A 57,671-nucleotide genomic window follows, 5' to 3' on the forward strand; every position below is an offset into this window, starting at 1 on the left:
TAGAGGTTGCCCAGCAGATTGCGCAAGATAAAGCTGATGGCCAGTTCCGGCTCATCTTCAACACGGGTGAGCAAGCCGGTCAGTCAGTGTTCCATGCTCACGGCCATGTGCTTGCAGGCTCGAAGACGGCATCTATTCCGATGGCTGATTAAGCGCTGCAATACCAAACACCCTATTCGCAAGATTTAATACACAAACAGTAAAGGTTTCGTTGGCTACTACTACACGCGTTATGAGCATCCCTGCTGACCTCCAACCGGTCCTCGTACTGGGGCCGTCCGATGCGGTTCTGCGCCGGATTGAGCAGGCTTTTCCTCAGGTGAGTTTCTTTGTTCGCGGCAATCAGATTCGCATACAGGCCGCATCGAAAGAAGGCGACGGGCAGGCAGTTCAAGCTCAGGAATTGCTGTCAACTGTGATTGATTTGGCATACAACGGGCCCGTAGATACGCAAGCAGTCGAGCATCTGCTTGATCAGGGGCGCATCGGGCAATGGGAGCCGGTCAAGGTAAAAGAGCCCAAGCTGAGTCTGCCTTCTCGCCAGGATAGGCGGGTACCACGCGAAATCATCGAAGAAGACTCCATCGAACCCAGTGGCAACCCCAAGCTTCCTGGAGTGTTGGCCTATGCTGCCGGGCGCCCAGTACGCCCCAAAACGAGGGGGCAGAACACATACGTTTCCGCTATCAATTCTCACACTATTACTTTCGGAATTGGTCCAGCAGGCACAGGCAAAACCTATCTAGCCGTGGCTAAGGCAGTGCAGGCCTTCCGTTCGCGTCAAGTCAGTAAGATTATCCTTACACGACCAGCAGTTGAAGCTGGCGAAAACTTAGGATTTTTGCCCGGCAGTCTCAACGAAAAGGTCGATCCTTACCTGCGCCCACTATACGATGCGCTCTCTGATATGCTCGGCCCCGAGCGGATGCACCACTTTATGGAAAATGGTGCCATTGAAGTAGCGCCCTTAGCCTACATGCGCGGCCGCACCCTCAACGATGCATTTGTTATCTTAGACGAAGCGCAAAATACTACCCGGCAGCAGATGAAGATGTTTCTGACCCGCCTCGGATTCAACACTACGATGGTCATTACCGGCGACGTAACGCAGGTGGACTTGGGCCTGCCTGCTTCGGGTCTAGTAACTATCGAGCAAATCCTTGGCAATATCGAAGACATCGCTTTCGTGCACTTGGGAGCTGGCGATGTGGTCCGTCACCAACTAGTCGGTCGAATTGTCGACGCCTACGACAAGTTTTCCGAGCCCCAAGACAAAGGCAAGCACGCAGGAACACGACGGGGAGCAGCAGGGCGAGCATGAGTATCGAAGTTACCAACGAGACACAGTGGGTTATCGAACCTAAGATTTTCTCTGACCTAGGGTTGTGGGTTTTAGACCAGATGCGCGTCAGCACTCAGTCAGACATGACCATCATTTTTAACGATCCCGAGCCCATGGCAGTGCTGCACGAGCGCTGGATGGGTTTGCAAGGCCCCACAGATGTGATGAGTTTTCCCATGGACGAGCTTCGCCCTGGAGACGGCCGGAATTTGCCCGAAGGCATCCTCGGAGACATTGTCATCTGCCCGTGGGTGGCCCAACAGCAGGCTCAATCAGCTGGGCATTCCACTATGGAAGAGATGCTCCTGCTTACCATTCACGGCAGCCTTCACCTGCTGGGATACGACCATACATCGGCCATGCAGGAGCGGCAGATGTTTGGCCTGCAACGCCAGCTTTTGCTCACCTTCTTAGCTCAGCGGCCGGGCTCAATCGATCAAGCCCAGTTGCCTCAAGATGCGCCCGATGCCCTAGCTCTTTATGAGAGTGAGCAGAGCAGCCGCAAAGATACTAAGAGGGGAGGAGAGTAGTAATGGGCACACAAACCATACTGATTGCAGTGAGCTTAAGTTTAGCGACCCTGCTACTTATCTGGCTTTCTCTAGTGATGGCTGCGGCAGAAAGCGCCGTATCTCGCGTGACTCGTTCCAGTCTCAACAATCTGATTTTGGGCTTACAAACTGACAATGAGCTCAGCCAGTTCTCTCGCATGAAGCGCATTGACAAGGTCCATAAGGTCCAATCGCTCATCATTGACCGCCATGCAACAACCGGTTCCTGCGCTTTCTTCCGCGTTACATCCAACATCTTTACCGGCGTGCTCGTTGCCTGCCTGGCCAGCCTCTTTGACCTGCCTGAATGGTCAGATTTAGTCATTGGCTTGGTGTTTGCATTTATTGTAGCTTTTGTATCAGTAAAGATTCGACCCCGGGTCAATGGTGCACGCAAACCCCTAGACATCATGCTCAAGCATGTCAAAGTGGTGTCTTTTGCAGTAAAACTGACTCCTTTCGCACGCTCTTCCCGTTCAGAAATGATGGCTAAGTCTGGACGAGATAGTGATTTGTCCGACGACGAAGAGCTCGAAAAACTGCAAATTGAGCAAGGGCGCGCCATGGTTGACCAGCTGGTGGAAGCTGGCGCATTTGATCCGGAAATTTCCGAAATGCTCGACAACGTCTTAACACTCTCGACTACGCTTACCCGAGAAATCATGGTTCCTAGAACCGATATGATTTGCATCAGCGATGAAACGACCCTGTCTTCGGCTCTCAAACTTTTCTCGCGTTCAGGATTTTCGCGTATTCCCGTTATTGGCGACGACGTGGATGATTTGAAAGGTGTGCTCTACTTAAAAGACGTTGTCCGTTCCATCGCTTTTGACCCCGATTCCGAGGGCCGTGTCGTTGCCCCCCTGGCGCGTGAAGCTGTATTAGTTCCTGAGTCCAAGCCTGTCGACGATCTCTTTCACTACATGCAAAAGACCCGCCACCATGTCGCTGTTGTCGTTGATGAGTATGGCGGTATTGCGGGCATGGTCACTATCGAAGATGCCATTGAGCAGATTGTGGGCGAGTTGGAAGACGAGCATGACCGTATTCAGCATGAGCAGCCACAGCAAGTAGGGGAGCATGAATGGAAATTGCCTGCGCGTACTCCCATTGCTGAGTTGGAAGAGCTCTTTGAGATAGACATTGATGAAGACGATGTTGATACCGTCTATGGTCTGCTTACGAAGCTCCTCGGCTCTGTGCCTATCGTTGGTTCGAGCGCGGTTACTCGTGGTTTGCGCTTAACAGCGGCTGACGCTGCCGGTAGGCGCAAGAAAATAGCCACTATTATTGTTGAGCCAGCAAGTCAGTATGAAGCACCAGAAGAACTAGCGAAGGAAGGCGCGCGTGAATCAGCCTAGCCTGCCCGCGCGGTATGCTAATGGAAGAGGTAGCAGCTGTTAGCGTTTTGAAAGCAGCCATCCTCGGGTAGTTGTCTTCCCTACAGAGAGCAGAATATGAGTACAGTGGATTCCACCGAATCAGCCGCAAATCCCGCCAGCGAGCAGCCCAATCAGGCATATCGTTCAGGCTTCATCGCCGTGGTGGGCCGCCCCAACGTCGGTAAATCTACGCTTATTAACGCATTAGTAGGTCGGCAGATAGCTATCGCTTCGTCTCGTCCTGAGACCACCCGTAAGGCCATACGCGGTATTATGACCACTCCTTCATCGCAAATCGTTTTGGTAGATACCCCAGGTATTCACAAGCCTAAAACCTTGCTGGGCCAGAGGCTCAACGATATTGTGCAGGATTCCCTCTCACAAGTGGACGCTATCGCTTTCCTGCTGCCAGCAGATCAGGAAATCGGCCCTGGCGATCGCCGAATTTTAAGCCGCCTTCGTCAAGACTTTGCCGTCAAGGAGTCCGAAGATAGCTGGAAGTGGAAGCTGCCACTCATTGCCGTAGTGACCAAGATTGACGAACTCAGCCACAAAGAGCTCATGGCTAAGTTGATTGAGATAACCACTTTTGCTGATTTCTCCGACATCGTTCCTGTAAGCGCCCTAGAAGGTGACAACCTTAACGAAGTCAAGCAGGTCCTAATCGATGCTATGCCTCAGGGGCCACAGATGTATCCTGAAGAGCAGGTGAGCGAAGAGGCGCCAGAAGACACGATTGCTGAGCTTATTCGTGGAGCTTTCTTAGAAGAGTTAGACGATGAACTGCCTCATTCATTGGCAGTTGTTGTCGACGATATTGAAATGCCGGGAGCAGATGGTTACACCCCCGAATCCAATAGCAACAAGGCTCTGGTGCGCGTTTCTATTTATGTTGAGCGCGACTCCCAAAAGCCGATTATCATTGGCCGCGGGGCTGAGCACCTAGTGCAGGTGAAGAAGAAGTTGCGTACCCGTATTAACCAAGTTCTGGGAACCAAAGCCAAGCTTGACCTACACGTCAAAGTGGCCAAGAACTGGCAAGGCGACCCCAAGCAGCTTCAGCGTTTGGGCTTCTAAGCTGCGTGAGATCGCCTAGCGACTGGTTGAGTTGAACTCGACTGGTCGCTTATTTTTTAGGTGTATACATCTGAGCGTTGAGCAAGTCTGAGTAGTGCTGAATAACCTTGGGTCGGATGACCTTCATAGAAGGCGTCATCAGACCATTCTCCTGAGAGAATTCTTCAGGCACGATGATGAACTTGCGCACAGACTCAGCTCGTGAAACACCCTCGTTCGCCTTATCAACATACTCTTGAACCTCAGCGCGCACTACTGCATTTTGCACGGCCTCTTCTATGGGCATAGAAGCGTCAAGTCCTTCAGCTTCCAGCCAAGAGCGCAGCGATTCCTCGTCTAAGGTTACTAGCGCAGAAATAAAGGGTTTCTTATCTCCCAAAATGAGTGCCTGGGAGACGATGGGGGAGCGCTCGATAATCTCCTCAATGGGGCGCGGGGAGACGTTCTTGCCGCCGGCCGTGATGATGAGATCCTTCTTGCGCCCGGTAATGTATAAGAAACCATCGTTGCTGAGTCGACCTAAGTCACCAGTGCCATACCAGCCGTCAGAAGTAAAGGCGGCAGCAGTAGCCTCGGGATTCTTGTGGTAGTGATGGAAGACGCAAGTGCCCTTGACTTGAATCTCGCCGTCGTGTGCGATGCGAACGGAAAATCCGGGGAAGGGAATGCCTACCGAACCGGCCCGGTATGGTGTGCCAAGTGGGCAGAAAGCACAAGGTGCAGTAGTTTCAGTGAGACCATAGCCCTCGTATACAGGAATATTGGCACCGCGGAAGAAGCTGAGCAGGTTGTGGTCTAGGGGAGCGCCGCCGGAGACGATCCACTTGGCGCGGCCGCCCAAGACTTCTCGCAAGGAAGAGTAAACAATAGGATCGAAGGCAGCTCGACGCAGAGCATTCTTCGCAGTTGGCTTGCCGCGCAAAGCAATATCGTTCATGTAAGAGCGGGCAGCCTCAGCAGCCTGCGCGAAGACCACGCCCTTGGCTCCGTGGCCTGCCTTCTGCGTTGCGGCATTGTAAATCTTCTCAAATACTCGCGGCACGCCTATAACAACAGTGGGCTTCGACTCCTGCAAATCTGAGAGCAAGGTCTTCAAGCCCTTGGAGATGTATACCTGCATGGAAGCGGAAATAACACCGTAAGAGATGGCTCGGGCAAAAGTGTGGGCCTGGGGTAGGAAGAGCAGAATGGAGCCGTTTTCATCGTCGGTCAAATTAGGAATGAACGACGTGAGGTTGCGAGCTAGGGTGCAATAGTGCTCGTGGGTCATCTCAACGCCCTTGGGTGCTGCTGTTGAGCCAGACGTATAAACAATTGAGCACAGGTCGCTCTTCTTTACCTCGGCGATTCGGGCATCAAGCTCCTCGTCGCTTATGGACTTGCCGTATGCTTGAAGCTCTTCTAAAGCGCCGGTCTCAAGGCAAGAAATGCGCTCCAAGCTGGGGCATTCTTCGATTGCTCCATCGGCTTTTTCTCGCATTTGCTTGGTTTGCACTATCAGCAAACGAGCGTCGGAATTATTGACGATAAGGCGAATCTGCTCAGCAGAGTCCGTGTCGTAAATAGTAGCGATAACGCCGCCAATAGCCAATACTGCGGCGTCTACGATATCCCACTCATACGAGGTTTGGCACATGAATGCGACAGTATCGCCTTTTTTGAAGCCGGAATGAATCAGGCCTTTGGCGGTCTGGCGGATGTCGCTCAACACTTCGCGCCCTGTGCGATAGACCCATTCGCCGTCCTTGCGGAAGTGCAGCATAGGAGAGTCAGGTGTGCGCTCTGCTCGGTCCTTGTATAAGGTGTATACGGTCATGTCGTCGGGGATTGAGCCCGCACCTTCAGTGCTCGCAGTGAGTAGGCCGGAAGCTTCGTCGATGAAGGTAGTAGTTGGGTACCCGTTGGCCCAGTCGTGCGTGTTGGGCAAAGCGATGTCTGCTTGCTGGCCGGCGAAGTTTTGACCGCTCTCCTCAGCAGCGTCCTGCTGGTGGTCCGTCTTTCCTGCGTGCTCAGCCATTTTCGCAGCGTAGTTCTTAATAGAATTCAACAATGCCACCTGTGCTCCTTACCGCAATTTGATACCCTAAGCCTAGCCTGCCTCGTGGAGATTCGCCGTGTTAGCGCATTTCACTTACAACTGAGTGTGCATTTAAACTTTATGATTAAGCAAATCGTGAATGCGACACTACTAAATCTAAATACATCAATCGAGCTTATCGGTGTTACCCGCTAATGTTAAGCATGCTTTGACGCCATATCTTATACCTCGCTAAGAGGGTAAACAGAAGCTGATAATGTGTGAATCTTGCTCTATGTATTCACATGCCAAGTTGTTTAAAAGCTTCGGGAGCAAAACCGGCATTTTTATATGCTAAAAGGACTTGATATCCTAAATCCTCATTGTTGAAGTATTCTCCCATAAGACGAATAGCTTCATCTCTTGTTATTGGCTTGTCTATATAAGCTTGTTGAATAATGGCATTCTCATACATATCGGGCCTTAACCGTTGGAGTGGATTACCCTCTGCCCTGCATAGAATTACCAATATTAAAGCAAACATGAAGTCTCTTACATCTCCTGTAATCATATGTTGAGCAAGAAGAGCTTCGTATGGTTGATTAACTTTGAACTCTGCCGCAACAGCAAAAGATTTTAAGAGCTCATTCATTGTTTCCACTTGTTTCTCAAGATTTATGGCGGAAGACCGTAGACGGCTAATCTCTTTTTTTGCTGCTTCCTCGGTTTTGCACATGAGAGTAATCACTTTCTTCGTATTCTCTTTCGTACGGCGAAGTTCCTACTTACAATAGACAATCGCTGTAATACAATGCTGAGAAGTAAAAGGGGCACAATGTAGAAAGAGTGAGAACGAAAATATCCGAACTGCAACTAGTAAAAGTTATTCATTCGTATAATCCCTCTAAATGGAATGGGGAGGCTAATTAGGATTAGCGCCCCATTCCATTAATGAGGTACTACATCATAGGTTGAGTATCTCAAAAGCCCTCGGTGATGTTCCTGTGGCTTTATATGCCGCAAGAATTTTACGTCCGAGGTCTTCGCTATCAAAAACCCTGCCTATTACATGAATTGCTTCAGAGGCAACGATAGGTTTATCAACGTATGCTTCCTCCATAATCGAGTTTTTACGTAACTCTGATGGTATTGGCGGAAGTGTCCTGCCTTCGGCTCGACATAAAACAGTGTCTATCACAGAAACTGCAAGTTTCTTTTCATCTCCTGTAATCATGTACCGAGCTAGAAAGGCTTCGTATGGTTGATCTTTCCTAAACTGTGTTGAAACTGCAAATGACATTAATAATTGTTGCATGCTGTCCAATTTGCTCTCAAGATGAGCAACAAAGTTCTGTAATTGTGTAATCTCATCTTGTATTTCTTTGGAAAAATGGTCCATATTCTCTACCTTTAAAGGAAAATCCACAAAAGGACTCTCAAGCTTTGAGCAATCGTGATTCTTTCTTACAACGGTGATTCGGTTAGAAAAACGCTGAGAAAAGGTAATGATGGGGTGCTAATGCAATCATGGCGGCGATTGTCTGACTTACTTTGTTCATGACCAGTTTTCCTCAGTGATAATCAACAATATTTGTAACAACGATACGTGTTGCAATTCCTAGTTAATGAAATAAAGCTGGGAGTAAACACTTTACGACAGCGCTGATTTATGGTGTTAACTCTCAGTGTTGGTATGCATCCGTGTTCTGCAACAGGAATGGGAATGCGGAAACTTTATCTTTTTGAGAGAAGCTGACACATGTGACAACAATAGCGGTTGTATGAGTATTTCATTAGTGAATTGTTAAGTCAAGTAATGCTGTAAATAAGTAAATACTTTACCTCTGCTTAAACAGTTCAACCCTGATTTTTATTATAAATTTTGTTTGAGGTGTAAAAGAAAGTAGCATATGGTAATCCGTGCTGGGGCATGGATAAAACATGCAGCTAAAGTAATCTCTAAGAATATATGGAAGTAGTGCGTATCGCCATACCAGTGAGTTTTCTTTGTTTGGTATATGATCAATGTTGAGGCATAGATTAGGGCCAACGTTAGTTGCTTTTGCGTTACTTACTACATATTCAGAAGATTTTGCAATTCGTAAGCAAAAACCCGGAAGTGCTGATTTCTCAACGATTCCGGGTTATTTGTGGAGCTAAGGGGGTTCGAACCCCTGACCTTCTCCATGCCATGGAGACGCGCTACCAGCTGCGCCATAGCCCCGTTTCTTGAACCTCGAATAGCTTACACCAAATCGGCTGGAGTTTGCAAGTCAGTGTGTCGCCGAGCAAAATCTATAGTGCTGGCTCTGGTGCGCTGAGCTCGTGCTATTGCTTGAGTCGGTAGGGCTTTGCTGAGAACTCAATTGTTGCGGGCGGCTAGGATAAAACTAAGAAGTGGTAGTACTGCTAGGGCTAGTAAGTAGTTGTAATGCAAGTTGGCGAAGGAGTTTGGCGTATGGATGTCGTGGAAAAGAATGAGCAAGTCTGCATAGTGAATGCTTTGCCTATGGAAGAGGGGGAGCGCGAGCGCTTTATTGACTTGGCGCAGGGCGCCCAGCAATGGTTCATCACGCCGGACCAAGAGGGTTTGGAGACTTTGCCGAAGGACTGGCATGAGCGGGTAAACATAGTGTTGGGCAACCTGCCGCCCGCAGATATCGCCAAGTGTTCGAATTTGCAGTGGTTGCAAACGGAATCAGCGGGCGTCAATGCCTACCAAAAGCCGGGAGTTCTGGGGCCTCAGGTGAAGCTCACGGGCGCTTCTGGCGCCTATGGGAAAGCAGTTTCGGAACATATGTTCGCAATGATGTGGGCGCTGATGAAACATCTGCCCGAATATAGAGATTTACAGGACCGCAAGCAATGGAAACCCTTAGGTCAGACGCTAACTCCAAGCGAGTCGACGGTACTAGTGCTTGGCACCGGAGATATAGGTTCGCACTTTGCCCAGCTAGCTCACAATGTTGGTGCTCACACTGTAGGAGTACGGCGCAACCCTGAGCGTAGTGCACCCAGCATTGACGATATGCATAGCTTCGAGGATCTGGACCAACTCCTACCTCAAGCAGATGTCGTTGCACTGGCCCTACCTGCCGCTGCCGATACTCATTACCTGATGAACGAACAACGCCTGCAAGCTATGAAGGAGCGGGCCATTCTTATTAACGCAGGTCGGGGAGATGCGGTTGACTGCGCGGCGCTAGCTCGCGTATTGGCCTCGGGGCATTTGTGGGGCGTTGGCTTAGATGTGAGCGATCCCGAGCCTCTACCAGCCGACCATCCACTATGGGCTCAAGATCGATGCTTGATTACCCCACACGTAGCCGGAGGAGCTAGTCTGCCCTCAAGCCATGCCAAAGTTATTGACATTGTAGAGAGCAACTTAGAGCGGTTCTTAGCAGGGAAAGACTTAATCAATCGAGTCCAATAAGACCCTCCCAAGCCCCATGCTGACAGTGAGAGCCGCCGGTCGAGTAAGTGCGGAAGAGCGTATTCTTGCTCACGAGTATCGATATTCGACGTGTCGAAGTCCATGGGCAGACTATCCTGAGAGAGTTAGGCCAAAATCTGCTTGTGCCGACTCCTAAAAGTTGCGCCGATTCAGTTCTGGTTTGTACAATAGCTGGTTCAGACAGGCTCGTATGAGCTGCAAACCGGCGCACCGAAAGCAATCGTGAAGGTCGTGGTTGTTGAGCGAGAGGCGGTGATGGCGATGATGAGAATTTTCAGCACCATGAACGGGCAAATTGAGCAGATACCAGCTGCCCAAAAAGGTTCATGGACTTGTTTATCTGAACCAACCGACGTGGAACTCGCAAATGTGGCGCAAGATACCGGCGTGGATTTAGCTGATTTGCGCGCTCCTCTTGATGACGAAGAACGAAGCCGTGTAGACGTAGAAGACAACTACACGATGATCATCGTGGATATCCCTACTGTTGAAGAGCGCGACGGGCGTGACTTTTACGAGACGATTCCTCTCTCCATTATTGTGACCGAAGACCAAATCATAACGGTCTGCATGCACGACACGGTTTTGCTACATCCCTTCATGGAGGGCACTATCCGCGGTTTCAACACTTTTATGAAGTCGCGTTTCATCTTGCAAATCCTATACCGCAACGCCACTATGTACCTGCGATACCTGCGCATCATCGACCGCGAATCCGATAAGCTCGAGCTCAAGCTGCGCTATTCGATGCAAAACCGTGAAATTCTGATGCTGCTTGAATTGAGCAAGGCCTTGGTCTACTTTGCAACCAGTTTGAAGTCAAACGAAATTGTGTTGGAGAAACTCACAAATTTAGACCGCATCAAGCAATATCCTGACGATGAAGATCTGCTCGACGACGTCATTACTGAAAATAAGCAGGCTATCGAGATGGCGAACATTTATTCTTCAGTTCTCTCAGGCATGACTGACGCTTTCGGCTCCATTGTGTCTAACAACGTGAACAACGTCATGCGTATTTTTACGATTATCTCAATTTCACTGGCGGTGCCAACACTGATTTTCTCGATGTATGGTATGAATTTCCAAAACGGCATGTTTGGCATGCCTCTCACTGACAAACCTTGGGGATTCGTAGCTGTTGTGGTAGTTTCAACCGTGTTGACCGGCGTGGTAACTTGGTTCCTCACTCGTTCGAAGTTGTTCAAGTGAGGCGATGGGCATGAAAAACTTGCTGGGGCTGGGTGTACGAAAGTTAGCTGCGTCACTGACGGCAGCTGCGCTCAGTGTGGTTCTGGCAGGCTGTGGCGAGACTGCCGCAAATTACGATGTAAGCGCTATCGGCCCCAAGATTCACGTGGGCGTTGCAACAGACGAGCCAGGTTTAGGTTTTGTGCAGTCAGGCCAATATACGGGCTTAGATGTGGAAGTCGCTCGCTATATTGTTCACGAGCTCGGCTTCGTGCCCTCGGAGATTGTTTGGCACAGCGTTGAGCCTTCCAATAGGGAAAGCATGCTGACCGACGGTACGGTTGACATGATTGTGGGAAGTTATTCCATTACGGCAGAGCGCCAGAGTCAGGTTGACTTTGCTGGGCCATATTTTGAAGCCGGGCAGGATTTGCTGGTGCGCAAAGCTGGCAAGCACATCAATCGGGTCGAAGACTTGGGATCCGAGCGTGTCTGCACAGCACAGGGTTCAACATCGGCCAGTGTGATTCGTCAGCATGACCCTCAGGTTCAAGTTGATGAGCGAGAGCGCATCGCAGTGTGTATTACAGCTTTACTAAGTGGCCAAGCCGATGCCGTGAGTGCAGACGACATTGCCCTGAGCGGACTGTCCAAAGTTTCAGGAGGCGGTCAGCTAGCCGTAGTCGGCGCCCCATTCTCAGTTGAGAAATACGGGGTAGCGGTCCGGCATGGTCAGCCGACTTTGGTGGCACAGATTAACGATGCGCTTGAAGCTATGATAAAAGATGGCTCTTGGGAACGCGCAGTAAAGGATGCTGCACGCAGTATTGACTTCAAACTCAGCCCCTCACAGCTGCGTCCGCCGGCTTTGGATGGTAGCTTGTCACAAGCCCAGCGCTGAATCTAAACCGAGTAATGTCCACTAGTTGGACGTTCTTGTGCTGGTGTCCACCTAAATAGGGATAATGCAGCGTATGAGCGAGAATGAAACGAGTACCCAAGAGTACAGCCTACCCAGTGAGCCCGAGTACCGCTACAATGCCGAGATGGCGCAGACCATCGAGAACAAGTGGCAAGACAAATGGGAGCATGAGGGCACCTTCTGGGCCGCCAATGCCAAGGGCGAGCTGACCAATGGTAAGGGCGAGCATGCGAACGGTGCTTCCCCCTATTTCGTTATTGATATGTTCCCCTATCCTTCGGGCAAGGGCTTACACGTGGGCCATCCGCTGGGCTATATCGCCACCGACGTGGTTTCTCGCTACCATCGCATGAAGGGCGAGAATGTCTTGCACGCTATGGGCTACGATGCTTTCGGCCTGCCCGCTGAGCAGTTTGCAGTGCAGACCGGCCAGCACCCGCGCGTCACCACCGAGCAAAATATTGAAAACATGCGTTGGCAGCTCCACCGTATGGGTTTGAGTTTCGACGATCGCCGCAGTTTTGCCACCATCGACAACAATTACATCCGTTGGACCCAGTGGATTTTCTCGCAGATTTACGACTCCTGGTATGACCCGGATTACCGGCGTCGCGATGGTGGGCAGGGTTCGGCTCGTCCAATTACCGAGTTGGAAGCAAAGTTTGCTGATGGTTCCAAGCCCATTCCCGGCCATGAGCACGAAGAAGCTAGCTGGTCCAGCTTAAGCAAGGCCGAGCGCTCTGACATTATTAACGAGTTCCGCTTGGCTTACATTTCTAAGTCTCCGGTCAACTGGTGCCCAGGCTTGGGCACGGTTTTGGCCAACGAAGAGGTCACAGCTGAGGGTCGCTCCGAGCGTGGTAACTATCCGGTTTTCCAGCGCGAACTCAAGCAATGGTCTATGCGCATCACTGCTTATGGGCATCGTCTTATTGAAGACTTGGATATTTTGGATTGGCCCGACAAGGTCAAGCTCATGCAGCGCAACTGGATTGGTGAATCCCACGGCGCTTCGGTCCACTTCCAAGTTGAGGGTGGCGATAGTCCTCAAGACATGGAAGTCTATACCACCCGCCCTGATACGCTCTTTGGCGCGACCTTCACCGTTGTGTCTCCTGAACATGCCCTCTTGCGCCATGTGCCGGCTACTTGGCCAAGCGATATCCCGCAGAGCTGGAAGGGTGGCTATAGCTCGCCAGTTGAGGCCGTACAAGCCTATCGAAAGGCTGCTGAAGCTAAGACTGCCCAAGACCGAGTTGATGCAGCTGGCGAAAAAACTGGCCTCTTTACCGGTCTGTTTGCTGTCAATCCCATTACCGGCGCGAAGATTCCCGTATTTACTGCCGAATATGTCTTGATGGATTACGGTACTGGCGCCATTATGGCAGTGCCCGGTGGCGATCAGCGAGATTACGATTTCGCTATGAAGTTCGAGCTGCCGGTCATCTACACAGTTCAGCCGCTGCCTGAGTCGGGCGAAAGCCTCGAGGACTACCGGGGCAAGGCCCCATTCGTCTCTCACGACGGTATCGTGGTCAATTCAGACGTGGAAAGTACCTATACTAGCGGCGATGCTTTGAGCTTAGACGGTCTGCGGGTCGACGACGCTATCGAAAAGGCAACGGACTGGTTGGAAAAGGCAGGGGTTGGTCAGGGCAAGACTTCCTACCGCCTGCGCGACTGGCTCTTCTCTCGTCAGCGCTACTGGGGTGAGCCCTTCCCAGTGGTCTACGATAAGGACGGCTTGCCGCACCTGATTCCCGACAGCCAGCTGCCGGTCAAACTCCCAGAGGTGCCTGACTACAGCCCGAAGACCTTTGATCCTAACGATGCTGAGTCCAATCCAGAAGCGCCATTGAGCCGCAATCAAGATTGGGTTGAGGTTACGATGGATTTGGGAGATGGTGAGCAAACATACTATCGCGATACCAACACCATGCCCAACTGGGCTGGCTCCTGCTGGTACTACATGCGATACATCAACCCCGGCGACGGCCAGCACATGGTCGATCCAGACGAATACGACTACTGGCTGGGCCCCAACCACAACGCGAGCGCCGGCAAATCTGGTGGCGTTGACCTGTATGTGGGCGGCGTTGAACACGCAGTTTTGCACTTGCTCTACGCTCGCTTCTGGCACAAGGTCCTCTACGATTTGGGCTACGTCTCTTCGGTCGAGCCATTCCACCGCCTCTTTAATCAGGGCATGATTCAGGCCTACGCTTATACCGACGAGCGCGGCCAGTATGTGCCGGCAGCCGAAGTTGAGTCTCATGAGGAAGACGGCCAGACCGTTTACACCTGGCAGGGCGAGAGCGTGAACCGCGAGTTCGGCAAGATGGGCAAGAGTCTGAAAAACATCATCACGCCAGACGATATGTACGCCACTTACGGAGCAGACACCTTCCGCCTCTACGAAATGAGCATGGGGCCATTGGCTGAGTCTCGCCCTTGGAACACGCGCAACGTCATCGGAGGCATGCGCTTCTTGCAGCGTCTATGGCGCAATGTCATCGACGAGAACACCGGCCAAGTTCGGGTGAGCGATGTTGAGCCAGATGAAGAAACGCTGAAACTGCTCAACCGCACTATTCACGACGTGACCGACGAGATGGAAGGCATGCGCCCCAACACGGCCATCTCCAAGCTCATTGTCTTGAATAATCACCTCACCGGTATGGAAGAAGTGCCTCGCTCGGCAATTGAACCGCTCGTTTTGATGCTGGCACCGATTGCCCCGCATATTAGTGAGGAATTATGGAGCAAGCTGGGCCACGAGGATTCGCTTGCCCACGCCCCATGGCCAACCTATGACGAAAGCTACTTGAGCCAAGAGACCGTGACTGCGGTAGTGCAGGTCAAGGGCAAGCTGCGCGGCAAGCTTGAGGTGAGTCCAGATATTTCAGCCGACGAGCTTCAGGCCTTGGCGCTCGCCATCCCGGCAGTGCAAGAGCGTTTGGGAGGTAAAGATCCTCGCAAGGTGATTGTGAAAGCGCCCAGAATTGTGTCGGTAGTGCCCGCAGAATAAGGCTTTTCGCACATTCGACCACATTGCCCGTTCAGCCTAGCTGGGCGGGCTTTTTTGCGCCACAATGGCAGGTATGACGAAATCTTTACCGCAACCGCCCAGGCCGGATTCGACCATGCCTCGTCTGCGAGCGCTCACTAGCGAGCATCCGCAGCATCCACCGAACCCTCCCGCTCAGCCAAGGTCCAAACTACAAGCACCGCCCGCGAGCCTGGCTCAAGCCTCTCAAAGTGGGCATACAGCTTTGGTGGCACTTGCGGGAGTGCGCTCCTCTGACCAGATAGGGCGAGTGCCGGACCTTGCTAGTGGCAATGCGCGCAAACGCCCTCGAATAATGGTGCAACCAGGCCATGCAATGCTCATTATTCTCATTTTGACTATCGCCTTGTGTGCAAGTCTTACCTTGCTGGTGCAGCAGGCCAGTAATCTCTCGCAGGCAGGGCAAACTGGCGTTCACATCTCGACAAGGCAAAGCAAGGATTCGGGGGGCCATGCTGATTCGCTAGCTCGTACTACTACTGAAAGAGGGAAAGTAAGTCAGAACCCGGGTAGTGGCCCGCCAAGTCCTGAGTCAGCGCCACCGGCCGCGAATCCTCCTACTCTCCCCGCTGGCGTGGTCAATCTCAATAGCGCTGATGCTAGCCAGTTAGAGTCTGTAAAGGGCATTGGCCCGGTCATGGCCAAGCGAATAGTGGAATATCGCACGAAAATCGGCGCCTTCACCTCCGTTGACCAGCTTCTTGAGGTTCAGGGCATCGGCAGTAAGACTTTAGACAAACTTAAGTCAAGCCTGGTGGTCCAATGAGACTATCGTTGAATCTTCAGCGCGACCCACACCGTAGGCGAAACCAGGGTCCGCAAAACTTAGAGTTCGGTCCGGAGCGCTATGCCTTTTGTGAGAAGGGAAGTATGGACTTTCGCATGCTGCCTTTTGCTCTGGTGGCATGGGCCAGCAGCTGGTGTATGCAAGAATATTTCGACAGCAATATGAGCCCCTCCGCAGCTGCTCGTACAGCGAAGGCAAGGGGAGAAGCGGTGCAAGCTCCTAGCCTGATAGACCTGTGGGCGCTTGCTCTGGCGGGTCTTGTGGCTGTGGGAGCTCTCGTCTTTTGCTACCAAATAGTGAAACGCTCTGGGGAGGGCTATCGTAAGTTCTCTGCCCGCCATTGCTTTTGGCTGCGAAGACTGCGCATCTGGTTACCGTATTGGGGTCCCTATGTATTGGCCATGCTTTGCTTGGCGCTCGCGACTGCCACTGCTGCATGTAGTACTTCGCTGATTCAGGAGTCTGACACTGCCACGCGCTTAGCAGCTGCAGGAACGCCTTCGGACAGCGCAAACGTTCGCGTATTGACTCCGATGATGGCCTCCGAGCGCAGGGGATATGCTTGCAGGGTAGATGTGCGCATCGATTCCATCAGTGCTTTGGGTGTGCTCGCTCCAAGCAGCGCTCGGGCACGCTTGCACGCAGCTCGAAGCGATTGCGTATTTGTGCAAGGTGGCTGTTACCAGGTTCAGGCAAAAGTTAGCTTTGCAACGTTCGGAGCCAGTAGCTTGTGGCTGACTTTGCCCCAGTCCAAGCCTTCGGTGAGTGCAGGGACACATCACAGCTCAGTGCGACTCTTGAGGCAACCGAATTGGTTGAGCGCAACTATTGGCAATATGCAAACGTCTTTTTTACAGGTTACTCGGGCTTTAAGTGACCAGGGCAGAGTGTTGGTGCCCGGTCTTACTCTGGGCGTTATGGGGCAGGAGTCTTTTGTGGCGGAGCACGGCGCTGGCTCTCAGGCAGAGTCTGGTGGCATTGATCCTGCTTATGCCACTACTATGAAAGATGATTTTAAGCGTGCTGGCATTATGCATCTCATGGCAGTTTCAGGCAGTCATTTCTTACTCATTGGCAGCTGTCTTCGTTGTCTTCTCAATGCGGTGCGAGCGCCCAAATGGGCCCATGCCGGTGTGCTCACGCTCAGCTTTTGCGCTTTGGCCCAAGCTATGTATCCGTCTGATTCGGTGCTTCGGGCGCAGGTTATGGGCATCGGCGCAGCGCTCGTTTCGGTCAGTGGGCGCAAGTCGCAGTCGGTGAGTGTGCTGTCGTGGACTACTCTTGCCGTTCTTCTTTTCAGTCCTGCAATGGCGCGCTCATTTGGTTTTGCGCTTTCGTGCGCTGCGGTTTTAGGCATCACTATGGGCTCTGCCTTGCTTTCAGCCAGGCTTGAGCGCTATATGCCGACAATGCTGGCCCAACCTCTTGCTATGACTCTCTTAGCTCAGGGGGCAACCTTACCTATCCAAGTGCTGATGTCGGCGCAACTGCCGGTATTGTCTCCATTAGCGAATCTGCTTGTTTCACCGTTTGTAGATATTGCTACTATCTTTGGCCTATGTGCTCTCTCGATTGCCTGGCTATTTCCTCCCGTGGCCTTGCTTTTAGCGCAAGTCGCATCTTGGGGTACGCAAGTGATGTTTCTTGTGGCATCGTGGATGGGAGGTTCGTCTGCGAGCGTTCTGCCCTGGCCGGCAGGCATTTTTGGCGCTTGCGCAGTGCTCGTCATAGAGCTCGCTGCCGTGGCTTGGGTTTGCGCTCTTCGCTGGTGGTCTCAATGGTCGAGGTTGCAAAAAGATCCTGCTTTCGCTGGGCAAGATGACTTAGTCTTGCTGGCAGGTGGCGAACCGTATACGAAGACCTTATGGCATCGCATAAGATTGTGGTGGCAGGAATCTTGGAGCCTGGTCACTTCTGCTCCCAGCCGCTACAGCAAGCTCGGCTAGGATTCTTGTCCACCGATTGGGAGAGATTAGCACTATGACACAAGTTCAGCCCACCCTAGCACCGGTCACGATAGTGGCTGGCGGTAATGCTTTACTGCGCGAGCGTATGGTGAGCCGGTTCACTCATGCAGCTCAGGCCTCACGCCCCGACGTGGACACGATTGACCTAGATGCTAGCAGTGCTGATGCTTATAGTTTCCAAGAAGCCGTCAGCCCTTCTCTGCTGTCTGCAAGCGCTATTGTAGTGTTGGACCATTTGGAAGATGCTAAAGAAGCTTTGGCCAAGGCTATTCTTGCCTTTTGCAAGGAAGCCACGGCAGATCCAGCCAATTCAAGCATGCTCATCTGCCAACATAGCGGCGGCAATAAAGGCAAGCGGCTCCTCACCGACCTAGCTAAAGCAGGAGCGAATCAAGAGTCTGTGCCAGATTTGAAGAGCGCTGATTCCAAAGTTTCCTTCGTGTTAAGCGAGTTCCAACATTACGGTAGGCGGGTAGATCCCCAAGCCGCACAGATGCTGGTCAGTGTCCTTGGTGAGCGTGTTGACGAGCTGGCTGCTATGTGCGAGCAGCTATGTTTCGATTTCGATGTCGACCCCATTCCATTGGAAGTGGTTGACCAATACTTGACTGATAATCCTCAAGCCAGCGGTTTCAAGGTGGCTGATTTAGCTATCGATGGCAAGGGTTCGCAAGCTATTGTGGCTATGCGCCAAGCTCTTGAACAAGGCGTAGATGTGCTAACCATGGTGGGCACACTTACTTTTAAGACTCGCGTGTTGGCTCTGGTTTCAGCCTTAGATGCTGGCAAAATAACTATGGGTCAGGTGGGGGCACCGCCTTGGCAAGTGCGTACTGCCCGCCGTCAACTGCGAGGATGGACATCGGCAGGCTTAGCTGCGGCGATTGAGGCTTTAGCTCAGGCAGACGAGCAGCGCAAGGGCGTGGGCGGAGATTCGGTGTACGCTCTAGAACGAGCTATTTCTTTGATTGCACGTAAAGGACGACAGGAGTAGGTATGGCAGGCAGTATGGAAGCCGACAATACCATGGAAGTTAGTGCTCCTACAGCCGAGCGTATGCGGCACATCGGATCTGCGCTTGCCAGCGTCGTGCAGGGAGGAGACGTACTGGTCTTGTCCGGGCCTTTAGGAGCCGGCAAAACCACTTTGTCACAGGGCTTGGGCAAGGGTTTGGCAGTAGATGGGCCCATCGTGTCTCCAACCTTTACCATCGCCCGCGAATTGCAAGGCAGGGGTGCAGACGGAAAACCCTTGCGGCTGGTCCACGTCGACGCCTATCGCCTAGGCTCTGTCGAATATGAGCCAGGGCAGGCAAGCGTGGGTAGGCTCCTCGACGAGCTTGAATCCCTAGGACTCGATGAAGCCCTAGAAGACCCGGGTGAGCATACGGTGGTCCTGATGGAATGGGGCCAGCAGATGGCCTCAGCTTTTGCCCAAGAACGTTTAGAAGTCACCATAGATAGAAGCGTGAGCCTAGGAGATGATTCAGCTTCCCTGTCTGCAAGCGAGCTCAGCAGTCAGGGGCAGCGGATAGTGACAATCCATGCGGTAGGCTCTTCTTGGATACCAAGGATGGAGCGCTTAAGGAAGGCGATATCACATGAACACTCACAGTGAGCACCAGGCCGGCGGCAGTCAGCAAGGCCGCACGCTCCTTATCGACACCTCTTACGGGCTCACTGTTGCCCTCGACCATGCGCCGGTCATCACCGAGCAGGATTCTCGCCAGCATGTAGAACTGCTCCAGCCCAGCATTCAACGGCTCCTCACCGAAGCCGCAATCGAAGCAAGCAGCATCTCCACCGTCATCGTTGGAGTTGGTCCAGCACCATTTACGGGATTACGTACCGGCATCGTGGCAGCTAAAGCACTCGCTTTCGCAACCGGGGCGCAACTGATTGGGCAAGACATTTTGAGTGCTCAAGCAGCCTGGTCATATAAGTGTTTCGAAGAGGCAGCAGTACAAGAACGCGCCTCAACCAAGACTGCTCAACGGCTGACCTTGGCAGTCAATGATGCTCGCCGCCGCCAGCTTTACTTCCAACTCTTCGAAGAAGGTGGGCAGGAGGAAACTAAGGCAGGAGCGCGCCCCCTAACCGAGATGGATATTGACTATCCAGACCACATCGCAGAACGAATTAATCAAGCTTGCTCCCAATGGCAGGAGCAGCATCTAGGCCTCGACTATCAACTCGTAGTCACCGGGCGGGGAGTTGAAAAATACGCAGAGAGTTGGAAACAATTGGACTGCCCCGCCCTCATTCAAGAAGACTCGCTCCTGGACCACGGCGAGCAAGGCGTCCAATGCTTTATTGATTGCGCTCGTTCAAACCGCGATGGGCGCTCCGTAGAACCCCTATACTTGCGTCGGCCCGACGTTTCTGTGCCCAATCCGCGCAAACATGTGGTGAGCGCCTGATGCTACGAGAGGTAGAACTCGCAGATGTGGACGCGCTCGCTGACTTAGAGCGAGAAGTTTTTGCAGCAGATGCATGGACGCCAGGAATGCTGCGGCAAGAATTACAAGCTCCGGCACGCACCTATCTGGCCGACGAATTTCAAGGGCAAATCCGTGCTTATGCAGGCTTTTGGTACGACGGTGAAGACGCAGAACTCATGACAATAGGGGTGCTTGAGCAATACCGGCAGCAAGCTTTGGGCTCGACTCTGCTTACAGCGCTCATAGCACGCGCCAAAAACCAAGGAGCCCGGCGCATGCTACTCGAAGTACGCGTTGACAACGAGCCGGCTATAGCAATGTATACCAGGTTCGGCTTTGAGCGATTAGGATTGCGCAAACGCTACTATCAGCCAGAGGGAATCGACGCCTACACGATGGCACTTCAACTCAGCGACTAGACAACTGAACGAGAGTGGTAACTTGCTACCACAACTGCCGGGTGAAGAGCGAGATGATCGTTTTGTATGATGAAGAAAGAGGATTCGATAATGAGTGCACCAGTAGTTCTAGGTATTGAATCAACCTGCGATGAAACCGCAGCCGCTGTCGTATGCGGTCATAGCCTCATTTCCAACGTCGTAGCGTCCTCTATGAACGAGCACGCCCGATACGGGGGAGTTATCCCAGAAATCGCCTCAAGGGCCCATGCTGAGGCTTTCGTGCCGGTAGTCTCGCAGGCGCTCGCCGATGCCAACATGGATATAGCAGACGTTGATGCTATTGCCGTTTCGGCTGGCCCCGGTCTGGCTGGCTGCCTGGCGGTAGGCGTTTCGGGAGCTAAGTCCTTGGCCTTGGCGGCCAACAAGCCCATATATGGCATCAACCACGTTATCGGTCACATCGCCGTTACTCAGCTCCAGTTCGGCGCCTTCCCGCAAGATACTTTGGCGCTCATCGTCTCTGGAGGCCACACGTCTTTGCTGCACGTGCAAGATGTGGCCCGCAAGATCGATGTTGTCGGCACAACTTTAGACGATGCAGCAGGGGAGTGCTTCGATAAAATCGCGCGCATTCTCGGCTTCCCCTACCCGGGCGGTCCTCATATTGATAAACACGCTCAGGCCGGAGACCCTCACGCTATTCGTGTGCCGCAAGGGCTGACTCAGGGCAAGGCGGGGGCCCAGCATCCTTACGACTTCAGCTTCTCAGGAGTCAAGACTGCGGTAGCTCGCTGGGTTGAGGGGTTGCAGGCTCAGGGCCAGCCCGTTCCTGTTGATGATGTCTGCGCATCCTTGGCTGATTCGGTTGCCTCAGTTCTGACTAATAAGGCTATGGCGGCATGTGATTTATACGGTTCAAGCACTCTGATTGTGGGCGGCGGCTTTACGGCCAACTCTCAGCTGCGCGACAAGCTAGTCGCTACGGGCAAGGAGCGCGGAATCGAAGTGCGCATACCCCAGCGCCAACTCTGCACCGACAATGGCGCAATGGTAGCTATGCTGGGCTCCAACCTAGTAGAGGCAGGAGTGCGCCCCTCAGCCCTAGACTTCCCCATCAACTCCGCCATGCCACTCTCCCAGATATGCATGTAATACTGTTATTATTTGCTTCCTATATTTCTTGGTAATATCAACGTTTTCCTTAAGTTTCATGAGTGTTTGTAATTCACTACAGAAGATGAGTTGTTAAAAAGAGCTTTATAGTATAAAGTACTTTAGTGAGGGGTATAAAGTGTAACGTTTCTTACAAACGACAAGAGAAGGGAACTCGCATAATGGCGCATCATGAACAGGCAGCACAAACAAGCAATATACTTGCAGACTCGGAGGCTATCGAAGATCCACGGGCTGCCGTGGAACTAATCCGGGCGGACAATACGAGGGTCAGCGCCATGTTTGCAACTGGCACACAGGCCATATACGTGGTTTGGGGGTTAGTTTGGCTTATTGGCTACGCTATCCTAGCGATGTCATCTTGGCAGCAGGGGGAGCCTCAAATGTGGGCATATCTTGTATATGCTTCTGCCTTATTGTGTGGCGTGCTCTTCTCTACCATTTTTGGCATTCGCTCTAGCTCCGGTTGGAGAGGCCAATCTCGGATTAAAGGTGCTGTATACGGATGGTCATGGCTGATCGCTTTCGGGGTTGGTATGACCATTTGCACACAGATGGTGTATCAGTTTAATATCTCCGACGCTCAAGCCGGGCGAGTATATAACTGCGTCGCAGCTTTTATTGTGGGGTTGGAATATATTATGGGCAGTGTGCTGACTGATTTTGATTTGCCTGCTTTCCTTGGCGGTGTCTTTATGCTTCTGCTCAGTGTTTGCATGATACAAGCAACGAGCGGCCGGGGCTATGTCCTCATGGCTGCGCTAGGTGGAGGCTCCTTCCTATTTTTGGCTATGATTACGTATTTGAGTACTAGAAGTTATCGGCAGGCTATGGGGCGTGGAGGTCTGAAATCATGAGCGTGGAACTCGATCCGGTTATCCATGCCACTTCGCGCTTGCGTATCATGACCGTACTAGCTCGCATAGGCTTGGGTGAAGAAATATCTTTTGAGAAATTACGGCAGCTGCTCGATATGACCGCTGGCAACCTTTCTGTGCACTCTGGAAAGTTGGAGCAAGCTGGATACGTAAGTATTAGTAAGACCTTCGAGGGGCGTAAGCCTGCGACCTATCTTACTATTACTGATCAGGGCAGGGCTGCATATCGTAGTTATCTTTCGAATTTGCAAACCCTGCTAGAGGGGGATGAAAATAATGTCTAGCCTTAGCGTTGTTGGCTGCAATAAGGTTACTCGACACGCCAAGTTGCATACATGGTAGGCGCACGCTAACATATATAAATTGTGTTCAGTTGTTACTGACGCGCTGAATTCCCGCGTAGCTCAGTTGGCAGAGCGTTCGACTGTTAATCGAAATGTCGCTGGTTCAAGCCCAGCCGCGGGAGCCACAAATCCAGTACCGTGAGGTGCTGGATTTTTTGTATTATACTCTTCTAATCCAAGATGTGACTTCTATCACTTACCAGATGAAAATTGGGATTTTTAAGGCAAATTGTAATAGGCTCAGTACAGGGCATAGACGTCGTTGAAGATGACGGCTCACGGGCAATAGAGCAGACTGCTATGAAGAGTCTGCCCCCGTTTAGGAGGTAATAGATGGTAAATGCAACAGGTTCCGTAAGTAAAATCAATGCAGGCGATGCAGTTTTGCGCGTACTCGAGCAGTGGGGAGTGCCTCGAATCTATGGCATGCCTGGCGGTTCATTTGATTCGATGATGAATGCAATCCACGACGAGCGCGACCGTATTGACTTTATCCAAGTTCGCCACGAAGAAGGTGGCGCCCTTGCTGCAAGCGCAGAAGCCAAGCTAACCGGCCGTATTGGTGTCTGCTTCGGCTCCTCCGGCCCCGGCGCAGTCCACTTGCTCAATGGCTTGTACGACGCCCGTGAAGACGGTGTGCCATTGCTGGCTTTGGTGGGCGAAGTGCCTCAGCAGTACATGAACATTGACTACTTCCAAGCTATGGACGAGGAGCCCATGTTTGCAGATGTGGCCGTGTACAACCGCACTGCCACGAGCGCTCAGGGACTGCCCGCTTTGGTAGACGAGGCCATCCGCCGAGCGTACAAGTACAACGGTGTTGCTGTTATCACTATCCCTAAAGACTTGGCTTGGGCCGAAATTGATGACCTTCCAGTGGCTACGGCTAAGAACTTCCGCAAGCCGATGCCCATTCCTCCTCACCAGGATTTAATTGAGGAAGCAGTCAAGCTGCTTGAATCGGCAAAGGCACCGCTGCTCTACTTCGGTATGGGCGCCCGCGATACTCACGACGAGCTCATAGAGATGTCGAATACCTTCAAGATGCCGTTGACTTCTACCTTCCCAGCTAAGGGCATTGTAGAAGATGATTTTCCTGCATACTTACAGTCAGCCGGCCGCGTGGCTACCAAGACAGCTACCGAAGCTCAGTACCAGTGCGATGTCATGCTCTGGGTGGGCTCAGACAATCCCTTCGGTTCGCAGTTTGTAGCTCCGTATACCAAGGTCATTCAGATTGATAATGACGGCGCCAAGTTGGGCAAGCGATTCCAACCGGAGGTTTCGGTAGCTATTCAGGCCGATGCCAAGTTGGCTTTGCGCGCTATCCTCGATGCTGGTCATGAACAAGAGTCTAAGCCTTACTACCGCGCCTGCATCAAGAGCAAGCAAAACTGGCAGGAGTGGATTGATTCCTTCAATGAAGACGAGAGTACGCCTCTGCGCCCCGAACCTATCTTCCACATCCTCAACGAGCAGCTTGACGACAATGATGTACTGATTCCAGACGTGGGCAATGTGGACATCAACTTCCTGCGCTTGGCTAAGATTAAGCCCAGCAACAAGTGGTGCGTCTCGGGCAAGCATGCAACGATGGGCTTCGCGGTTCCCGCTGCTTTAGCGGCCAAGCTGGAATACCCGGATTCTACCGTGTACTCCTTGAGCGGTGACGGCGGGTTTGCCATGCTTAGCGAGGAGATTCTGGCCCAGCTCAAGTACCATGCACCAGTGATCAACGTTGTCTTCTCCAACGAAACTCTCGGTTTCATTGAGGCTGAGCAGCTCGACGATTCCCATCAGCCGCTTTCGGGCGTTGACCTTCCCGACACTGACTGGGCCAAGGTGGCCGAAGGCTACGGAGCTGTGGGCTTTACCGTGCGTACGCTTGACGATGCGCGCAAGGCTTTCGCAGAGGCCAAAAAGGCTGATAGGGCTTCGGTAATCGACGTTAAGCTCACTCACGAACGCCCGCTCGACACCCGTTACATGCGCTTTGCGGAGACCTGCAAGGATCCCGAACAAGTCAAGGAGTTCCAAGACCGCTTGCAGGCAGGCTCTTTGAAATCGCTGAGCTATTGGATTGCTCAGGAAAGCAAATAGGCTCGTTGGCGTCTAATATTAGAGTAATAGTTAAGTCATAGCACTGAGCCGGTTGGCACGCATATAGAAGCGTATCAACCGGCTTTTTTGCATGCCATTGTGCATAAGTCCCACATTCGACCACATTGACTCTTTGAATATGCTTTTGCGGTCGATACGGCGCAAGATGGGGCATATCAGCATCCAATTCGCGGCATAGGAGGCAAGCATGAATGGCGAGTTTGACCAGAGGAAGCGGCGTAAATGCCAGGAGCTCAAGGAAGAGTACCAAAGCGAGTGTGAAAATTATCATCGCTTAGGATTCTTGCTGTGCTTCTTGCTGGTTATTCTATTTTTACTGCCTGTTCACTCTGCGCAAGCTAATATGGCGAGCCTTGCGGGGGCATCGCCACAAGACTTAGACCAGTCCGGTTCTGCTTCGTGCACACCTGCTTGGAGCTGGCCCGTACTTTCGGAACAAGGCAGCTCTCCCGATCTTATAAGCGGTTTTCGCAACCCACCTCAGCCGTGGATACCTGGACATAGGGGAGTAGATTTTCACGCCAACCCTGGGCAGCCGATTATTGCTCCTCATGCTGGCAGGCTGTCTTTTGCTGGCAAGGTTGGTGGTAAGGATGTAGTCAGCATGCAAATTGGCAAGTACACTACGACATTTGAGCCAGCGGTGAGTATGCAGCCGGTCGGAAGTCAAGTGCAGCGCGGAGAAGCAATAGCGACCGTGTCAGGGGTTTCCGACCATTGTGAGAATCAATGTTTACATTGGGGAGTGAAACTGGCAGCGCGTACCTACGTCAATCCTCTAAACCAAGTTCATCCCCACCGCATAGTACTCAAACCATAAAAGACGATTAGAGACCAGCATCGGCAGGCTTAACATAGCCGGTGTCAATGAGAGAGCTCTTCAAATTGCTGGCCGAAATTGCGATGAGTGGCTTACTGAGCGTGGTGATTTTACGGCCATGCAGTTCGCTTTCGCTAACATCTGCCTGTGCTTTGACGCTGCTACCTGCGTTAAGCTCTTGACAGCTCAGGGCCAGACTGTGTGCCAGTCCCTGCCGGTCCTCAATTCCCGTCATCCACTGGCGGCCGTCAACGATTTGCGGAAGAGTATCGGTGTAGGCACCGTATCCAGTCACAATAGGCCAATGCGTATAGGTCTGAGCTTTATTGTCGCTGTTAGCGCCAGTCTTGCCCTCTGCGCTCGGCGCTCCGGGCTCTGTATCGGCAGTTGTATCCGAATCCGCACTGTTTGACTGCGGTTGCGGCACCGGTCGGCGCTGTACATCTTTTTTGCCGGTCATACTGCTCACGATGCCGCTGATTGAAATCTCCGGATTAACATCTGCTGAGGAGCCAGTGTATCCCATATCGCCGAGGGCACCGACGACACCGGAAGCTATGAAATCGTTCATAGCAATGACGCCGTCAACACGGGGCAGTCCATTCTCTGAAGCGTCAGCCTTGCTGTAGCGCAACCGGCGAGTAAGTTCGTCGGAAGTGGCAGAAGTATTGTTGCCTGGGGCGAAGGTGAGCGTCTCCCAATCTTGCTCGCCGCTCTTGCTGCTGAGCAGTCCGGAGGGGCTGAGCGCGCGCCCATCAAGGAAGTATGGAGCCAGCACTTGCCAGATTCCCTTAAAGGCTGACTGTGCAAAATCGTCGTGGATGCTTTCTGCATTGTCGTCTTGTGTTTGGTCAGAAGAGTGTTCTTTGGGCAGGAGTACTTCGATATAGCGCGGATTGGCCTTGCTGGCCTTGTCGAGTTCTAACTTATTGACTACTTGCTGGGCCTGCATGCGGCCAATCTGCTCAGCATTCGACATGTCAACAAATAAGTCTGGCTGTAGATCGCTTATATCGTTGGAGAGAATGACGACATGCATACCGCTTTCTTTCGCCAATTGTAAAGACGACACTAAGCGTTGATAAGAGTGGGTTTGGTCGTTGGAATCTTCTCGGTCAGAACTTTCCTCACCCAAGTTGCGTGCATTCTTGCTATCGGCACTATCGGAGGCGCTACTGTCGGCAGAGGGTGAACTGTCGGACTGGGGCTGTTGCATAACATGGCCTACATAGTCACCATACTGGCGGGTAAGTGACTGCGATTGAGCTACTGGAGCTACTACCAAAGTTGTAGGAGTTTGGGGCTGTTCGCCTTTCTCGGTTTGCTTGGGCTTGAGTTCGGAGACGACGTAGTCCTGCACTGCTTGGCTCTGCTTATCGAGGCTTTTATCAGTGGTGCTAGAGATGTTCTTCTTCGTGAAGCCTTGTTGTATCAAAGCCTGTTCGAGCTCTGGTATAAAAACCGCCCACTTATTGATGGGCGTGTGCTGAGAGATCGTAATGCCATCAGCTGGAGTAAAAATAGCAACTTTACCGGTTACTACCTGGGCTGGAGCCGCGGGACTGGTGCTAGGAGCTGTAGGCTGACTGGACTGAGCAGGGGAGCAGCCTGCAAGTGCTAAGGTCACAACAAGAATCACTCCCACCGCTATCTGTCGGGCAGGCATCCACTTGTTCAGCTTCACTTATCGCTCCTCTTTGCTGTGTAAGCTCTGCGGTCTGTTCAACGCGCTGGCAAGCTTTCATTGTAGAGCTTTGCGTGCACATATACACAGACAGGTTACGACAAGTATGCCAAAAATTGGCCTTGATTGATACTGAAAGGAAGCATAAAGCCAGCTTAATGTTTCTAGAGCGAGACTATGGAGGTATAGTGGTGGGCCAATCAACAGCATTTCAGCCTACGTTATTCGACGGTTTAGAAAGAGGATATCAACCATCGCCTCATGCTGAGAGCAAACAACTTACAGCCTGGTCCTCTTCGTCTGTGGTAAGCCGAGAGACCACTATTCCGCTAGGAATGAGTAATTGGCGGGTGCCTGTCCACTATGTTGATACGAGTTTAGTGTTCAGTGAAGCTAGCGAAGAAGAGGTCAATAGTCAGGCCAGCTATGTGTGTTCACTCTCTTGCAAAGCCTTTGACATTATTCGCGGGCATTTCCCCCTTCAAAGTCTGCAAGGCCAATTAACCCCGGTGTGTTTGGAGCGCTTGGGCGTTTTTGCTCAGATTCTCAGCTCAGCCCCTATTGGTGTTCTCAAACAGCCGGATGCAAGCCTGTCTTACCCTCCGGTGGTACCTACCAAAGTCGAATTGTATGTACTTAACGCCTGCACGATGGAAGCTCTAGTGTTTTTGGTTGTGATGGGGCAGAGCTACCAAGCTAATCTACGTTTGGAACTTTGGGGCACCCGTTGGCTGTGTACACTCCTTGATTTGGGCTAGAACATGCCATTGACTGGCCCAGCTCATATAGTTAGAGTATGTTGCGTGAATACACAGTCGAGAACATGCACCCGACGACCGATACAGACACTATCTACTCCTTGTTGGCTAACCGCACCGAGCGCGATCCTCAAGATTTGATCGCCCAGTGGATGGATCCAACAACAAAGTCTTGGCATGATGTCAGCGCTGGGCAGATGCTTGAGCGTGTGCGCCAGGTTGCTAAGGGCTTGATGGCTTTGGGCGTGCGTAAGGGCAGTATGGTGGTTATCTATTCGGCCACCTGCTACGACTGGGGTGTCACTGACTTTGCTTGCGCTGCCTTGGGTGCCGTGTCAGTGCCTATTTACGAGACTGATTCCAGCAAGCAGGCCGAGACCATTGTCGAAGATGTCAACTGCGTTATTGCTTTCGCTGGCGATGCCGAGCATGCACAAACTCTTGAACAAATTCGCGAGAAGCACTCAGACATCAAGTATGTCTTTAACTTCGAGGCCGAGGGTCTGAACGCAGTATGTGATTTCGGGCAAGCTATTAGTGACGAAGAGCTTGATGAGGCCATAAGCCAAGTTAGCGCCGACGATCTAGCTACAATCGTATACACGTCTGGTTCTACCGGCAAACCCAAGGGCGTGATGCTTTCCAGCCGCAACTTTACTCATATTGTGTTCGCTGGCTGGGAGGTGCTCTACCATATGCTGGCAGCCCCGACTCGCCTTATGCTCTTCCTTCCCTTGGCTCATTGCTTTGCTCGCTACATCCAATATGTGGCGATTGGAGCCCAGGGTGTGGTTGGTTACGTTTCTAGTACCAAGCATCTCTTGGCAGACTTGCGCTCTTTCAAACCCACCTACCTGCTGGCTGTGCCGCGCGTATTTGAAAAGGTTTACAATGCTGCTTCGCAGAAGGCCGGAGCTGGAGTTTCGGGCCGTGTATTCGCAGGTGCTTACCAGCATTTTGTCCAGTGGTCCATCGACGAGCAGGAGGGCCGTGGGCATTCGCTAGCCGCTCGTATGAAGCACTCATTCTATATGAACGCAGTTGGTAAGACCGTTCAGTCCGCACTGGGCAACAACTTGAGCTTCTTGGCTTGCGGCGGCGCTCCTATGAACGCTGAATTGGCTCACTTCTTCAACGGTATCGATGGCATTACGTTCATTCAGGGTTATGGCATGACCGAAACCGCTGCTCCCTGCTGCGTGAACTTTGAAGACGCTAACGAAGTTGGCTCCGTAGGTCGCCCCGGCCCCGGCATCACTGTTCGCCTCAGCGATGACGACGAACTTCTTGTCAAGAGCCCCAGTGTTTTCATGGGCTATTTTAAGAACAAAGAACTCGATGCTACTGTTCTTGACAAAGATGGCTGGTTGCATACCGGCGATTTGGCGCGGATTGACGACAATGGTTTTGTATTTATCACCGGGCGTAAAAAAGACATCATCATCACTGCCGGCGGCAAGAACGTCTCTCCAGCGCCGATGGAAGAGACCATCAGTACTTGCCCTATCGTTTCTCAGACAGTAGTAGTGGGAGACGGCAGGCCATTTATCGGCGCTCTGGTGACTTTAGATGAAGAGATGCTCGGCTCTTGGCTCAGTGCTCAGCACCTCGATACGAGCATGTCTATCGAACAGGCGGCCCAGAATGATGCGGTGCGTGCTTTCGTCCAGCAGTATGTAGATTCGGCCAATAGCGATGTATCTCGGGCAGAGTCAGTGCGCAAGTTCATCATCTTAGACCGTGATTTCAATGAAGCTGATGGCACGTTGACACCTAGCATGAAGGTGGTGCGCCCCAAGGTTATCGACAAGTATGCAGACTTGATTGATCACGTCTTGTATGCCCCCAAGCCTAGCGGCCTCAAGCCTGCTGCCGGTGGGGTTAAGTTGCGGGTAAAGACTCCCGAGTCAGTTGCCCCATACTTAGACAAAGCCAAGTCGAGTGTCAGCGATTCTTTGGCTAGCGTCTCTGAAAAGTTGCGAGAGGCCAAGCTGAGTGATCAAGAGCGCGAGAATGACTCAACGCAAGACGACGATCAGCTAGACCAGACAGATGACAAGAGCGAAGGCAAGGAGTAAGCAGGCGTGGCGATTCGTCAAATACGTGTAGTTCCTGATCCAGTTTTACGAACCCCTTGTGATCCCGTTCGCGACATAACCCCAGCTGTGCGCCAACTCATTACCGACTTGTTGGAAACGGTTGACGATCCAGGCAGGGCTGGTTTGTCTGCAAATCAAATAGGAGTCAGCCTGCGAGCTTTTTCCTACAATATTGGTGGCAAACTCGGCTATGTGATTAACCCAGTGCTGGTCGAGACTTCCGGCGAGCAATACAGCGAAGAAGGGTGCTTGTCTGTACCTAACCAGTGGTATCCCACTCGTCGGGCCGAATATGCCAAGGTGCGAGGCATTAACTTAGAGGGTCAGGAGATTACCCTAGAAGGCAAGGGCCTTATGGGGCGCATGCTCCAGCATGAATGCGACCATTTGGATGGCCATGTGTACTTGGACCGTTTGGAAAAAGATGTACGTAAGCAGGCTATGCGGCAGTTGAGGGCACAGCACTAACAGTATCTTTAATAAGGTCCGCTCATTTTCTCGCAGCTCACTATCTATGCTGCAAGAAAATGAGCGGACCTTATGCTATTGTCATTCATGCATGCCATATATGTCTTTCGAGCTGTCACGGGTAAGAGAGGCGAGCAGTACCTAACTTAACCCGGCATGCAAATACGCGTCATGTCCGCGATGCTCTGTGTCGGTCGGCTTCACTTGAAGCTGTATGCAGGTGCACATGACCAGGCAATAACCGACAAGAAAGGTAAGTACTATGGCACAGATTACGATGAGCGAGATGCTGAAGGCTGGCGTCCACTTCGGTCACCAGACCCGCCGCTGGAACCCCAAGATGAAGCAATACATCTTGATGGAGCGCAACGGCATCCACATTATTGATCTGTTCAAGAGCCTCGGGATGATTGACCAGGCCTATGACTTCATCAAGCAGACGGTAGCCCACAACGGCACTATTCTCTTCGTTGGTACGAAGAAGCAGGCCCAGGAAGCTATCAAGACGCAGGCTACCCGTGTCAATATGCCCTACGTGTGCGAGCGTTGGTTGGGCGGTATGCTCACCAACTTCCAGACCGTGACCAAGCGCGTTGACCGTCTCAAAGAGCTCGAAGAGATGGACTTCTCCGATGTTCGCGGTTCCGGGTACACCAAGAAGGAGCTCCTGCTCCTGAGCCGTGAAAAGGACAAGTTGGAGCGTCAGCTTGGCGGTATTCGCAACATGAACCGCACCCCTTCGGCTCTGTTCGTGGTTGACATCAACAAAGAAGCTTTGGCAGTAGAAGAAGCACGCAAGTTGCAGATTCCTGTTATCGCCTTGGTTGATACCAACACCGATCCTGAGAAGGTTACCTATCCAATCCCAGCCAACGACGACGCTATTCGCGGCGTTGACCTGCTCACTAGCCTGATGGCTGATGCAGTGGCAGAAGGTCTGCTGGAGCGCTCCAACAAGGCTGTTAAGGCCGAGGAGACCGGCGACCAGCCGATGGCTGAGTGGGAGAAGGACCTCCTGGCTCAGAAGGACGAGAGCGCTTCCCAGAGCGGCGCTGAGTCCACTGAGGCTAGCAAGGAAGCAGCTCCTGCTGAACAGGCTCAGCAGAGCGAAGCCAAGTAAGGTTGAGATGTCTCTGGGGGCGGAAATCTCCGCCCCCAGTTGCTAATTAGAGGAGATAAGATGGCAACAATCACTGCTGCACTTATTAAGGAGCTGCGCGACCAGACCGGTGCCGGCATGATGGATGTAAAAAAGGCACTCACCGAGGCTGACGGCGACATCGAGCGCGCCAAGGAGATCATCCGTACCACTGGTATTCAGGCTGCTGGTGCCCGCGAGGGCCGTAAGGCTCAAGAAGGCCTCATCGCTTCTACTGTTGTAGAGGGTGGCGCTGGCCAGATTGGCTACGCCGTAGAGCTGAATTCCGAGACCGATTTCGTTGCTAAGACCCCTCAGTTCGTAGAGCTGGGCGAGGAAGTAGTAGCCGACGTTGCTAAGGCCGGTGCTACAACTGCTGAGGAAGCTGAGCAAGCTCAGTCTAAGGCTGGCACTGTGCACGAGACCGTCGAAGAAGCTGCTGCTCTCTTCCACGAGCACGTGAAGGTAGGCCAGTTCGCTAAGGTTGAAGGCCCTTGCGTAGAGGTGTACGCTCACCGCAAGTCCGTGGAGATGCCTCCGTCGATCGTTGCTGTTGTAGCAACTGATGAGGCTGGTGCTTCCGTAGCTCACGAGGCTGCTCTGCAGATTTCTGCTATGGGTCCCCAGTGGCTCAAGCGCGAAGATGTTCCTGCTGAGGTAGTCGAGTCCGAGCGTCGTGTGGCTACTGAAAAGTCACAAGCTGAGGGCAAGCCCGAGCAGATTATCCCCAAGATTGTGGAAGGCCGCATGAACGCTTTCTACAAGGAGAACGTCTTGCTCGAACAGCAGTACGTCAAGGATCCGTCCAAGACTGTAGGCGACCTCTTCAAGCAGGCTGGCGGCCAGATTCTGGCTTTCGCTCGTCTCGAGGTCGGCAAGGGCGAAGAGTAAATAACTACTTTTGCTCATAACTAGGGCCGCTTTTCCTGTACGGGGAAAGCGGCCCTAGTACGTTTTATGCGCAGGGCTTTCTTGTCTCAGTTCGAGGTTAGTCTGGTCTTTGGGTTGCTGTGAGTAGTAGCGCTTCCCGCCCTAGGTAAGAAAGGCATCTAATGACCTGCTCTGAGGTACGTGACGATCAACCTAATACACCGCGTAGAGTATTGCTGAAACTCTCAGGAGAAGCCTTTGGAGGCGGTGCTGTCGGTATTGATGTCAAGGTGGTCCAGCGTATTGCTCAAGAAATTGTAGTTGCCGTACAAAATGGTGTACAGGTGGCTATCGTGGTCGGCGGCGGTAATTTCTTCAGAGGAGCGGAGCTGAGCCAAGCTGGAATTGAGCGTTCTCGTGGCGATTACATGGGTATGTTGGGCACCGTTATGAACTGCCTAGCACTGCAAGACTTTCTCGAACAGGCTGGCCAAGCTACCCGCGTTCAAACTGCTATCACTATGGGCCAAGTAGCTGAGCCTTACATTCCATTGAAAGCCATTCGGCACTTGGAAAAGGGGAGAGTTGTTATTTTTGGCGCCGGCGCTGGTTTACCCTATTTTTCTACCGATACTGTTTCTATCCAGCGAGCACTAGAGATACACTGCGTAGAAGTCCTTATGGGTAAAAATGGTGTAGACGGTATTTACACCGCGGATCCGCGCAAAGATCCGCAGGCCTCTATGTTCACTCGCTTGAGCTACAACAGAGCCTTGGTCGACAATTTAGCTGTTATGGATGCTTCGGCTCTTTCTATGGCGAGAGACAACGCTATGCCCATCCGCGTGTTTGGACTTGAAGGCGCTGGAAACGTAACCCGTACCCTTCAGGGCGAAGAGTTAGGCACGGTGGTGTGCGCGCAAGAATCTGTTACCCGCTAAAGTCAGTAAAAGACAGTACATAAACGATAACAAGGAGTATTCTCATGGCAAGTGTAGTAGATCAAGCCAAAACGCAGATGGAAAAGACCTTAGAATCAACAAAGGAAAACTTTTCCGGTATTCGTACTGGTAGGGCTAACCCCTCATTTTTGAACGACATCGTAGTTGATTACTACGGCGCGCCAACCCCCATTAAGGCACTGGCTTCTATCTCAGTGCCGGAACCGCGTACTTTGGCTGTTACCCCCTTCGATATTTCTCAAGCGGCAGCAGTGGAAAAAGCGATTCGCGACTCAGACTTGGGGGTCAACCCCAGTCGTGACGGTAATGTCATTCGTGTCACTATGCCTGAGCTTACTGAGGAGCGGCGCAAGGATTACGTTAAACTCGCCAAGACCAAGGCTGAAGACGGTAAGGTGGCCCTGCGCAACATTCGTCGTAAGACTAAGGAAGGTATTGAGGCGAACGTCAAAGACGGCGAACTCAGCGAAGATGAGGGTGATCGTTTGCAGAAGGATTTGGATGCACTCACCAAACAAATGAGTACTCAAATTGACCAGTTGCTTGAGAGCAAACAAAAGGAAATTCTCGAAGTCTGATTTTGTCTTCACCCACGGGGTGTAACGCCGCAGATGATTACAGAGGAGACCATGAAGCAGCCGCAGCAAGACCAGACTAGTCCAACGCTTGATACCATCAACACACGCACCGGGCGTAACATGCCTCAGGCAATTGCTACTGGAGTTCTGCTGGTGGTGGTGATTTTGGGCTGCCTGTTGGTTAAACCTGATGCATTTATGCTGCTTATTGTCTGCTTTATGTCTCTGGGGTTGTGGGAGCTTAGGGTCGATTTTGCTACAGCAGGCTTAGATATTCCGATACTAGCTTTATGGGTGTGTTCGGCAGGCACAATATTGGCCATGTTTTATGGACGAGATCACGTGTTATGGATGGTAGCTGGTGTCTTCCTTACAGCTGTAATTGTTACTATCTGCGCGAGTTTCCAACATAGAGGCAGTAGACGGTTGGAACGCGCTGTAGCAAGCAAACTCAATTTTGCTGATAGTCTTCCCAACCAGAGTGAATCCGGCAGCATCACCGAGGGTAATCCTCCTGTAGTGCGTGTGAACAGCCGCTATGCTAATGTGTCTGTTTCCTTGCTGACGGTTGTGTACATCACTTTTTTGGCTAACTTGATAGTTTTGCCTACGACGTTTGGCGGTCATCCAGTTGCACACGGCCTTATTTCTGTGTTTTTGCCAGCGGTAAGCGATATTGGTGGGCTTGCTTTCGGAGCTTGGCTGGGTAAGCACAAGCTCTCACCTCGTATCTCTCCTAAAAAGTCAGTGGAAGGCCTTTTGGGTTCGATGGGTTTGTGCATCATTGCTGCTGGAGCTATTTTTGCTTGCACATATCCACGTCAGGAGTGGGCACAGATTTGGTGGGTGGCAGTGCTGCTCGGCGCTATGGTAGGAATTACCGGTACTTTTGGAGATTTATCAGCCTCGCTCATTAAACGAGATTTAGGTATTAAAGACATGGGGCACTTGTTGAAGGGCCACGGGGGAGTACTCGACAGAGTTGATTCCATCCTGATGTCAGCTCCCTTCATTGCAGGGCTTTTGTGGGTCACCGGTTTGTGAGACGCACACTAGCAAAAGTGAAAACACAATAACGTAATACCACCCACAGTTGCAGCAGAAAGAGAGCGCATGTCGGCAGCCGATCTTGTAGAACAACCAGAAACCGGGATCACTCCGGGAGTTGAAAAGGGTGGTTTCCGTGATGTTTTAGCACCTGATCATGCTCGCAGAGGCAAACCACCCCTGCACTTCGTTGATATGAGTCATGCTGAGCGCATCACCAGCGTTCAAGCCTTAGGTCTGCCTAAGTTCCGTGTACAGCAGTTGGCTAATCATTATTTCAACCACCTCAGCACTGATTCTCGTACCTACAGCGATTTCCCTGCTGCTAAGCGTGAAGAAGCTGCGCAACAATTTTTCCCTAACCTCATTACCGAGGTGACTCGTCAGGTAGCCGATAACGGCACTACGATAAAAACTTTATGGGAGCTCTTCGACGGGTCTCGTATTGAGTCGGTACTTATGCGTTACACGAAGCGTACCACTCTGTGCATTTCTAGTCAGGTTGGCTGTGGCATGGGTTGCCCCTTCTGCGCTACTGGGCAGCTCGGACTGACGAGAAACATGTCAACAGGCGAAATTCTGGAGCAGGTGCGCGCCGCTGCAGTCATGATGCGCGACGGGCAGGTGGCTGGTGGACCGGGAAGGCTTTCAAATGTGGTCTTCATGGGCATGGGTGAGCCGATGGGCAACTATAAGTCTGTCTTGGCGGCAGTGCGTCAGATGAGCGAGCTTCCTCCTGCCGGCTTTGGAATTTCTGCCCGAAGCATCACTATTTCCACTGTGGGAGTCGTTCCTGGTATCCGAAAGCTTACACAAGAGGGATTGCCGGTACGTCTGGCGGTCTCACTTCATGCTCCCAGCGACAAACTACGCGATGAACTGGTGCCTATGAACCGACGTTTCAATACCACTCAGGTGCTTGATGCAGCTCATGATTACTATTTGTCAAGTAAACGTAGAGTGAGTATTGAATATGCGCTCATGCGGGGTATCAATGACCAAGCTGAGCATGCCCAACTCCTAGCCAAGCGCCTCAATCATTATGGCGACAACTGGGTGCATGTGAACCCGATTCCGCTTAATCCCATTGAAGGATCTCGCTGGACGGCCTCAAAGCCCGAAGACGAGCAGCAATTCCTTGAGATTCTGCATCGAGCCGGTATCACCGCGACGCTGCGCGACACCCGCGGTTCCGACATTGATGGCGCCTGCGGTCAGCTGGCAGCGAAAATGACGAAGCAGGCTTAACGCGTTCGATGCGCGCAATCGTGTATTTGGCCGTATTATAGGAGCATGATGACCTACGCATACATACCCTCGCCACCGATTTCCACCTTCTCCATCGGTTCCTTCCCCATACACATCTACGCGCTCACGATGCTTGCAGCAATCGCCGTCGCAGCTTGGATGACTGCCGTGCGTTGGAAAAGGCAGGGGGGTAGTTACGAGCAAATTCTAGACATCACTATTTGCGCAGTGCCGGCGGGAATCATCGGAGCTAGGCTCTACCATGTTGCTACAACTCCTGAACGTTTCTTTGGGTCAAACGGCAATTTTTGGAACATTTTTAATCTGCGTCAAGGTGGCTTAGGTATTTGGGGCGCGGTACTTTTGGGTGGTCTTGCAGCATGGGCATGGTGCCGTCATAAGCATTACCCAGCAGCCATTCTCGGCGATGCTGTAGCCCCATCTTTACTCGTTGCTCAAGCAATTGGTCGCTTGGGAAATTGGTTTAATCAGGAGCTCTATGGTTCGCCCACTACCTTGCCTTGGGGGCTGAAACTCAACCAGACCGGTAGCGCACTTGGTGCCAAAGAGCAGTGCTACGATGGAGCAACTTGCCCAACGGGCACCCTTTTCCACCCAACTTTTTTGTATGAGATGATTTGGAATCTTATTGGTGCGGCTCTCCTAATTTGGCTGGGACGAAAGACAATCAACAAGCTCAAAGCTGGGTCGCTCTTTACTATATATATCATGTGGTACACAGCTGGTCGCACCTGGATTGAAGCCCTACGTATCGATTTCGCCCACGAGTTCTTGGGTGTGCGTATTAACGTGTGGGTTTCTATTATTGTCTTCCTTGTGGGAGCCTTCGCTTTTATCTTGGTCAACCGTTACGGCAAGAGCATTACCCTCCTATCCGAAAAGTTACGAACGATTACCGAACTCGAGCAGCGTCAGTCCGTCTCGCAGACCTCATAGAATGGAAGTTATGAATATTCAGATAGCACCAAGTATCCTGTCAGCCGACTTCGCCAACCTTGAGCGCGACCTGAACGCTATTTCCAGCGCAGACATGGTCCACGTTGACGTTATGGATCATCACTTTGTACCCAACCTTACCTTGGGCGAGCCTATCGTTAAGCGTATTTGCGAGGTGACTGATCTTCCGGTTGACGTCCATCTGATGATTGAAGATCCCGACCGCTGGGCGCCTGAATTCGCGAAGCTAGGTGTAGATTCGGTCACCTTCCACATGGGTGCCACACATGCCCCTGTACGCTTGGCCAGGCAGCTACGCGATATGGGTGTCAAGGCATCCTTTGCCGTGCGCCCTGCCGAGTCAGTAGAGCCTCTGTTCGACATTCTTGACGAGTTCGACATGGTGCTGGTCATGACGGTGGAGCCTGGCTTTGGCGGGCAAAAATTCCTTGATAACCAAATGGGTAAAGTACGCCGTCTGCGCGACCAAATCACAGCCCGTGGTCTAAATACGCGCATCCAGGTCGACGGTGGTGTCAGTGCCCAAACGGCTCACATCGTGGCCGAGGCTGGCGCAGATGTACTCGTCGCTGGATCTGCAGTGTATGGCGCAGATAATCCCAACCAGGCCATAGATGACATCCGTCAAGCTGCACAAGCAGCCTTCCGCGCTTAATCTGGCTGGTGAAGACGATGTTAAACCGACCACTTGCGAGACTGTTATGACTCACCCCATCATTGAGAGGTTTTCTCGCAGCAAGTACTCGCCTGACCCGCGAGATGTGATTTGGACAGTGCCCAATGTCATTTCCTTGCTGCGTATCCTCTCAATTCCGGTGATTGCCTATCTCGTGGCGCGTCGGCATTTGATTATTGCCTTAGTTGTCTTGCTTATTTCAGCGATTTCTGACGGCGTAGACGGCATTATCGCACGCAGATTCAACCAAGTCTCTAAGCTGGGGCAGATACTCGACCCTATAGCCGACCGCCTGCTCATTTTGAGCAGTGTGCTAGCACTCAGCATTGCTAATATTCTTCCTTGGTGGCTCTTGGTCTTGGTTGGCTTACGTGATGTACTAATGGGTATCTTGGTGCTGTGTCTAGCCCAGCATGACTACGGACCGCTTCCCGTACACTTCGCTGGTAAAACTGGCACAGCTGTTCTTATGCTGGCGATTCCTGCTCTTATTCTGGCTGATGCTTGGCATTCGCCCTTCTTCCAGGTACTCCACTTGATTGCTTTAGGAGCTGTAATTTGGGGAGTGGGCTTGTACTGGCTAGCCGGGTGCTTCTATGCTCAGCAAGGCATCGCGCTCATGAGGCAGGATGCCCGCCAATGAGTGAATCCAGTCCGCAGCCAGGTTCGTTCCCCGTTCCGGTGGAGCGCGCTCTGATACATCGGCGGGCTGTCTTTTCAGAACATACTGCGGGTTTGGGCAGCCACTATGCTAAAGACGAGAATGAACAGGTGCATTCTTCTGGCCGCCGTAGACAGGTATACGACGAGTCCTTGCGACTAATCGACGACCTTACGAATCGTCCAGTTGATCCCCTCTTCGAAGATGCTAGACTGATTCCTCACAGCCAGCGTTCGGCTCTTGCTGTTTGGACCAACCGTATCATTGTCTTTGTAATCTGCGTGGCTGTGGGGCTAGGCGTGGCATCAATTGTTCAGGTCCTCCACAAAGATCCACGGCAGAAGGTGCGTGAAAAGCTGATTGCGCAAATACAGACCACCAATCAGCGCTCAGACAGTTTACAAGGTCAAGTCAGTCAACTCCACGGAGAGATTGACCGGCTCACCGACCAAGTTGGTGCCAATACTGCCGGGAAAAATGCCTCTGACAACGACATTTTGAACGGCACGGTGGCCGTCCACGGACCCGGTATCAAGCTTACGATAACCAACCCAATTGTGAGCAAAGAAAGCAAAGATAAGAGCGAGCAATCTCGGGTAATTACTGACTCCGACTTGCAATGGTTTACGACTCAGCTGTGGTCAGCGGGTGCTGAAGCTATATCGATCAATGGAAAACGTATTGGTACTCAGACTTCAATTCGGCTGGCAGGGCAAACTGTTCTTGTAGGGACAGACTCGGTTCAAAGCCCTTATCAGATTGAAGCAATTGGAGACAGACAGCGCTTGAGCGATCATTTTGCCCAAGCTGATCAGCGCGATTATCTCAAGCAGTTGCGCGGAGTCAACATCACCTTGCAGATTTCATCTGCCAAAGATATTACACTGAAAGCAGCGGGGAATTCAGATTTATCGTATGCGAAGAGGAGCAAGTAGGCATGGCGGCTATATTAGGGCTAATCGTTGGGGTTATCGCCGGCATTTTTCTCCAACCAGATATTCCGGTTGCTCTTCAGCCTTATCTACCAATCATGGTTGTCGCAGCTTTAGACGCGCTCTTGGGGGCTGCTCGTTCCTATTTTGAACGCTCATTTTCCGATCGCGTCTTTGTGATTTCTTTTTTCTCTAACGTCATTACTGCCACCCTTCTGGTTTTCTTAGGCAATCAGCTGGGTGTGGGGTCCCAGCTTTCAACGGCCGTGATCGTGGTCTTGGGCATCCGAATATTCTCAAACGTGTCCTCTCTGCGACGATTCATCTTTAAGGGCTGATGCCAATGCCTTGGATTAAGAAGTTACACACTGATGCCGGTGATGAGCCGGTTCGCATTCCTCCGAAGGCCAAAGGTCGCATTCACGGTGGGGGAGATGACACTACTACCGGCTCATTCCCTGTAGTTCGGCGTAAGCCCGGACATGTGCTGGACGCACGTTTTAGCAGGGTTAAGGTGCTCACCAGCTTGTTGGTTGCTTTCTTGACAGCTTTGCTGGGCTTTGGCTATATGGTGCAGGTCAACAATACCAAGTCCTCCTACGAAGGTTTGAGCGAGGAAGAACTGGTACGCTTACTTGATGAAACTAGCACTCAGGTAGATAAGCTCGAAGAGCGTAAAAGTCAGCTGAGTCAGCAGCTCAGTTCCATTAAATCTTCTGCTGATAAACAACAGGAGGCTGCGCGTATTGCCCAGCAGAATGAGCAGAGTTCAGGGATTTTAGCAGGCCATTTGCCAGCCAAGGGCAAGGGTGTCACTATTACTATCGATGAAAGCGGCGATAGAATTGACGCTGCTACCATGTTCACAGTTATCGAAGAGCTGAGAAACGCCGGAGCAGAGGTGATTGCCTGCAACGATGTTCGTGTAGTGACATCAACCTATGTTAAAGATACGAAACAAGGTATTGACTTAGACGGAAGTAAGCTTCATTCTCCCTACGAATTCAACGCAATCGGAGACCCGGATGCCCTCCAGAATGCAGTACAAATCGCCGGGGGAGTGGGTTCTCGAATCAAGGTTCAATTCCACGCTTCTGTATCAGTTCAGCAGTCAAACAGTGTCAAAATTGACCAGATTCGTCTTCCTCAGCACTATCAGTACGCACAGACTGTAGAATAGGGCTTATGACAGAACCGATTCCTACCGCAGGTGAAACGACCATCATTGGCATGCCTGCTTTGCATATACCTGTAACTGCTACTGGAGATCGCCCACTGACGCAAGACGATTTGGACACTATCTCAGGACTGGCGCCAGGAACAGCGCTTCTCATTTCAACTAGGGGAGCGGTTTCTGGCTCTCGCTACTTGCTTGACGAAGATGAAGTCAGCGTGGGCAGGGATCCACAAGCGGACATCTTGCTTGATGATTCGACTGTGTCTCGCACACACGCGCTTTTTACCCGCCAAGGTGAGAACTATAGTGTGCGGGATTCGGGAAGTCTAAATGGTACTTATGTCAATCGACAGCGTGTAGACGAAGCTGATTTGCACAACGGTGACGAGATTATGATAGGGAAGTTCCGGTTAGTGTATTTCAACAGCTCAGCCTTGGCCCAAGTCTCTTCAGAATAAACATTGTTGTAATTTCTCTGTTGTCATTTGTAGTCGTTTGACGAGGATTGTCGAGCCCAAAGCCTGACATACTGGAATAGTCGTACACTGAGTACTAGAACGAACATAACAGAGCAAGTTAGACACAGAAGGGAACACGTCGATGGCTCTATCAAGCTCTCAAGACCTGCATTCGTCATTGTCAGCCTTGGGGCAGGCTGCGCAAGACAAGAACTCACAATACGCAGTTCAAGGACAGCTATTCTCCATGTCGGGAGATGAAAAGGTCACTAGGGGATACCGCGGTTCGGTAGCCTCTGAAGTTGCTGGTATCACATACCGACAGCTCGATTATTGGGCTCGCAAACAGATCATGGAGCCGTCCATCACACAATCACACGGCTCTGGTTCACGGCGTCTGTATTCTTTTAAAGACATCGTTATTTTGGCTGTATTAAAGCATCTGCTAGATATCGGCGTAAACCTGCCTAATGCTACTGCGGCAGTTGATTTCTTGACGCAGAAGTCGGTTGCACAGTTGGAAACTGTGACTATCGTGTGCGATGGCGACCAGGTGATTGACTGTCAGAGTTCTGATCAGCTCTTTGAAATTATGACTTCGGGCAAGGCTGTTTTTGCTATGGCGGTGGCCAGCATTTGGCAGCAGGTCCAGATGGATTTGGCTGAGGAAGATTACGTGGATCTCGACGAAGAGTCTGAGTTCTGGGGTAAGCTGCGTCGACCGCTGGAGGAGATGGCGATTGAGCGCCTGCGTCAGCGTATTGAGCGTCAGCAGGTTGAACACCGTGAGTTTGCATCAATGCACTTCGCATAAGCATTTGGTTGAGCACAAAAGCGCACACGCATCTTGCGGTGCGCTTTTGCATATCTGGCGTAAGATTGTGCCGAGCTCATGTGTACAGGATTGATGGGGGTGGTGTTGTGCGCCAGACAAGGAATAGGGCTGCGCTTTGAATTAAAAGTAATTTGACATAACGTACATTATCGGCGTTTGTGGGTGTGGGAGAACTGCGAGACAATCTTGTAAAGTGACGTTCTTGGCTCAGACTACAGAAAAGCCACGATACAGAAAAGCCACGGTACTGAAGCTGTACAACTGTATCGTGGCTTATCGTGACCGCCGAGGTCTTACTACTTAAAGTAACACTGAACGGTATCAGACAATGCGCTGACCTGATCGATTACATGATAGCAACCGTGTTCAGATAGTTCTTTATCTTCTGCATAGCCCCAGCCGCAGCCTAAACAATCTAAACCGAGCGCTCGAGCTCCGTCAGCGTCCGTCCAGCGGTCGCCGACCATCAGAGCCCGATCTCCAGCTTGTGTATCGAATTCAAGCTGGTCAAAGCCATACTGGATGACCTGGTCTTTGTTGCTGCGGGATGAATCTCGACTGGCGCCGAAAATATCATCTACCAAGGATGCGATGCCGAAATGTTCGCACACAGGTACTGCTTGGTATTCCGGCTTGCAGGTTGCGATAGATAAGCGATAACCCGCCTCCCTCAATGTTCTCAGCTGTTCTGGTATGCCTTCGTAGACAGTACAGCACAGCCGTCCTGGCACCATTTGCCCTGGATGATTAGGATCGTCAAAGGCTGCAATATCGTTGTAATACTTGCGATAAATGTCAATACCAGGCTGAATGAGTGTTTCATCTACGCCATTGATTCGTAAAGATTCTGCTATGGAAGGTCCAATAAAGCGGTGTAAAGCAGCTTCCGAAGGCACAGTAAGATTCAGCTCTTCAAAAATCTTGCGCACACAGGCCAAAATACCCGGGTCCGAAGCTGTCAAGGTACCATCTAAATCGAGTAGAACAATCTTTCGACCTGTAGGATTCATAATTTGGGCTATTACCTTACTCGTAGTCTGGGAACCAACCCTCGCGGTGCATCTTCAAACGCTTGTCTAAGACGACTTTGAGGTCTTCTTCGCTGCGACGCTCCATCAGCATGTCCCAATGGGTACGCGTTGGCTTACCGGCGTGGGCTTGCTCAATTTCTTCTTCATCTTCACCTTCACGCACGGCAATCTGACCGCAGCGGCACTCCCATTCGTCTGGAACTTCTGCACCGTCTGCGAGTGGCAGAATGGTACGGTGGCCGTTCGGGCAGATATAAGCTACCTCCCGGCGAGGAGCAAAATCGACGTTCTCATCGGACTCCAGTGATTTTGCGCCAATACTCATACCGCGAAGACTGCGTTCAGCCATACTTCCTCCATGTCAACATCGTGCATCATGCAACTACTTCCAAGCTACAGAACAGCTAGGACCTTGATATTATTCCCAAGCATTATTTCAGTCTACGCCCGTATAAGCCACAATACCGCGATTAATTAAATCTACAGCCTGTCGTGCGCGTTGGGCAAGTTCTTTCGAATCATTGTCCAGATACGGTTCAATCTGGCCAATCTGGCGCAAAACATCAGTCAACCGTTTGGCATTGCGCACGAAGTCACCAGCGGTTAAATCCGTACCTGCCAAAACACGCGCTAGACTCTCTCCCCCCGCCCACTCGTACATGATCTCAGCCAAGCCGAAATCGAGTTCCGGTAATTCTCTAGAGAGTCCGGCCTCCTCGCAAGCTAAAGCCACATTTTTCCAGATACCTTGCATATCTTCCGTGGCCACTGCCATACCGTCTGCTGGTCTGCCGGGATAGGTGGCTGTTCGGGCGCTCACCCCTCCCCTACGCGACTCGTAAACCAATCCTGAGACGACTCCGCACAGCTCTTTCGGTTCCAAATGATCGAGGACGCCACTGCGCAAAGTTTGGGCCAATACCAAGTCTTGCTCGCTATAGATGCGGCGCAACAGTTGGCCGTTCTGCGTCAGGCGGTAGTCGTTGGTCCAGCTGAAATTGTCTTCTGTCCCAATGTGGTTTTCCACCTGTCGTAGATAACCTAAGCGTAGCAAAATCTGGCATATCCTATCGAACTGCCGGGCAACTGATCCAGTACGTGAAGCATACCTATCTTGGGCGAGTTCCAATTCATGTCGCTCACGAATCCACCTGCGCATCCACTTCATGTGGTCTTGCAAATGCGCACAATCGCGGCAGGGATGCTCCTGCTCAGACTCTTTCAGTTCCGCAATTTTGTGTTCGAGAGAGGCATAGGCGTCACGACGTTCGGTTTCAGAGCTGAACACCATGCGTTTCAATGACCGCCGGCCCTTCTTTTGGGTACACGACAGAGAGTCCCGTATCAAAGCGAATTGCGCGATATCACCCTTGCTGCAGTGAGCCGCCTGCTCATAGCCGTTCATAGCCTCTTGGAGGCGTGCGATCTGTCCTTCAAGCTCGGCAGCAGACTCATTAGCTTCCCACTGCGCAAAGGAGTGTGCCAGGGTATTACGAGCAGTTTCATAATCGCTTGAATTAAGTAAGTTCACCGCCATGTTGAAAGTCGGTCGGAAACTCGAATGCAGGGGGTAGACGCGCTTACTGGAAAGGGACGCCATCGTTTCTGGCCTGAAACCCTGATGGTCTACCACAATCGCGTGACCGATGGAGTCTATGCCACGCCGCCCGGCTCGCCCCGTCAGCTGGGTAAACTCCCCGGGAGTGAGCGGGACATGGCCAGTGCCATCGAACTTTTCTAGCTTTTCGACAACAACACATTTCGCTGGCATGTTGATACCTAGAGCCAAGGTTTCCGTGGCAAAAACGGCCTTGACAAGACCTAGCTCAAAGAGGTGTTCGACCACCTGCCGGAAAAGAGTAATAACTCCAGCATGGTGTGCCGCAAAGCCTTGTTCTAGCGCGAATCGGAACTGTGAATAGCCCAGAGCCTGCAAGTCGCTGTGACTGAGTTGGCCTTGGACCATGCCGTCCACAATGCGCCGAATCCGACGGGCTTCATCATCTGTAGTGAGCTGTAGACCAGCGTCGAGACACTGCTTTACAGCTTGGTCGCATCCTGTGCGGGAGAAAATGAAATAGATGCCAGGCAGCATACCCATATAGTCCAGTTCGTCAATGACGGCCCAACGTTTAGGAGTGTGCCTGTTGGGTTGACGAGTTCCCCCGCCATCGCGTCGATTGCCACGGTTAGGCCTGCGGCGCCCCGGACGATCTCGATTGATGCGACGTTGAGCGAAGGAATCGAGCTGGCTGAGTCGTGAAACAAGAAAAGGATTGATCTTAAGCGATTGCTTCTTAGCCTCGCTGGAATTATAAAGATCAATAACTTCTGGCTCAGTTTCAGCGTCTGTTTGAATAATAACGTGCTGTTCCAGAGGAACTGGTCGCTTCTCGGAAACAACCAGTTTAGTTTTGCCTCGTACCGAAGCTATCCAACGCGAAAAATCCTCCACATTCGACACAGTTGCTGATAAACCCACAATTTTGACCGAATCGGGCAAGTGAATAATCACTTCTTCCCACACAGGGCCTCGGAAACGATCGGCTAGATAGTGGACTTCGTCCAAAATGACATACCGTAGTGCGCTCAATGTTGTCGAGCGTTCGTAGAGCATGTTGCGCAACACTTCAGTGGTCATCACGATGATGTCAGCATCGGCGTTAATCGAGGTGTCTCCGGTAAGCAAGCCGACCTTGTGCTCACCATAGAGATTGACTAAGTCATGGTATTTTTGGTTACTCAACGCCTTAATTGGTGTGGTATAAAAAGCCTTAACATTCTGCTCTTGTGCTAGAAAGACAGCGAAATCGGCGATAATAGTTTTGCCAGCACCTGTCGGAGCAGCTACTAAAACGTTATTGCCTGCTTCAAGGTCGTCGATAGCAGTTAGCTGGAAACTGTCGAGTTCAAAAGGTAAACCTAGTTCAAATCGTCCAGCAGCTGTTCCGGTGTGCTGCTGCCTCATCCGGAAATTAGCGTAGCGCTGGGCTGCATTCTCATAATCTGCAGTTATCGTCTTCGTCTGTTCTCTCATGCTCTTCCTGGAGGATGTACCGCTAAAATGCTCAGTTTTTGGCTCCCGACGCAATGCGAAAGCGACGTAAATGGTGGATCTTTACAGCCGAAACAGGCAATTTCGGCTGTACGTACCCGGTGCAGAGTCGAAATTCTAAGAACCTCTACCCTACCAGTTCATTCGTTAAAGTGCGCCCAGTCGGCCCACTTCATCTCATGGCGCACCCGAGTTTGAGCTTTACGTTCGATTACTCGCTTATGCGCTTGGGCATATCTGTCTGAAGAGGCTGAAAGCGGCTGCGTAAAAGCAGGAGTTTCATCAGCTTGGGTCGGCTCCGTTTGCTGAGCAGCACTGAGTCGTTGCTGAATAGCGGCAGCGAGAGACGTGGCCACACGCGAGGCATCTCGTGCCCTACGGAAGACATACATAGCACCACAGACGAGCATGACTAGCATGAACACTACCAAGATTGGCCAAATCCAACCGGTCATTACTACCTCCTCACTGCAACGTAATTGGCATGTCCCCCGACTGTGGCCTTACGCTCCTTCTTCAGCGTTTTCTTTAATGATGCTGAGCTCTCGCTGAGCCCGTGCAAGAATCATTTTGCGCAAAGTTTCAGGAGCCACAGCGCTGATATGGCGGGCGTGAGCGATGCAGAATGCCACAAACCACGAGTCAGATGACATCGTAACGTGAACCTTCTGCCCCTCTCCGCAAGGCTCAACACTGGCTCCAGGAAGCGACTTGATGAACGGCAAGTCTGGAGTGTCAGTAATAAACACCGCCGCAGTACCGTAGTCAAAACTCCATTTGCGCAACTCACTCACCGGTACATCTGGAATATCGAGTTTGGTGCTGGGCGAGACAATATCGCCATGCTCAATACGAGATAGACGCAAAACCTGCCACTGACGGTCTCTACCAGTACCCTTCTTCAAATGCTGAGCTTTAGCCTTACCAGTCTTGGGATAGGCATCTTTCTCCGCACTTGTTCCCTTGGCAGCGTCACCGATGTCGGTCCACACTGCGGCATAATAGCGACCCTCGTCAACAAAAATCTTCGCCGGCGCAACTACCTTGCGCCGAGTGCGGCCAGCGCCGTCGGTGTATTCCATGTCGAGCAGAGATTCGGTGTTGATAGCACTCTTCACGACGGAAAAAATGGGAGGTTCTGTCTCATAACCAGTCAAAGACAGCCAAGGTGTATCTCCCGGACCTACGTGGCTACGTAAACGCTGGTAGAGCGTCTCAGCTTGCTCACGTGACTGTTCAGTCATGAGCGGCGAATGCGCAAGGTAATTGAGCGAAGCAGTAAGCATGCTCAGATACTGAGGAGAGATGCCAGCTAAACGCTCCAAGCCTAGCGAATTTGTGGCAGATACAATCCCAGATTCATCGAGCAAGGTCCAGTCAATATCGAAGAACTGGCTGCCAGCCATTTCGCCATCATCTGAGACCGTAGTCAACGTATTGATGTCTTTATGGATGATGTTCACAAACTTTTTGAGCTCATCGTCCGAGTGTGGCGTGCCAATGAAGCGTTCTGCCAGTTCAGCCAGGGAGAACTCCTCACCCAGATGCGCTGAAAGAAACAGCATTAAGCGCAACCTACGGTCTACCTCAGAGCCAGTTTGGAAAGCACTAGAGCTCTTACGAGGGTGCGGTTGATCCTGCTCTTCTTCGCTTATTTCTTTAACTTTGTTGTGTTCGAGTTCGGTTAGCTCAATGCGGCTAATAGTTGGAGACACGACTGTGGCCGCAGAAGCACTCATCGATTCGTCTGCCAGCTCGAAGTTAGCGGCCGCTTGCAGCCGACGGTGGAAAGCGTCTGCTGCTTCACGTGGGCTCACAATAGCAGAACCGGGATGCTCTAGGACGAACATGGCCAAATCGTCTGAATCGGTGTAAGCCACGTTGATATGCTCACCGTCGACGTCGATAGTAGCGGCAAAACGGCGCGAATCAATGACCTTTACCAATGAATCCGGCAACTGCTGAGTGCCCAAACCGGGCGCAATGGAGTCCAAACCAAGCCCCGGAATTGGCACCTGGGGTACGCGTGGCGTGGTGCGCGAAACCGGTCGAGCTGGTTGAGAGGCCTCTTGCGACATGGAAATAGAACGAGCTAGGTAGTTGGCCGCTGCCAGAATCGGTAAATCTTCCTGTTCGAAGTGCATGCGAATACGCGGTTCATCGCCCAATTGCAGTCGGTAGGAAGCAAAATCCTGACCTTCTGACTTAGAAGAATACTCAGGTTGGCGCGATTCAATAGCAATGCCCATGGCAGCTAGCTTGGCACGGTCGCGCTGGAACTGCTTAGCAAACGCAGCCTTGGCTGCCTGGTCAGCAAGCTCTCCATAGGAATCAGCGTAGGCTTTGACTCGCTGAGCAATCTGTCGAGAGGTAAGCCACTGGGGAAAAGCTGATGATAAAACGGCTAGGACATCTAATTCGTGCTTGCCCCATTTGTCCGAAAAGCGCCGCCTACCGTTCGTTCCCTCTGCCATCAGTCCTCGCGTATCATTAGCATATTAGTGTTAGTGTGCGTACTACACACACACCTCTATCATAGATTGTTTTCTGCGCTCTGGGTACCGGAATGTCCAAATCTTTCCGTCTTTTCTTGACGAGCTGATTCGCAATCGGCTTTTTCCCGGGGTTTACAGCCAATCGTCAGGTTCGACTCCCTGTGGCCCTACAAACTGTCCGTTAGGAACGTAAGAGGGTTTGCCATTGTCTGGAAGTGAAGCATCCGCATACATGGTCACATCCCGGCCGAAGGTCCAATCCCCTTGAATTGAGACTGAGTTTGCAGCCGCCAAGGTGGGCACACCGTAAGGGAAGCGATCGTTGAAATCGTTAATATTCTTGTAATAGCGCGGATCAAGCTCCACGTCGGGGAAGATGTAATTGCCGTCTTCCATCTCGTACGAATCCGTTAAATGGAAACGGTCCGAGCGCATAATAAACAAGTCGTCCGTAGTCTTTACCGGCAGGAAGCGCATACGATCCACCTGCACGCACGTGGCGCCGTCAAAGAGTGAAACGGCAGCGCCCATAGCGGTTTCTAGCTGAATTACATCTTGGGTGTCTGGGTCGGCTGGGTTCACGGTTTTTTTATTCACGATGACCGGAAGCGGCAGAATACCTTGATACTCGTCGAGTTTAGCCTTAAGAGCATCGATACGCACCCAAATACTGTTTGTATTGAAATATGGGTGCTTGCGAATGCTCATCGCACTGTTTTTGTCTTGAGGATCAACCTGTGTCATTTCACGCAGGACTAAATGCCCGCTCTCGTTATCAATCACGAGATGGCCACCCTTGCGGTCAGCCTTGGTTCGTTGCGCCACCTCCAGCATGAAAGGCGAGCCGGACTGTGCAAAGTGCCCAGCCAAAGTCCTTGAGGGCCTAGCACCAAGGTTGTCGGAGTTAGAGATGAACAGATACTTCATACCGGCAGTCTGCAGCTTGTCGAGCAAACCCGATTCCCAAATAGTGCAGAACAAATCGCCGTGGCCTGGTGGACACCATTCCATTTCTGGGCTCTGCGGGTAAGAAACTGGCTCACCAGTCTCGGCAATAATCTTAGGCTCAGAGTGCTGGATGATTTCGACAGGAATATCACTCTGTTCAAAATGCTTATTGGCGCGCACAACGCGCATGGAATCAGCTGAAGTGCGGAATGAGTTCATCAGGGTCAGAGGCAGGGCAACTTCTTGGCGCTTACGAGCTGTTATAACCTGGCCCAAGATGATGTCGAGAAAACGCATTTGCCGGGCCTTATGTCGGCGCACGGGCAGCAGAGACTTGGCCTTCTCAAGGCCCATCGAAGTGCCAAGTCCACCGTTGAGCTTAAGGAAGGCGGTTTGTGAAAAAGCTTCGAGGGCATAATCCATATCCATGGATTCGCGAATCTCATGGAAGGTTGGCACATCGCGTAAGGGACTAATGTCGCGCTCTCGTATGCAGGCCCCCACTTCCCCAGCGCTCCAAGTCTCGTATAAGCGCCGGAATTGAGCGATTGCGATGTCACTCATTTCTGCATTCTGCATCTTTGCTTGGCAGTGCGCAAAAGCCTCAGAATCCATGGGTCTCCTTTTCTAACGATACAAACCAGTGTAGCCGCACTCACACAAATTAACCAAGCGAACCGGTTTTTCACTGAACCGACAAAGAAATCCCAATCAGACGCGCCCAGCAATTGGCAAACAATCGACCTTGTGCTAATGTTTCCTATCGGTGCTTCTAGCACTGTTCGGGCCGTAGCGCAGCTTGGTAGCGCACTTGACTGGGGGTCAAGGGGTCGCGGGTTCAAATCCCGCCGGCCCGACGAGATAGCAACAATTCCAAGGCTTTCGGGCCTTGGAATTTTTTGTATGCCCCCAATCGGGCACATTTCGGGCACATCGTATTGGTCTTATGTGCCCGACTGGCTCATGTCGTCGGCTATGGTGCTCTCGGTCTCAGTCATCATCAGCAAAGACATCGGCCGTGCATCTGGCAAGAGAATCCAGCTTCTTCAGCATCGTGTATGAGGAGCCTAAGCCGTGAACCGCAAGCCGGGCGCGGGGTTTTGCGTTCGACGCCGGCATGACGTACACTCAATTGTGTTAGAAGCCGCCACTGCCTCTACTGCCTTTCGGGGCGGAATGCATACTATGGCGGTATTTTTTTACCTGGAGGGCACATGGCTTCCACAACCATAGCCAAGCTAACCCATACCCCAGCCACCCATACCGCAGCTCCATGGACCTTGCCCAACTCCTCGTAAGGAACGGACTGACGGGTATCGGCGTCTAGGACCTTGCCGAGCGCATAGACCTGGTCGGCTACTACCGCCTCAAGGGCTACTGGTATCCGTTCCTCACTCCTGTGGCAGGCGACAGAAAACGCAAACTGCCCTTCCTGCCCCACACATCCTGGGATTCCATCTGGGAACGCTACATGTTCGACCAGGAACTGCGCACCATCGTCTTCGACGGCATCGTCAGCATCGAGGTCCACCTCAAAAGCTGCATGGCATCCGAACTGGCCAAGACAACAGGACCGTTCGGCTATACCGCGCCGGATGGCATGCCCGGGCTCAGCCCCGAGGAACACAGGAACGCGATCGCCAATATCGCCAACGACTACCAGCGGTCGTCGCTGCCTCAGCTGCGACATTTCAGAGCCACGTATTCCGATCCCCTGCCGCCCATCTGGATACTGGTGGACTGCCTGTCCTACGGCGATTTCAAGAAGATCTTCTACAAGGGCGCCGACCCCTCAATCAAACGACAGTTGGCATTGCAGCTGGGCATCATGTCCAACAAGCCCGGCGTCAGCAACGAGAAACTGCTGCGCGATTGGCTTGAGAACATTCGGATCGCCCGCAACAAGACCGCCCATCACGACCGCTTCTGGAACTGCATCGACTCCAAGATGACACCCATCAAGCCCAAGCTCTACCCCAACGACGCCACCTGGTGGGGCAACCAATGGGAGCCCTTCCGCCGGCCGGAGTCAAAAGGCCCGGCAGGATTCCTGACCATGGAGCACTACCTGCTGAACCAGCTGGACATCACCTACTGGCGCAACAACTTCGTGGGACTGATGAACCGTTACCCCAGTTTCCCACTGAAACACATGGGCTTCCCGGAAACTGGCAGTCACTGCCCATCTGGCAATAGCGCTGCACCCTTTTCACCCAACAATACTGCGACTAGAACAGGCAGGCAGTTTTGGCGCATAGCCTTATTCCAGGCTCGTATTGAGGGGCAAGCTGTTTGCGGTTGCGCAGCGACCGCAAACAGTGCGGCAGCAGTATGGTCGAGCTGATCCAGCTCGGCGGAGTTCGGGGCGGTAGCCCCGTAAGAACAGCCAAGGTCAAAAAGGTCATGCTATGGATGCCTGGCTAGCGTCAAAACTCATCCTCCCATCAATATAAGAGTACGTTGATTTTTAGACGGATTTTGGAACACCTAACTCGACGAAACGACTCCCGGAATCCACATCTCGCAGCCCGTGTCAAAAACGACCGTTTAGGAAACATACGATAGATGCCTTCACCAAGCAGAATTGCACATCATTGCAACTCCTCACAACTCCACTTTACCGTGCGCCTGAGCCTCTATTAATCTCCTGTAGTACTCACAACGATTCAAAAGATCCGAATGCTTACCTTTATCGAGCACTACGCCATTTTTAATAACTACAATCCAATCGGCTTCAAGGATGAGGGAGAGTCGGTGAGCGGAATAAACAACGGTTGTATCTTGGAACCTGTTTCGTATGAGTTCAGCCACTTCTTCTTCATCGAGGCCGTCTAAATTAGATGTTGGTTCATCCATCAGCAATAGCTTAGGATCTCTAATCAGAGCTCGCGCAAGAGCTATTCGCTGTTTTTGCCCACCAGACAACGATAAGCCTGACTCCCCCACATAGAGATCCAGCAGATTCTCTTGTCCGATACCGGTAGTGGATAAACCGACCTGAGTCAGCACGAATATCATGTCATCATCTGTCGATGTTTTCCTTCCTAACTTTAGGTTATCTCTGATGGTGCCGGTGAGAATGCATGGCTCTTGCTCAACGAACGCAACTCGTTCTCGTAACTCTGAAATATCAAGGTCAGAAAGATTGTGTCCATCGATAGTGATTTTCCCACCAATAGGCATAAAGAATCGTTCCATCAGGCCAAGGCATGTCGTTTTCCCTCCGCCAGATTCTCCGACAAGTGCGGTAATTTTCTTTGCTGGCACAGCAAAACTCACTTCAGACAAAGAGTGTTTTTGCTCAGGTGGATATTGATGATATACCTCATCAAAAACAACAACCGGAGCGTCTGCGAGCTTCAGAACTCCCGTTTTCTCCGCGTTTTCCTCCTCTGGCACCGCCATGAATTCGTCAATTCTCTGTACCCCAACCAAAGCCTGCTGAAATTGACCTACTGCAGAGGCTATCGCTGTAGTTGCTGACGAAAAATAGGAGAAGTACATCAAAAACATGAGAAGGGCAGTAAATTCCATATTGCCGAGAGCGACCTGATATGCACCGTAAAGAATGGCGAGGATATTGCCAACTTGCGACAGAATTTGAGTAATCGGTCCTAAACCACTGTAGAGATAGATTAATTTTTTCCCAGATTGGAATGCCCGCGATATCACATTATAAAGTTTCCTTTTTTTCTCCGTCTATAGCGTTATATGCTTTAAGTACTCTCATTGCAGAGACAGACTCTTGCACGCTTAGAGTCATCCCCATCGATGCATCCTGAATTTCATTTTGCCATTTCTTAATGGGTCTAGACACAGCCATTACAAACAAAATTGAGATGATCGATGGAACGATTACTATGACAAAAAACAGCAGATTTATCCTGATTAAAGCCACTCCAGACCCTACTAGTAGAATCGCAGCCTGTACAAGACCGAGAAACTGCGTGGGAATTGACTTTATCAATGCAGCATCACCGGTAATTCTCTGGGAATACCAAGCAGGAGGATTGGCTTCACGATCCAGTACTCCCATACAGAAGAACTTTTCCACCATTCGATGTCGAATTGAATATACCTTTTGTTCCCCTATTTTACCGATTAAAGCCTGCTGAATGGCAGTTAACACCGCCCCTAAAATAACGAGGACTCCCAGCATCACTGTAATACGTGTTACCGGAGACTTCTGTTGCACCCCAGCAATCAGATCTCCACTTAGCCTGGGCTGCATAAGTGTCACAGCCTGAGTCAGCACACCCAAAATCAAAGAGACAGCATATACACCTGTGTGACCTTTAAGGTATTGCCATATAGAATGATGCTGCTTCAATACATGATCCTGATGCTAATGTCTCATATTCCAGCGAGAACATAATGTCGTAACCGATATACACCCCATGATATCTAGTACCCGTATCTTATGTAAACCACGCATATGTTCATTTTTTCTATCGAGATTTTGTTCAGTTCTATAAGAAGTCACAGCCCATAAACTGCAACATAACTTGCGCATGCAGCTGAAACCAAAAGATGAACAATTTCATTCTTCTCATGAAGTGTTACACCTACTGCATTAAGCCCAAATTGTTATAGCCAAGAACGTCTCGATCCAGGCGAAGACAGTCATTTAGAACTCATAAACGTTTTGCTTACCACATGGCACTTCTTCAACTGACAGCATACAATGGCACATAGGTTTATACGCTCAAGAACAAGGTGGTTTAGCTCGATGAAATTAAAAGTCCAAGATGATAAAAATCTCAACCGTAAGATGCCGAAGAGTGTCGATCAGGACACCTTAACCGACAGAAACAGACGAACGTTATGGATTTTCCGTATTATTATGTGGAGCATCTCAATTTTTGTGATTGCGATTGCTGCGATCATTGTCCCAATGATGCCGGACACTATTCCAATTCATTTCGATATTCACGGCCACGCAGATAGATGGGGCAGTGGATCTGGTGTTTTTCTGATACCTCTCGTAACGAATATTACATTCGCAGGAATATGGTTCCTTATGGAGCTATTTGTAAGACGATTCCATGGAATCGGAAATGACTCTAACATGTCTCTGTACACATCCCTAAAGATTTTATTGATAGGAGGCATTTGGGTGCAATTCCTCCTATCTCTAATTGCCGCTGATTTATTGTACGGAGGGTTTAAGCAAATATCATCTTTTTCAGACAATGACATAATTATTCGGCTTTCAGGAGTAGCCATAGGAGTTTGCTCTTGTATCGCAGGAATGGCGATGCCTTTGGTGAAAGGAATGCATATTAGTGGACTCCCTAAAGATTCTAAGCCCTGGAAAGTATTGCAATATCAAGGTTCAGCAGTTTTTCTCGCAACTGGGGTGCTAATGCTTCTGCTGAGTGTATTGTTGCGCGGAATATGGATTATTTGGGGTTTCTTTTTTGCAGCGTCAATAGAAGCTGCGGTTCTTACCCTGTTATTGTTTAGGGCCCGAAGAATGCAATATACAAAAAAAGAAAACTGAGAGGTTTTATATGCTTGATTTTACAAATTCTGTAAGCGCTATTGCATCTTCAAAAGAGCGTCGATGGCATTATATTAAAGCTTTATCAGAATTGCGATATTGAGGGTAACTAGGATATTATAATTATAAAGTTACAAATATTGTAAGGAAGCAATAACAATTGGAGTGTGAAGAAATGAATAACTGCATCCAGAGAGAGTCGCTACATGCATTGATGCTTTTTCGTAAAGATCTCTAGGACAATCTTGTATTGAGAGAAAAATTCGAAAAAGATCCACAATCTGTATTACCCACTGAGTGTAAGCTCATTACCATAGGCACAGATAATCAAAATGGAATGACCTTCTCAGAGAGCCTTAAAGACACCCCGCTAGGCTTGAGATATGTAACGTTAGACAGATTAGTCAGAGTCATTGCAGCCCAAGCGGATATCAAGATTGACGATGCTGAAGCAGTGCCTTTTGTGGTCTGGGCCGGTTTTAATGCTCTTGTTGCATACAATGGGGCAGCAATAGGCAACGCGGTCATTTACCACGACGCGGCGGTAAACACAGAAGCCTTCATCAATGCGGTCGTGAGATTCAATGTTAAATTTCCAGGGAAAAGTGGCTCAACTCCTCAGTCAGTAAAAACAGAATTAGTCAACAAGCCACATGTCATTTTGAGTAACACTTATTTGAATTCAGGCACTCATGATTTCCTTGTTAAATCTGGCATTAGTGCAATAAGAGAGAAAATGTTACTAAGAACAATTTTGAACGAAAAAATGACCAACACTGACAGACCCTCAAAACTCACTAAAGACTACACGTACAACGGTGTCAATTTCACTGTAGACTACCAGGCACATGGCAAGGATTACAAAGTTTCTGATTCTTCTCTGTTTGACTACTCATCTTTAACGTAAACGGAGAGAATCATGTACGAAGAAATAACTGTTGACAAATACCTGCAAGATAAAGATATCCGTGAAATTGCGATCGTCACGACGGATCGCTGCGAGGCGCGATGTGCCCATTGCCTTATGGAATCTTCGCCTGACCGCACAGAACGGTTGTCTGTAAAACAGATAACCGATTACATAGATTACTTCTCTGCAAAGGAAGAACTGCAGCTGGTCTGTTTTACTGGCGGTGAGTCAACTTTACTCGGAGATGATCTGCTCGAAGCGATCGCATATTGTTCCGAGCATGATATACCGACACGACTTGTCACTAATGCAACATAGGCCGACAATGAAGTTTCTGCACAAAAACGGTATCAGCGTTATGTGAAGTAGGGCTTACAGAAATTAACATTTCAACCGATGATTTTCATGCTGTTTGGATTCCACTTGAAAACGTAAAGACCGCTTGGGGAGCTTGTAAAGGAAAAGGGTTTAAAACTGTTCTAATAGCAACATGCAGCGGACCAAGAAGCAAGGTAACCCCTACGTCAGTTAGGGACTTTATAGGGGAGCCTGAAGTAAAAGTCTACAAAGACATTGAATTGCGAGGTGACTTACCGTCTGCGTCCGATGGAACTTTCTACGGGATATCCGATAATAATATAACTAGCCTAGGCCGAGCAACCCATCTGAGAAAGGACTATTTTCGCAAGGTGAATTCAACCACGGTAGGTGGAGAGGTTTATGGGCAATGGCCTCACGTATTCAGCTTTATCCCAAGCTTGCAGGTGAAGTTTTAGACTTTTGCTCAGGTCCAGGAATTCAAAGCTTGCTATCTGCCCAGAGTGGTTCCAGGGTAACATCTATCGAAATTAATCCAATAGCTGCCTCGCTAGAAAAATGTAATGCCACTTTGAACGGATACAGCGAAGAGATTACAATAAGGTGTTGTCCGGTTAAAGATGCATTCACCCCGGAAGACCGAGGACAATTTGATAGAATCATTGCGAATCCTCCTCTTGTTCCAATACCTCAAGGATTGATTACCCGTTACCTGGTGATGGTGGTAACGATGGGTTGAAGGTAACCCAAGAGATTCTGGAAACAGGTCTTCCCCGACTCTCGGAAAATGGTAGTTTAAGCACAATTGGGATGTGTACAGGAGACGAGAGCGGTCCTGCTGTGGCAGATTTGTTGCAGATCTACAAGCATGATTACGATATTCAATTATGCATTCTTAATAAACATGA

At 51.1% G+C, this 57,671-nt stretch carries 56 protein-coding genes, 3 tRNA genes and 1 pseudogene (2 of these 60 only partly in view); 46 read left to right on the top strand and 14 right to left on the bottom strand.

All coding sequences use genetic code 11. The features are described from left to right. From R8377_RS03510 to era, 5 genes are all read left to right on the top strand, one after another. On the top strand, window positions 1-152 hold the 3' end of the coding sequence (locus tag R8377_RS03510) for a histidine triad nucleotide-binding protein (RefSeq protein WP_317643593.1). The gene continues 211 nt to the left of window position 1, outside the view; the window shows 152 of its 363 coding nt (coding positions 212-363); its start codon lies beyond the left edge, outside the window; the stop codon is at window positions 150-152. 59 nt (window positions 153-211) lie between these two features. Further along, on the top strand, window positions 212-1,321 hold the full coding sequence (locus R8377_RS03515) for a PhoH family protein (RefSeq protein ID WP_317643594.1): 1,110 nt from the start codon (window positions 212-214) through the stop codon (window positions 1,319-1,321). Further along, the gene (gene ybeY / locus R8377_RS03520) at window positions 1,318-1,872 is read left to right on the top strand and encodes an rRNA maturation RNase YbeY (RefSeq protein WP_317643595.1); all 555 of its coding nucleotides are present in this window, start codon (window positions 1,318-1,320) and stop codon (window positions 1,870-1,872) included. The genes R8377_RS03515 and ybeY overlap by 4 nt, the downstream gene beginning before the upstream one ends. A 2-nt stretch (window positions 1,873-1,874) precedes the next feature. Beyond that, the gene (locus tag R8377_RS03525) at window positions 1,875-3,254 is read left to right on the top strand and encodes a hemolysin family protein (RefSeq protein WP_317643597.1); all 1,380 of its coding nucleotides are present in this window, start codon (window positions 1,875-1,877) and stop codon (window positions 3,252-3,254) included. Window positions 3,255-3,350: 96 nt separating this feature from the next. Continuing rightward, a complete protein-coding gene (era, locus tag R8377_RS03530) occupies window positions 3,351-4,352 on the top strand; it encodes a GTPase Era (RefSeq protein WP_317643598.1) in 1,002 nt (333 codons plus the stop codon). Window positions 4,353-4,401: 49 nt separating this feature from the next. Here the strand turns inward: era and R8377_RS03535 are convergent, their stop codons facing one another. The 4 genes from R8377_RS03535 to R8377_RS03550 all read right to left on the bottom strand — a co-directional run bounded on the left by R8377_RS03535 (window position 4,402) and on the right by R8377_RS03550 (window position 8,593). Continuing rightward, window positions 4,402-6,408, bottom strand: a complete 2,007-nt coding sequence (locus tag R8377_RS03535) for an AMP-dependent synthetase/ligase (RefSeq protein ID WP_425605025.1) — start codon at window positions 6,406-6,408, stop codon at window positions 4,402-4,404. Window positions 6,409-6,670: 262 nt separating this feature from the next. Further along, window positions 6,671-7,105 (bottom strand): hypothetical protein, encoded by a 435-nt coding sequence (locus R8377_RS03540; RefSeq protein WP_317643600.1) that lies wholly within the window; start codon window positions 7,103-7,105, stop codon window positions 6,671-6,673. Window positions 7,106-7,333: 228 nt separating this feature from the next. Continuing rightward, window positions 7,334-7,768 carry a hypothetical protein gene (locus R8377_RS03545; protein WP_317643601.1) on the bottom strand — a complete coding sequence of 145 codons (435 nt, stop codon included), beginning with the start codon at window positions 7,766-7,768 and terminating at the stop codon, window positions 7,334-7,336. Between the two features lie 752 nt (window positions 7,769-8,520). Next, a tRNA-Ala gene (locus tag R8377_RS03550) sits at window positions 8,521-8,593 on the bottom strand. Window positions 8,594-8,827: 234 nt separating this feature from the next. Here R8377_RS03550 and R8377_RS03555 point away from each other — a divergent pair. The 16 genes from R8377_RS03555 (at window position 8,828) to R8377_RS03630 (ending at window position 25,934) form a co-directional block, all read left to right on the top strand. Next, window positions 8,828-9,802, top strand: a complete 975-nt coding sequence (locus R8377_RS03555; RefSeq protein ID WP_317643602.1) for a D-2-hydroxyacid dehydrogenase — start codon at window positions 8,828-8,830, stop codon at window positions 9,800-9,802. Between the two features lie 282 nt (window positions 9,803-10,084). Beyond that, window positions 10,085-11,035: a magnesium transporter CorA family protein gene (locus R8377_RS03560; protein WP_317643688.1), complete on the top strand. Its 951-nt coding sequence runs from the start codon at window positions 10,085-10,087 to the stop codon at window positions 11,033-11,035. Between the two features lie 10 nt (window positions 11,036-11,045). Beyond that, window positions 11,046-11,915: a transporter substrate-binding domain-containing protein gene (locus R8377_RS03565; RefSeq protein ID WP_317643603.1), complete on the top strand. Its 870-nt coding sequence runs from the start codon at window positions 11,046-11,048 to the stop codon at window positions 11,913-11,915. Between the two features lie 73 nt (window positions 11,916-11,988). Further along, window positions 11,989-14,964, top strand: coding sequence for a leucine--tRNA ligase (gene leuS / locus R8377_RS03570; RefSeq protein ID WP_317643605.1), 2,976 nt, complete (start codon window positions 11,989-11,991; stop codon window positions 14,962-14,964). 73 nt (window positions 14,965-15,037) lie between these two features. Next, window positions 15,038-15,769, top strand: coding sequence for a ComEA family DNA-binding protein (locus R8377_RS03575; protein ID WP_317643606.1), 732 nt, complete (start codon window positions 15,038-15,040; stop codon window positions 15,767-15,769). Window positions 15,770-15,873: 104 nt separating this feature from the next. Beyond that, a complete protein-coding gene (locus tag R8377_RS03580) occupies window positions 15,874-17,736 on the top strand; it encodes a ComEC/Rec2 family competence protein (RefSeq protein ID WP_317643607.1) in 1,863 nt (620 codons plus the stop codon). A gap of 34 nt (window positions 17,737-17,770) precedes the next feature. After that, on the top strand, window positions 17,771-18,751 hold the full coding sequence (holA, locus tag R8377_RS03585; protein ID WP_317643608.1) for a DNA polymerase III subunit delta: 981 nt from the start codon (window positions 17,771-17,773) through the stop codon (window positions 18,749-18,751). Window positions 18,752-18,753: 2 nt separating this feature from the next. Further along, on the top strand, window positions 18,754-19,374 hold the full coding sequence (tsaE, locus tag R8377_RS03590) for a tRNA (adenosine(37)-N6)-threonylcarbamoyltransferase complex ATPase subunit type 1 TsaE (protein ID WP_317643609.1): 621 nt from the start codon (window positions 18,754-18,756) through the stop codon (window positions 19,372-19,374). Then, window positions 19,358-20,176 carry a tRNA (adenosine(37)-N6)-threonylcarbamoyltransferase complex dimerization subunit type 1 TsaB gene (tsaB, locus tag R8377_RS03595; RefSeq protein WP_317643610.1) on the top strand — a complete coding sequence of 273 codons (819 nt, stop codon included), beginning with the start codon at window positions 19,358-19,360 and terminating at the stop codon, window positions 20,174-20,176. The genes tsaE and tsaB overlap by 17 nt, the downstream gene beginning before the upstream one ends. Continuing rightward, window positions 20,176-20,616, top strand: a complete 441-nt coding sequence (gene rimI, locus R8377_RS03600; protein WP_317643611.1) for a ribosomal protein S18-alanine N-acetyltransferase — start codon at window positions 20,176-20,178, stop codon at window positions 20,614-20,616. The genes tsaB and rimI overlap by 1 nt, the downstream gene beginning before the upstream one ends. A gap of 90 nt (window positions 20,617-20,706) precedes the next feature. Next, on the top strand, window positions 20,707-21,750 hold the full coding sequence (gene tsaD / locus R8377_RS03605; RefSeq protein ID WP_317643612.1) for a tRNA (adenosine(37)-N6)-threonylcarbamoyltransferase complex transferase subunit TsaD: 1,044 nt from the start codon (window positions 20,707-20,709) through the stop codon (window positions 21,748-21,750). Between the two features lie 182 nt (window positions 21,751-21,932). Next, window positions 21,933-22,628, top strand: coding sequence for a hypothetical protein (locus tag R8377_RS03610; RefSeq protein WP_317643613.1), 696 nt, complete (start codon window positions 21,933-21,935; stop codon window positions 22,626-22,628). After that, window positions 22,625-22,933 (top strand): transcriptional regulator, encoded by a 309-nt coding sequence (locus R8377_RS03615; protein ID WP_317643614.1) that lies wholly within the window; start codon window positions 22,625-22,627, stop codon window positions 22,931-22,933. The genes R8377_RS03610 and R8377_RS03615 overlap by 4 nt, the downstream gene beginning before the upstream one ends. Before the next feature lie 109 nt (window positions 22,934-23,042). Further along, window positions 23,043-23,118 (top strand) — tRNA-Asn (locus R8377_RS03620). 208 nt (window positions 23,119-23,326) lie between these two features. Further along, window positions 23,327-25,093, top strand: coding sequence for a pyruvate oxidase (spxB, locus tag R8377_RS03625; RefSeq protein WP_317643615.1), 1,767 nt, complete (start codon window positions 23,327-23,329; stop codon window positions 25,091-25,093). 208 nt (window positions 25,094-25,301) lie between these two features. Beyond that, complete coding sequence (locus tag R8377_RS03630; RefSeq protein ID WP_317643616.1) at window positions 25,302-25,934, top strand: M23 family metallopeptidase; 633 nt, start codon at window positions 25,302-25,304, stop codon at window positions 25,932-25,934. Window positions 25,935-25,941: 7 nt separating this feature from the next. Here the strand turns inward: R8377_RS03630 and R8377_RS03635 are convergent, their stop codons facing one another. After that, complete coding sequence (locus R8377_RS03635) at window positions 25,942-27,618, bottom strand: type 1 periplasmic-binding domain-containing protein (RefSeq protein ID WP_317643617.1); 1,677 nt, start codon at window positions 27,616-27,618, stop codon at window positions 25,942-25,944. Between the two features lie 335 nt (window positions 27,619-27,953). On the opposite strand from R8377_RS03635, the gene R8377_RS03640 reads away from it, so the two are divergent. The 17 genes from R8377_RS03640 (at window position 27,954) to R8377_RS03720 (ending at window position 42,482) form a co-directional block, all read left to right on the top strand. Then, a complete protein-coding gene (locus R8377_RS03640; protein ID WP_317643618.1) occupies window positions 27,954-28,376 on the top strand; it encodes an Rv3235 family protein in 423 nt (140 codons plus the stop codon). Between the two features lie 38 nt (window positions 28,377-28,414). After that, the gene (locus tag R8377_RS03645) at window positions 28,415-30,454 is read left to right on the top strand and encodes an AMP-dependent synthetase/ligase (RefSeq protein WP_317643619.1); all 2,040 of its coding nucleotides are present in this window, start codon (window positions 28,415-28,417) and stop codon (window positions 30,452-30,454) included. Window positions 30,455-30,460: 6 nt separating this feature from the next. After that, window positions 30,461-30,943, top strand: coding sequence for a peptide deformylase (gene def, locus R8377_RS03650; RefSeq protein ID WP_317643620.1), 483 nt, complete (start codon window positions 30,461-30,463; stop codon window positions 30,941-30,943). Between the two features lie 262 nt (window positions 30,944-31,205). Next, window positions 31,206-32,063 carry a 30S ribosomal protein S2 gene (rpsB, locus tag R8377_RS03655; protein ID WP_317643621.1) on the top strand — a complete coding sequence of 286 codons (858 nt, stop codon included), beginning with the start codon at window positions 31,206-31,208 and terminating at the stop codon, window positions 32,061-32,063. A 60-nt stretch (window positions 32,064-32,123) separates the two neighbouring features. Beyond that, window positions 32,124-32,972 (top strand): translation elongation factor Ts, encoded by an 849-nt coding sequence (gene tsf / locus R8377_RS03660; protein WP_317643622.1) that lies wholly within the window; start codon window positions 32,124-32,126, stop codon window positions 32,970-32,972. Window positions 32,973-33,133: 161 nt separating this feature from the next. Beyond that, window positions 33,134-33,892, top strand: coding sequence for a UMP kinase (gene pyrH, locus R8377_RS03665; RefSeq protein WP_317643624.1), 759 nt, complete (start codon window positions 33,134-33,136; stop codon window positions 33,890-33,892). Window positions 33,893-33,936: 44 nt separating this feature from the next. Next, window positions 33,937-34,491, top strand: a complete 555-nt coding sequence (gene frr, locus R8377_RS03670) for a ribosome recycling factor (RefSeq protein ID WP_317643625.1) — start codon at window positions 33,937-33,939, stop codon at window positions 34,489-34,491. A 33-nt stretch (window positions 34,492-34,524) separates the two neighbouring features. Continuing rightward, entirely contained in the window at window positions 34,525-35,535 is a 1,011-nt protein-coding gene (locus tag R8377_RS03675) for a phosphatidate cytidylyltransferase (RefSeq protein ID WP_425605026.1), read from the top strand. Window positions 35,536-35,604: 69 nt separating this feature from the next. Then, a complete protein-coding gene (gene rlmN, locus R8377_RS03680; RefSeq protein WP_317643626.1) occupies window positions 35,605-36,786 on the top strand; it encodes a dual-specificity RNA methyltransferase RlmN in 1,182 nt (393 codons plus the stop codon). Window positions 36,787-36,834: 48 nt separating this feature from the next. Then, complete coding sequence (gene lgt, locus R8377_RS03685) at window positions 36,835-37,743, top strand: prolipoprotein diacylglyceryl transferase (protein WP_317643690.1); 909 nt, start codon at window positions 36,835-36,837, stop codon at window positions 37,741-37,743. Window positions 37,744-37,753: 10 nt separating this feature from the next. Beyond that, window positions 37,754-38,419: a ribulose-phosphate 3-epimerase gene (rpe, locus tag R8377_RS03690; RefSeq protein WP_317643627.1), complete on the top strand. Its 666-nt coding sequence runs from the start codon at window positions 37,754-37,756 to the stop codon at window positions 38,417-38,419. 46 nt (window positions 38,420-38,465) lie between these two features. Next, window positions 38,466-39,083, top strand: coding sequence for a CDP-alcohol phosphatidyltransferase family protein (locus R8377_RS03695; protein WP_317643691.1), 618 nt, complete (start codon window positions 38,466-38,468; stop codon window positions 39,081-39,083). Continuing rightward, a complete protein-coding gene (locus R8377_RS03700) occupies window positions 39,080-40,036 on the top strand; it encodes a DUF881 domain-containing protein (RefSeq protein ID WP_317643628.1) in 957 nt (318 codons plus the stop codon). Before R8377_RS03695 ends, R8377_RS03700 begins: the two co-directional genes overlap by 4 nt. 2 nt (window positions 40,037-40,038) lie before the next feature. Continuing rightward, window positions 40,039-40,371, top strand: coding sequence for a small basic family protein (locus tag R8377_RS03705; RefSeq protein ID WP_317643629.1), 333 nt, complete (start codon window positions 40,039-40,041; stop codon window positions 40,369-40,371). Between the two features lie 5 nt (window positions 40,372-40,376). Next, window positions 40,377-41,213, top strand: a complete 837-nt coding sequence (locus tag R8377_RS03710) for a DUF881 domain-containing protein (RefSeq protein ID WP_317643630.1) — start codon at window positions 40,377-40,379, stop codon at window positions 41,211-41,213. 5 nt (window positions 41,214-41,218) lie between these two features. Next, window positions 41,219-41,668, top strand: a complete 450-nt coding sequence (locus R8377_RS03715) for an FHA domain-containing protein (protein ID WP_317643631.1) — start codon at window positions 41,219-41,221, stop codon at window positions 41,666-41,668. Window positions 41,669-41,810: 142 nt separating this feature from the next. Next, a complete protein-coding gene (locus tag R8377_RS03720) occupies window positions 41,811-42,482 on the top strand; it encodes a MerR family transcriptional regulator (RefSeq protein ID WP_425605027.1) in 672 nt (223 codons plus the stop codon). Window positions 42,483-42,799: 317 nt separating this feature from the next. Here the strand turns inward: R8377_RS03720 and R8377_RS03725 are convergent, their stop codons facing one another. The 6 genes from R8377_RS03725 to R8377_RS03750 all read right to left on the bottom strand — a co-directional run bounded on the left by R8377_RS03725 (window position 42,800) and on the right by R8377_RS03750 (window position 50,647). Further along, window positions 42,800-43,513 (bottom strand): HAD hydrolase-like protein, encoded by a 714-nt coding sequence (locus R8377_RS03725; protein ID WP_317643632.1) that lies wholly within the window; start codon window positions 43,511-43,513, stop codon window positions 42,800-42,802. A gap of 16 nt (window positions 43,514-43,529) precedes the next feature. Beyond that, complete coding sequence (locus R8377_RS03730; RefSeq protein WP_317643633.1) at window positions 43,530-43,883, bottom strand: RNA polymerase-binding protein RbpA; 354 nt, start codon at window positions 43,881-43,883, stop codon at window positions 43,530-43,532. Window positions 43,884-43,970: 87 nt separating this feature from the next. Then, on the bottom strand, window positions 43,971-46,571 hold the full coding sequence (locus R8377_RS03735; RefSeq protein WP_317643634.1) for a DEAD/DEAH box helicase: 2,601 nt from the start codon (window positions 46,569-46,571) through the stop codon (window positions 43,971-43,973). A 158-nt stretch (window positions 46,572-46,729) separates the two neighbouring features. Further along, the gene (locus R8377_RS03740) at window positions 46,730-47,044 is read right to left on the bottom strand and encodes a hypothetical protein (RefSeq protein ID WP_317642163.1); all 315 of its coding nucleotides are present in this window, start codon (window positions 47,042-47,044) and stop codon (window positions 46,730-46,732) included. 48 nt (window positions 47,045-47,092) lie between these two features. Further along, the gene (locus R8377_RS03745) at window positions 47,093-49,063 is read right to left on the bottom strand and encodes a helix-turn-helix transcriptional regulator (RefSeq protein ID WP_317642164.1); all 1,971 of its coding nucleotides are present in this window, start codon (window positions 49,061-49,063) and stop codon (window positions 47,093-47,095) included. 153 nt (window positions 49,064-49,216) lie between these two features. Continuing rightward, window positions 49,217-50,647: a UTP--glucose-1-phosphate uridylyltransferase gene (locus R8377_RS03750; protein ID WP_317642165.1), complete on the bottom strand. Its 1,431-nt coding sequence runs from the start codon at window positions 50,645-50,647 to the stop codon at window positions 49,217-49,219. 168 nt (window positions 50,648-50,815) lie between these two features. Between R8377_RS03750 and R8377_RS03755 the strand changes: the two genes are divergently transcribed. Both R8377_RS03755 and R8377_RS03760 read left to right on the top strand, forming a co-directional pair. Continuing rightward, window positions 50,816-50,889 (top strand) — tRNA-Pro (locus tag R8377_RS03755). A 46-nt stretch (window positions 50,890-50,935) separates the two neighbouring features. Beyond that, entirely contained in the window at window positions 50,936-51,094 is a 159-nt protein-coding gene (locus tag R8377_RS03760; protein WP_317642166.1) for a hypothetical protein, read from the top strand. Window positions 51,095-51,215: 121 nt separating this feature from the next. Here the strand turns inward: R8377_RS03760 and R8377_RS03765 are convergent, their stop codons facing one another. Further along, window positions 51,216-51,473, bottom strand: coding sequence for a hypothetical protein (locus tag R8377_RS03765; protein WP_317643751.1), 258 nt, complete (start codon window positions 51,471-51,473; stop codon window positions 51,216-51,218). On the opposite strand from R8377_RS03765, the gene R8377_RS03770 reads away from it, so the two are divergent. Beyond that, the gene (locus tag R8377_RS03770; protein ID WP_317642167.1) at window positions 51,432-52,376 is read left to right on the top strand and encodes an Abi family protein; all 945 of its coding nucleotides are present in this window, start codon (window positions 51,432-51,434) and stop codon (window positions 52,374-52,376) included. The two genes, R8377_RS03765 and R8377_RS03770, sit on opposite strands and share 42 nt — an antisense overlap. Window positions 52,377-52,636: 260 nt before the next feature. Here R8377_RS03770 and R8377_RS03775 read toward each other — a convergent pair whose 3' ends face one another. Together R8377_RS03775 and R8377_RS03780 are read right to left on the bottom strand one after the other, a co-directional pair. After that, on the bottom strand, window positions 52,637-53,704 hold the full coding sequence (locus R8377_RS03775; RefSeq protein ID WP_317642168.1) for an ABC transporter ATP-binding protein: 1,068 nt from the start codon (window positions 53,702-53,704) through the stop codon (window positions 52,637-52,639). Between the two features lies 1 nt (window position 53,705). After that, window positions 53,706-54,362 carry an ABC transporter transmembrane domain-containing protein gene (locus tag R8377_RS03780; protein ID WP_317642169.1) on the bottom strand — a complete coding sequence of 219 codons (657 nt, stop codon included), beginning with the start codon at window positions 54,360-54,362 and terminating at the stop codon, window positions 53,706-53,708. Window positions 54,363-54,761: 399 nt separating this feature from the next. On the opposite strand from R8377_RS03780, the gene R8377_RS03785 reads away from it, so the two are divergent. From R8377_RS03785 to R8377_RS03805, 5 genes and pseudogenes are all read left to right on the top strand, one after another. Continuing rightward, entirely contained in the window at window positions 54,762-55,535 is a 774-nt protein-coding gene (locus R8377_RS03785) for a DUF1648 domain-containing protein (RefSeq protein WP_317642170.1), read from the top strand. A gap of 250 nt (window positions 55,536-55,785) precedes the next feature. Beyond that, entirely contained in the window at window positions 55,786-56,442 is a 657-nt protein-coding gene (locus R8377_RS03790) for a hypothetical protein (protein WP_317642172.1), read from the top strand. Window positions 56,443-56,454: 12 nt separating this feature from the next. After that, entirely contained in the window at window positions 56,455-56,763 is a 309-nt protein-coding gene (locus tag R8377_RS03795) for a radical SAM protein (protein WP_317642174.1), read from the top strand. A 361-nt stretch (window positions 56,764-57,124) separates the two neighbouring features. Next, window positions 57,125-57,502, top strand: a pseudogene (locus tag R8377_RS03800) (methyltransferase); the annotation flags it as partial. After that, on the top strand, window positions 57,499-57,671 hold the start of the coding sequence (locus tag R8377_RS03805; protein WP_317642175.1) for a hypothetical protein. It continues 241 nt past the right edge of the window; 173 of the gene's 414 nt are visible here — the first part of the coding sequence; the start codon lies at window positions 57,499-57,501; the stop codon falls past the right edge of the window. The pseudogene R8377_RS03800 and the gene R8377_RS03805, both read left to right, overlap by 4 nt.

Source organism: Bombiscardovia apis (genome assembly GCF_033095945.1).
In the GTDB taxonomy this organism is placed as follows: Bacteria; Actinomycetota; Actinomycetes; order Actinomycetales; family Bifidobacteriaceae; genus Bombiscardovia; species Bombiscardovia apis.

Coding starts and splice junctions, on each gene's coding strand:
- ybeY (WP_317643595.1), top strand. CDS start 1,318: ATGAGTATCGAAGTTACCAACGAGACACAGTGGGTTATCGAACCTAAG.
- R8377_RS03525 (WP_317643597.1), top strand. CDS start 1,875: ATGGGCACACAAACCATACTGATTGCAGTGAGCTTAAGTTTAGCGACC.
- era (WP_317643598.1), top strand. CDS start 3,351: ATGAGTACAGTGGATTCCACCGAATCAGCCGCAAATCCCGCCAGCGAG.
- R8377_RS03540 (WP_317643600.1), bottom strand. CDS start 7,105: ATGTGCAAAACCGAGGAAGCAGCAAAAAAAGAGATTAGCCGTCTACGG.
- R8377_RS03545 (WP_317643601.1), bottom strand. CDS start 7,768: ATGGACCATTTTTCCAAAGAAATACAAGATGAGATTACACAATTACAG.
- R8377_RS03555 (WP_317643602.1), top strand. CDS start 8,828: ATGGATGTCGTGGAAAAGAATGAGCAAGTCTGCATAGTGAATGCTTTG.
- R8377_RS03560 (WP_317643688.1), top strand. CDS start 10,085: ATGATGAGAATTTTCAGCACCATGAACGGGCAAATTGAGCAGATACCA.
- R8377_RS03565 (WP_317643603.1), top strand. CDS start 11,046: ATGAAAAACTTGCTGGGGCTGGGTGTACGAAAGTTAGCTGCGTCACTG.
- leuS (WP_317643605.1), top strand. CDS start 11,989: ATGAGCGAGAATGAAACGAGTACCCAAGAGTACAGCCTACCCAGTGAG.
- R8377_RS03575 (WP_317643606.1), top strand. CDS start 15,038: ATGACGAAATCTTTACCGCAACCGCCCAGGCCGGATTCGACCATGCCT.
- R8377_RS03580 (WP_317643607.1), top strand. CDS start 15,874: ATGGACTTTCGCATGCTGCCTTTTGCTCTGGTGGCATGGGCCAGCAGC.
- holA (WP_317643608.1), top strand. CDS start 17,771: ATGACACAAGTTCAGCCCACCCTAGCACCGGTCACGATAGTGGCTGGC.
- tsaE (WP_317643609.1), top strand. CDS start 18,754: ATGGCAGGCAGTATGGAAGCCGACAATACCATGGAAGTTAGTGCTCCT.
- tsaB (WP_317643610.1), top strand. CDS start 19,358: ATGAACACTCACAGTGAGCACCAGGCCGGCGGCAGTCAGCAAGGCCGC.
- rimI (WP_317643611.1), top strand. CDS start 20,176: ATGCTACGAGAGGTAGAACTCGCAGATGTGGACGCGCTCGCTGACTTA.
- tsaD (WP_317643612.1), top strand. CDS start 20,707: ATGAGTGCACCAGTAGTTCTAGGTATTGAATCAACCTGCGATGAAACC.
- R8377_RS03610 (WP_317643613.1), top strand. CDS start 21,933: ATGGCGCATCATGAACAGGCAGCACAAACAAGCAATATACTTGCAGAC.
- R8377_RS03615 (WP_317643614.1), top strand. CDS start 22,625: ATGAGCGTGGAACTCGATCCGGTTATCCATGCCACTTCGCGCTTGCGT.
- spxB (WP_317643615.1), top strand. CDS start 23,327: ATGGTAAATGCAACAGGTTCCGTAAGTAAAATCAATGCAGGCGATGCA.
- R8377_RS03630 (WP_317643616.1), top strand. CDS start 25,302: ATGAATGGCGAGTTTGACCAGAGGAAGCGGCGTAAATGCCAGGAGCTC.
- R8377_RS03640 (WP_317643618.1), top strand. CDS start 27,954: ATGAGTAATTGGCGGGTGCCTGTCCACTATGTTGATACGAGTTTAGTG.
- R8377_RS03645 (WP_317643619.1), top strand. CDS start 28,415: ATGTTGCGTGAATACACAGTCGAGAACATGCACCCGACGACCGATACA.
- rpsB (WP_317643621.1), top strand. CDS start 31,206: ATGGCACAGATTACGATGAGCGAGATGCTGAAGGCTGGCGTCCACTTC.
- tsf (WP_317643622.1), top strand. CDS start 32,124: ATGGCAACAATCACTGCTGCACTTATTAAGGAGCTGCGCGACCAGACC.
- pyrH (WP_317643624.1), top strand. CDS start 33,134: ATGACCTGCTCTGAGGTACGTGACGATCAACCTAATACACCGCGTAGA.
- frr (WP_317643625.1), top strand. CDS start 33,937: ATGGCAAGTGTAGTAGATCAAGCCAAAACGCAGATGGAAAAGACCTTA.
- R8377_RS03675 (WP_425605026.1), top strand. CDS start 34,525: ATGATTACAGAGGAGACCATGAAGCAGCCGCAGCAAGACCAGACTAGT.
- rlmN (WP_317643626.1), top strand. CDS start 35,605: ATGTCGGCAGCCGATCTTGTAGAACAACCAGAAACCGGGATCACTCCG.
- lgt (WP_317643690.1), top strand. CDS start 36,835: ATGACCTACGCATACATACCCTCGCCACCGATTTCCACCTTCTCCATC.
- rpe (WP_317643627.1), top strand. CDS start 37,754: ATGAATATTCAGATAGCACCAAGTATCCTGTCAGCCGACTTCGCCAAC.
- R8377_RS03695 (WP_317643691.1), top strand. CDS start 38,466: ATGACTCACCCCATCATTGAGAGGTTTTCTCGCAGCAAGTACTCGCCT.
- R8377_RS03700 (WP_317643628.1), top strand. CDS start 39,080: ATGAGTGAATCCAGTCCGCAGCCAGGTTCGTTCCCCGTTCCGGTGGAG.
- R8377_RS03705 (WP_317643629.1), top strand. CDS start 40,039: ATGGCGGCTATATTAGGGCTAATCGTTGGGGTTATCGCCGGCATTTTT.
- R8377_RS03710 (WP_317643630.1), top strand. CDS start 40,377: ATGCCTTGGATTAAGAAGTTACACACTGATGCCGGTGATGAGCCGGTT.
- R8377_RS03715 (WP_317643631.1), top strand. CDS start 41,219: ATGACAGAACCGATTCCTACCGCAGGTGAAACGACCATCATTGGCATG.
- R8377_RS03720 (WP_425605027.1), top strand. CDS start 41,811: ATGGCTCTATCAAGCTCTCAAGACCTGCATTCGTCATTGTCAGCCTTG.
- R8377_RS03725 (WP_317643632.1), bottom strand. CDS start 43,513: ATGAATCCTACAGGTCGAAAGATTGTTCTACTCGATTTAGATGGTACC.
- R8377_RS03730 (WP_317643633.1), bottom strand. CDS start 43,883: ATGGCTGAACGCAGTCTTCGCGGTATGAGTATTGGCGCAAAATCACTG.
- R8377_RS03735 (WP_317643634.1), bottom strand. CDS start 46,571: ATGAGAGAACAGACGAAGACGATAACTGCAGATTATGAGAATGCAGCC.
- R8377_RS03740 (WP_317642163.1), bottom strand. CDS start 47,044: ATGACCGGTTGGATTTGGCCAATCTTGGTAGTGTTCATGCTAGTCATG.
- R8377_RS03745 (WP_317642164.1), bottom strand. CDS start 49,063: ATGGCAGAGGGAACGAACGGTAGGCGGCGCTTTTCGGACAAATGGGGC.
- R8377_RS03750 (WP_317642165.1), bottom strand. CDS start 50,647: ATGGATTCTGAGGCTTTTGCGCACTGCCAAGCAAAGATGCAGAATGCA.
- R8377_RS03760 (WP_317642166.1), top strand. CDS start 50,936: ATGCCCCCAATCGGGCACATTTCGGGCACATCGTATTGGTCTTATGTG.
- R8377_RS03785 (WP_317642170.1), top strand. CDS start 54,762: ATGAAATTAAAAGTCCAAGATGATAAAAATCTCAACCGTAAGATGCCG.
- R8377_RS03795 (WP_317642174.1), top strand. CDS start 56,455: ATGTACGAAGAAATAACTGTTGACAAATACCTGCAAGATAAAGATATC.